Origin of the sequence: uncultured Halovibrio sp. (assembly GCF_913056445.1) — a bacterium.
GTDB lineage: Bacteria > Pseudomonadota > Gammaproteobacteria > Pseudomonadales > Oleiphilaceae > Halospina > Halospina utahensis_B.
In genome coordinates, this window is sequence record NZ_CAJXMA010000001.1 from 1 (window position 1) to 54889 (window position 54889).

A 54889-nucleotide genomic window follows, 5' to 3' on the forward strand; every position below is an offset into this window, starting at 1 on the left:
CCCGGCCATTGGCCGGGCCGGATTCAGACCGACAAAGGCTAGCCGCTATGATTGAGCTGACAACACCACGAGCCGCCGAACTGGACGACCTGACGCTGAAGGAACTGATGGAGGCCGGCGCGGAACTCGACACCTGCACCCGGGCGCTGACCAAGGGGGGCATCAACGTGGTTGGTGAACTCCTTCGCGGCCAGGGCACCTTCTACGAGATGGACCATTACCCAGAAGGCGATGTGTACGACGCGGACCATCACGCCCAGTATTATTACCACGCCCACCGGGACGATGCCGACGAGCATGGGCACTTCCACACCTTCCTGCGCGGTTCAGCACTTCCGGATAACATGATCCCGGCAACGGGGTTCCAGGAAACACAACCCTGGCCGCGGGGCGAGGATGTCGTGGCCCACCTGGTCGCGATCTCCATGGACGTCTGGGGGAAGCCAATCGGCCTTTTTGCCACCAATCGGTGGGTGACGGACGAGACCTGGTTTTCCGCTGAGGATGTCATCCGACAGATAGAACGCTTCCAGGTGGACCATGCCTGGCCCTCCTGGGCCGTCAATCTATGGCTTTCGGCCTTGATCCGGCTTTACAGGCCACATATCGAACAACTTCTGCGCCATCGCGATGCCGTAATAGCACGCCGCCACCTTGAGACGCCGGACACCGATGTCCTGGAGGACCGGTCGCTGGAAATCACCGGGCAGCTTGCCATCACCCCGGACCAATGGCAGGAGGCACTCGCCCGGGAATGGCGGAACCGCCATCTATCGACAGCGGATACTCCATCGCGTCAGCAATCCCACGTATCACACTGACACTCAAAAAAGGAGCGATTTATGACTGAATCCACAGCCGGCCGCCTGCCCATCGCACTGCTCGCCCTGCGTCTGGGTGTCTTCATCGTGATGGTCATGTGGACCCTCGATAAGCTTGTGCAACCCGAGCACACGGCCGGCGTGTTCGCGAATTTCTATGGTCTGTCCGGTCTCGGGCCCAGCATTTTCATGCTACTCGGTGTAGCCCAGCTGGTTCTGGTTCTGGCATTTGTGGCCGGTGCCTTCCGGCGGCTGACCTATGGGCTTATCTTCCTCCTGCACACGGTCTCCACGCTTTCCTCCTGGGCCCAGTACCTCGATGCGTTCAACAACCTGCTGTTCTTCGCCGCCTGGCCCATGCTGGCAGCCTGCTTTGCGCTGTACCTGCTGAGGGACCAGGATACTCTGTTCAGCATCGATGCAGCACGTAGCGCCAAACGGTAGGGACCAGGCCCAAATGAACATCGGCAAGTCGGGGTTACAGCGGCTGCCCCGTCAGTGTCGGCGAGCCCTGGTGCTCGCCGTCACCGACGGTACCCCGTGGCGCGCGCTTAAGCTCGCCGCGGTGGTCGGCACGCTGTTGGTCGCCATCAACCAGTGGGAAGCGTTGCTCGGCCAAGCCCAACTCTCCCTCCCCAAGGTATTTCTAACCTTCCTGGTTCCCTACCTGGTATCCACCTACACATCCGTTTCGAAGGATCTCCAGCGGACAGAGGAGACCCCCGTTCACAAAAGCCAGTCGCACGGCTGAAAGTAAGGCACTATCCTGCCCCCGAAACAGTCACCTAAAGGATGGATGTGCCTTTGTTGAGCGTAAACCGCATTCTGCCTGTCATCATTGCGTGGACGATGCTCGTGATCGCTCCTGCATGGGGTGAGGAAGGACGGCGTACGGTTCTGAAGGGCGCCTATATCGAATTCCCGCCTCTGACGTACACCGACGGGCAGGGAAAACCAGCAGGCCCCTACATGGAGGCAACCAACCGCCTCGCGCGCGAAGCCGGTTACAGGATCGAATGGCGAAGCCTTCCCATTGACCGGATCTACCTCTATCTGCGCGAAGGGAAGCTGGACCTATGGCTGGGGTCGCAGGGTGTGCCCGCGCTCTCGAGGTGGACACTGGAGCCGGACTTCTCGTTCCGCGATATACGCCTGCACGCCTATCACCTTGAGGAGACCGGGCCAGTATCCGATGTTACGGACCTGAAGGGCAGCCACCTGATCCAGATCCGGGGGTACACCTACATGAACCAGCTTGACCCCGCGACGGAAGCCGGAGCAACGCAGGTCGACCAGGCCTCAACACACCGGGCAGCCCTGCGTATGCTGAAGGCGGAACGCGGAGACTACCTGCTGGATTTTGAGGCGCCGGTCACCCAGACGCTGGAGAAACTCTCGTTTCCGGAGATTACACACAGCCCCATCACCTCCTGGGGCACGACACTGGTCTTCTCACGGAAGACAGAGGACGCCCGGCGCATCATCCGGGATTTCGAAGGCGCCTGGACCGAGGAGACCCATTCCCTCAGGCATTGAGGACGGACTCGAACACCTCTTCGTGCAGAATGCGATCCTCCTCACTGAACAGCACCCAGCGCAGACGGCGGACGGACTGCAGGCTCCCCGAGCGGGCCAGAATCGTGCGCGACGCCACCTCCGCGGCCTGTTCCATGGGAAAGCCGAAAGCCCCCGTGGAAATCGCCGGGAAAGCAACGGACTCCAGCCCGGCATCCTCAGCCAGCTCAAGTGCCCGCTGATAGCAGCTGGCAAGCAGGGTTGAAGCGGGGTCGTCCACCCCGTGAACCGGACCCAGGCAATGGATGATGTACCGGTTGGGCAGGTTCGGGGCAGACGTCATCACAGCCTCGCCCGTATTGATGGGCGCCAGGGGACGGGTCTCCTCATCCAGCTCCGAGCCTGCTGCCCGATGGATGGCTCCTGCAACACCGCCGCCCATACGCAGTTCCGCGTTGGCCGCGTTCACGATCGCATCCATATCCGACTGATCGGTGATGTCGCCCTGAACCACCTCCACCTCAATACCGTTCGCCTGGAATCCCATCGGGTCTAACCTCTTTCAATCCACTGTCGTTTCATTATTGGAGCGCTCCGCAGGGTGCGTAAAGAGCCACCGGCCGCTAGCGGGAGAAGAGGTTCAGAACGAGGGTCAGTATCACGCTGACAAGGATCATCGAGGTCAGGGGGACGAACACGCGTGTCTGGCCGCTCTCGTAGCGGATGTCACCGGGCAGCCGGCCAAACCAGCTGAGCAGCCAGGGCATGGTGTGAAGCACCACCCCGATCACCACCAGAATGAGGCCGGCCAGTATGAACCAGCGCGCCATGGCGAACCTCCGGAGGATTCACTGAAAGAAAGCGCCTTCTGGGTTATCCTGCGGCTTTTACCGACAGCGTCAATGCCCATGGAACCGCAACACGCCTTCAGTGACCAGGAGCGCAGGGCGCTCTATCGATGCATCGCCGAGCGCCGCGATATGCGCCATTTCCTGCCGGATCCGGTCCCGGAAGAGGTGCTGATGCGGGTTCTCCAGGCCGCCCATAGGGCGCCCAGCGTCGGGCTTATGCAGCCCTGGCACTTCATCCGCGTAACGGAACCGCAGTTGCGCGAGCGCATCTATGAAATGGTGAACACCGAGCGGGAGCGTACAGCGGAGGCCCTGGGTGAGCGGGGCAACGAGTTCATGAAACTGAAGGTGGAGGGCATCCGCGACTGCGGGGAACTGCTGGTGGTGACCCTGCGGGATGGCCGCGAAAGGCACATCTTCGGCCGCCGCACACTGCCGGAGATGGATCTGGCGTCCGCCTCCTGCGCCATCCAGAACCTGTGGCTGGCCGCCCGCGCGGAAGGCCTGGGCATGGGCTGGGTATCATTGTTCGATCCCCGGGCGCTGGCCGAACTCCTGTCCATTCCGGAGGAAGGTCACCCCATGGCCATCCTCTGCCTCGGGCATGTGGAGGCGTTCTACGAACGCCCGATGCTGGAGATCGAAGGTTGGACCGAAGGGCTCTCCCTGAAGCACTTTCTCTCCGAAAACCAATACCGCGCTGCCGAGGAGGACTCATGAGCAAGGACATACTGCGCACCCCGGAATCCCGATTCGAGCGCCTGCTCGATTACCCGTTCGAACCCCATTACCGGGATGTGGACGGACTGCGGATGCACTACCTCGACGAGGGCCCGGCGGATGCGGACCCGGTGCTCATGCTCCACGGCGAACCGAGCTGGTCCTACCTGTACCGGCACATGATCCCGGTCTGCGCCGCTGCCGGCCACCGGGTCATCGCCCCGGACCTGATCGGCTTCGGCAAATCCGACAAGCCTGCCCGCATCGAGGACTACAGCTACCAGTCCCACATGGATTGGCTGGGTAACCTGATCGAACAGCTGGATCTCAAGCGAATCACCCTGGTCTGCCAGGACTGGGGCTCGCTCCTTGGCCTGCGTTACGCGGCCGAGAACCCGGAACGCTTCCGCGCCATCGTGGTGGGTAACGGCATGCTGCCAACCGGTGACCAGGCGATGCCCAGGGCGTTCCAGCTCTGGAAGACCTTCGCGCTCTATTCGCCGGTGTTCCCGCCCGCGCGCATCGTGGATGTGGGCAGCTTTCGACGGCTCAGCCGCGACGAACGCCGGGCCTACGAGGCGCCGTTCCCCTCGCGCCACTACAAGGCGGGGGCCCGCGCGTTCCCGGCCCTGGTACCGGCATCGCCCAACGATCCGGCAACGGAAGCCAACCGCCGGGCCTGGGAGGTTCTCAGCCAGTGGGACAAACCCTTCCTTACCACCTTCAGCAATGGTGACCCTATTACCAAAGGTGGCGACCGCTACATGCAGGAGCGTGTTCCGGGCGCCCAGGGGCAGCCCCACGTCACCCTCAAGGGCGGGCACTTCCTGCAGGAGGACTCGCCCGTTCCGTTCGCGCGCGCCATCAACGAGCTGCTCGCGCGCATGAACGGCTAACCCTGGGTCAGGGCCACGAACTCACCCGTGAGGTGGCCCGCCGGCTCACCGGCGAACGTCAGGATTGATTCCACACGGATGCGGGCCCGGCCCCGGCGTTCCAGAGTCTTACGGAAACGCTCCCAGCGCTCCGGGTCCGCCAGCCGCGCCTCGGCAGTGAAGGCACCGTGGATGGGCCTTTCATAGTCCATGGCGTTGCGCTGGATCACCAGCTGCGCTTCCAGGCCCGCGTCGCGCACCCGCAGGTGCAGCAGTGACCAGGCGGACAGGATGGCCACGGCCGAGGCGCTGCCCCCGAAGACCGTGGCGCGGTGGTTGATATTCGGCTCCAGGGGCGCTTCAACCCTAACCGACTCCGGCGAGGCGGCGTTTACGGACACGCCCATGGCTTCAGAAATGGGGATATGCTTGTGCAGGTACTGCTGCAATTCGGATGGGGACATGGGTCACTCCAGCATGCCAGTCATAGCGTCAACCTGAACCGCAAGGATACCGCTCCACGCAGGTCACAGGAATGGGGGGAATCCGGGGGTCAGGGAAGCCCCCGAGGCGCATCATGCACCGAGCCGCTCGATGGCCTCCCTCAGCGGCCCCGGAATGGGCGTGGGTTCATCCGTGGCGCGGTTGACGAACACATGCACAAACCGACCCTGGGCCAGGGGGCGGCCATCGTGGCCGCCGAAAACACCAATGCCCCAGGTCACGGAACTGTTGCCCAGCCGCTCCACGCGCAGGCCCACCTCCACCGGCTCGGGGTAGGCCACCGAGCGGTAATACTCACACCCGGAACTCACCACATACGCGATCACGGGTCCGTTGTAGATGTCCAGGCCACCATCCTCGATGAGGAACCGGTTAACCGCTGTGTCAAACCACGCGTAGTAGGTCACGTTGTTCACATGCCCATAGAGGTCATTGTCGTGCCAGCGGGTGGTGATCGTCTGGAAGGCATCGAAGGCACCGCGTGGCAGCGGCTCGTCTCCGGCCATCAGAAGGCCTCCCGGTAGATCGCCAGGGCATCCGCCTCGGTGACATCACGCGGGTTGTTCACCAGCAGCCGCTGCTGCTTCATGGCATCGGCGGCCAGGGTCGGCAGAAAATCCTCGCTGATGCTCATCTCCCGCAGTGTGCGCGGCAGTTCGACCGCCTCAATCAACGCGGTCATGCGGCTGACCAGATCCCCATCGCCACCATTGCGCACCAGCGGTGCCAGCTCCTCATACAGAGCGCCCGCCACGGGCTGGTTGAAGCGCAGGACCTGGGGCAGGACCAGGGAGTTGCTGAGACCATGGGGAATGTGGAAGTGGCCCCCAAGCGGGTAGGCCAGTGCATGCACAGCGGCCACCGGCGCATTGGCGAATGCCTGGCCGGCCTGCATGGCGCCCAGCAGCATGCCTGCCCGGGCGTCACGGTTTTCGCCGTTGTGCACGGCTTCCACGATGTTGCTGGAAAGCTGCGCCAGCGCTTCCCGCGCCAGGGCATCCGAGACCGGGTTCCTTCGATGGGCGCTGGTGTAGGCCTCGATGGCGTGCACCATGGCGTCGATGCCCGTGGCGGCCGTGACCTGCGGCGGCAGCCCCAGCGTCAGGTCCGGGTCCAGCAGCGCCAGGTCCGGCAGCAGCAGGGGTGAGACGATGCCGGACTTGGTGGTCTCGCCGGTGGTGATGATCGCGATGGGCGTCACTTCGGAGCCGGTGCCCGCGGTGGTGGGCACCTGGATCAGGGGCAGTCGGCGACCGCTTGCCATGCCCACGCCATAGAGCTCCTCCAGCGACTGATCACAGCCATCCGAGGCCAGCAGGGCCACGACCTTGGCCACGTCCATCGAGCTGCCGCCACCGAAGCCCACCACCAGGTCCGCGCCGCAGTCCCGTGCGCGCTCAGCGGCCGCCCGCACGGTGGTGTCCGGCGGGTCCGCTTCCACCCCGCTGAACCAGTCCACCGCCAGCCCTTCGTCGACAAGCCCGGCCTGCGCCTCATTCAGAAGCCCCGCCTTGATGATGCCGGGGTCCGTCACGATGAACACCGAGCGGGCCCCACGCTCACGACAGTACGCGGCAAGGCTGGCGGCGCCCCCGCTCGCCATGGCGATCGAGGGCGTGGTGTTGAAGGTGAAGTCACGCATCAGCGCAGATCCGGGTTCAGGGTATAGGTGGCCGTTACCGACGCCTGATCCAGAATATGCCCCTCCATCGCCTTCTCCACATCGGGGCCGCGGAACTCATCCCCCAGGTCCAGGTGCTCCACATCAAGCGCGAACACGGTGAAGATGTAGTGGTGCACGATCTCGTCGTTCCAGGGCGGGCAGGGCCCGTCATAACCGGCATAGGTACCGGCAAGCTCCGGGTCGCCAGCGAGGAAGTCCGTGTAATCATTGATGCCACGCTTACCCAGGGCATCCTTCGAAGGGGATTTGCCCTTGGGCACCACCCCGTTGGACTCCTTGCCTTCCTCGATGCGGGCCACCGTCGGCGGTACATCCACGAGCAGCCAGTGGTAGAAGTCCACGCGCGGAATCTTCTTCGAAACGGTCTTGCCTTCCTGGTTCACATCGCCGGCCTCACTGGGCACATCCGGGTCCTTGATCATGACCACGAAACTGCGTGTGCCCTCGGGTACCCCCGACCAGGTGACTTCGGGGTTGAGATTGCGCCCCAGGGCCATGTGGTTGTCCGGGTCATACACGCCGAACGCAAAGTGCTCCGGAACGGGCTGGCCCTCGTTGATGTCCTTGACTTGGATGTCCATGCACACCTCCTCTGACGGGATGGATTACTGATGCCATTGAGCCTTGCCTGGGCCCGCCAGTGCAACCCCCACCATGGTCGTAACGCGCTCCCCGGCGCACACGACCCAGTGCAAACGCCGTCGTGTGCACTACACTTCCATGGCAGTCAGCAGCTCGCGCGAAAGATACCCATAATGGCCGAAGCCACGCCCCCAACAGCACCGGATCCCGCCTCGGAATCCACCGAGACCCGTTCCGACATCGTGCACCTGGTACGGATACTGTCTGTGGCCGCGGCCCTGGCCCTGTTCTTCTTCACCTGGCGCAATACCTACGTGACCGCTGACCCACGCTGGTTCGGGACCGTGATGGCCGCCTTCGGCGGCATCCTGATCGCCAACCTTCTTCTGCATCTGTTGACCGAGAACCTGGCCCAGCTGCGCTGGGGTTTCATCGCCACCATCACGGCCGTACTCATCTTTGTGGCCCTCTCAGGCGTGGAGCAGGGCAGCGGCGTCATGTGGCTCTATGTCTATCCGCCCGTGGTGTTCTACATCTCGAGCCCCCGATTCGGGGTGATCAGCTGCGTGGCGGGCTGGCTGACGCTGGTGGTGGCGCTGACACCGCTCGGGCGGCTTATTTTCAGTGTGGCCGAGTACCCGTTGCCGTTCCGGCTCGTGCTGGCCACGTCGCTCGCCTTTGTGATGGTGTTCAGCTACCTGCTGGACCGGGCCCGGCGCCAGCATGCCGAGCGCCTGCGCCAGATGGCCGAAATCTTCGAACACGCCGCCACCCATGATGCCCTGACCAATCTCGCTAACCGGCGGGAGGGCACGGACCGGCTGGCCCGGGAGTTCGCGCGCTTCCAGCGCAACGACACCCCGTTCAGCGTTATCCTGGCCGACATTGACCATTTCAAGACCATCAACGACACCCTGGGCCACGGTGTCGGGGATCAGGTGATCCAGACCATCGCCACGCGGCTCACTTCGGGCTGCCGGAAAATGGATTCGGTCATCCGTTGGGGCGGCGAGGAATTCCTGGTGGTCCTGCCCGGCACCGCCGAATCCGAGGCCATCACCACCGCCCAGCGCATCCGCCAGCAGATCGTCGAGCAACCGGTGACCGCCGACGGGCGCCCGCTCGAAGTGACCTGCAGCTTCGGGGTGGCGGAGATACGCCCCTCCGATGCCATCCAGGCGCTGCTCCAGCGCGCCGATGAACGCCTCTACCATGCCAAGACCACGGGCAGGAACCGGATCATCAGCCGGCGCTTTGGTTATGGGTCAGGTGGCCGTTAACGACATGCACACGGAATCCAACAGGGACCATTCATGAACCCCTCCACTCTCATTGGCATTCTCGGCGGGCTCGGTCTTTTCGCCACCATTTTCCTGAATGCCGTCTCCGACCCCTCCCTGTTCATCAACCTGCCGGGGCTGGGCATCGTGATTGGCGGCACGCTGGCCGCAACCTTCATCAGCTACCCCATCCGCGAAGTGCTGAGCATCTTCCGGCTCATCGGCACGGTTCTGCGCAACGAGCGCCTGTATACGGAGGACGACATCGAGGAACTGATGCGCATCACGCGGCTCTTCCAGACCGGTCAGATGCCGGCCGTGGAAAAGGAGCTCCAGAACGTGAACAACCCCTTCCTGCGGACCGGCATCCAGCTGGCGGTGGACCTGACCCCGGAAGAGGACGTCCTCGACCTGATGCAATGGCGGATCGCACGGCTCCAGGCCAAGGAGCATGCGGAAGCGCAGCTGTTCCGTGTCATGGCGGGGTTCGCCCCCGCCTTCGGGATGATCGGCACACTGGTGGGGCTGATCAACATGATGTTCCAGCTGGGAAGTGGCGATATGGAGCTGATCGGCCAGAGCCTGGCCGTGGCGCTGATGACCACCTTCTACGGCATCCTGCTGGCCAACCTGGTGCTCAAGCCGATTGCGGTGAAGCTTGAACGGCGCACCGAACAGCGCATGATCGTGATGCACATGGTCATGCAGGGGGTCTCCATGATGTTCCGCAAGCGCCGCCCGACCCTGATGCGCGAAACCCTGAACTCCTTTGTGGCCGACCACATTAACGAGATCCGCGACGGAAACGGGAGTTCGTCGCACCAGGGCCTGTTCTCGAAACTGAAAGACCGCCTCCGGAAACATGATGACGACGGGGATCCGGACGCATGAGCGAGGACACCACACCGCCCCGGACGCCGCCCCATAAGGCCATAGAGCTCAGGGACAGCACGGAGGAGGAGAGTTGGCTGCTGGTCTATCTGGACGTCATGACGCTGCTGGTGGTCATGTTCGTGGTCATGCTTACCTTTGCCGGTGACGGAGATCCCGAGACCGCGGCTGATACCACGGAACCAGCCCCCGAAGTGCAAGGGCCCTCCCCCCATCCGGCGGACTGGCCCGAGGGCAGCCTGGGCGACGACATCGAGACCAGCCGCAGCGACGAAGGGCTCCGCCTGCGCATCAGCAGCGGTCTGCTGTTTGAATCAGGCCAGGCCGAGCTCTCACACAAGGGACTCGATACACTCGCGGAGCTGGTACCGACACTGGAGCAGTCCTCCCATCCCATTGTGGTCACGGGCCACACGGACGATGTACCGATCACAACGGATCGTTACCCCTCCAACTGGGAGCTGTCGTCGGCACGGGCGGCGCAGGTTGTGCGTTTCTTTCAGAAAGAGGGGATCAGTCCGGAACGCATGACGGCCGTGGGCAAGGCCCACATCGAGCCCAGGGCCAGCAATGAGACCGCCGAGGGCCGTGCACGCAATCGCCGTGTGGAGCTGCTTCTGAGGCTATCACCCGCCGACTAGGGCCGCACTCAGGCGCTGATTCAGGTCCTCCGCGTCCGGAGACTCATCCATGATGATTTCCAGCCGGTTTTCCCAAGCCGGATCAACGCCCGCCTCGCTCAAAGCATCACCAGCTCTGTTGAGCGCCACCCAGCCCTGATCCGTGCGCATCACACCCTTGATGCGGCGCCAGTCGTCGCCGTGGCAGAAGGCCGCAAGCTTCCGGTGATCAAAACAGTAATCCGGGCTGATTCGCCAACCGCAGCTGTAGTGATCATCGCCACTGTTAAGGTACTGCTGCCATGGCTGCGCGGAAAGCGGCGGCGCTTCGGCGGGCACCGCGCCGTGATGGTGCTCGTGGGCGTGCGGATCCCCCGCCTTACGGTCGCTGTGAGCCCGGGAGAGCCAATCCAGTTCCAGGCGGCCATGGTCTGTCTCGGTCACCAGCGCCTTGGGCGGCTCAAACCCGGCAGCCCATTCATGGAAACGGGCCCGATCCGCGTCGCTGCAAAGGTCGGTCTTGTTGGCCACCAGCACATCGGCAACCGCCGCCTGGTCCTGGAAGTGGACATTGCTGAGCACCCGCTCCTCGGCCAGGCGTCGCGGATCCACAAGACAGAGCACGGAGGCCAGGTGGAGCACCCCCTGGTAACCGCTCCCGGTCAGGGTTTCGATCACCTGGCTCGGGTGCCCCAGGCCGGTGGGCTCGATCAGAAGCCGGTCCGGTTTCTCGCGCCGGATCAGCTCGTTCAGGGCCACCTGCATGGGCAGACCGGCCACGCAGCACATGCAGCCGCCAGGCACCTCGCGCACCGCGACCCCTCCGGATTCCATCAGGGCGCCGTCCACGCCCACTTCCCCGAACTCATTGACCAGAACGGCCCAGCGCTCGCCTTCAGGGCGCCGCTGCATCAGATCCATGATGGCGGTGCTCTTGCCCACCCCCAGGAACCCCAGAATCAGGTGTGCGGGAATACTGCTCATCGCGTCAGCCTTCGTATCAGCCGTTCATCCTCGGGAAACGCTGCCATCAGTGTCTCCGGCTCACCCCACTCGAAATCCTCGAAGTCAAAACCCGGGCTCACGGTACAGCTGACCAGCACATAGCTGGTCTCTGGCGCGGGCTCGGCGGCGAACCAGGTATTGGGCTCAATGGTCAGGGTCAGTTCCGACTGGCTGCCGAGTTTATGGGTGGCGATGCCGCTGTCATCGGCGCAGTGGACCAGCACCGGACCGCCCGCATGCCAGTGCCAGAGCTCATGGCTGCGCAGCCGGTGCCAGGCGCTGTACTGGCCTTTTTCCAGCAGGTAGTGGATGGCCGTCATGGTAGGGCGACTGCCATGCTCGGTGCGCACATTGATCGGGCTGGCAAAAAAGCGCCGATACCAGCCGCCTTCCGGATGGGGCGCCAGCCCCAGTTCCTGTTTCCAGTGTTCTGCGTCCATCATGACTCCGTGATTTGCGCGTTGGTGCTGCGACTGTGCAGATTCAGGCCGACCCGGGTCACCGCATCGCCGGAAACCGCCTTGACCACCAGTTTGATTGGCCCCATGCGCAGCTTGTCACCCACCACCGGATGCCCGTGCGCCCGGCGGAAGCACTCCGACAGTGTGTCGCCGGGATCATAGCCGGAGATGTCGATGCCATAGAAGAGTTCCACGTCCCCGACCGTGGCATCGCCGTTGAGAACGAACTCGCCGAAGAACTGGCGATCCTCCAGTGGACTGGTCCGTGGATGGGTATCAAAGAGTTTGCTCATTTCGTCCAGCTGCCCCGGTGAGGCCATAACCGCCACCAGATCCCCCTCCGCGAGTTCCGTTTCCACGCCCGGGTGAAACAGTTCTGAGTCACGGAAGACGCCAGCGCAGATCACATGCCGGGGCAGATTCAGTTCACTGAACGGCAGCGGTTCCCGCCACCGCTCGCCGGTCAGCTCAAAGACCATCAGCTCATGGTCGCCGGAGCCGGGCAGATCCAGTGGCAGCCGGCGCCGCGGCTCTTGGCCCGAGGGCACCTCGAGACGCAGGCGATGGGCCAGGGGCGCCAGGGTTGTGCCCTGGACCAGCAGTGACACCAGAACCACGCAGAACGCCACGTTGAACAGCAGGTGCGCATGCTCGATGCCGGCCATGACCGGGAACAGTGCCAGAACAATAGGCACCGCGCCACGCAGCCCGACCCAGCTGATGAACACTTTCTCCCGCGCATGGAAGCCGAAGGGCCAGAGTGTTGCCAGCACGGCTATGGGCCTGGCCAGCAGGATCAGCACCGCGGCAACGACCAGCCCTGGAATCAGCAGGTCCACCAGTTCGGACGGCGTGACCAGCAGCCCGAGAATCAGGAACAGTGCCATCTGGGCCAGCCACGCGAGCCCGTCGTGCATCTGCAGCACTGCCGGCAGCATACGGATCCGCCGATTGCCCAGCACCACGCCACTGAGATAGATCGCCAGGAACCCGCTCCCGCCCAGACTGTTGATGCCGGCAAACACCACCAGGCCACCGGAGGCCACCAGCAACGGATAGAAGGCCGGTACCAGCTGTACCCGGTTGATCAGAGCAGCCAGCAGCCGCCCTCCCAGCAGGCCACCCGCCACGCCCAGCCCGAACTGCTGGACGAGAAGCCAGAGGCTTTCGAGCAGCGGTGTCTGACCGCTGCTCTGGATGAACGACAGCAGCACCAGGGTCAGGAAGATGGCCATGGGGTCGTTGCTGCCGGATTCGATTTCCAGGGTGGCACTGACGCGGTCATTCAGATGCAGACCACGCCCCTGGAGCAGGGAGAATACGGCGGCCGCGTCCGTCGAGGATACAATCGCCCCCATCAGCAGCGCCACGGCCAGCGGCAGGTCGAACAGCCAGAATGCAGCCAACCCTGTCAGTCCGGCGGTGATCGCCACCCCCACGGTGGCCAGGCTGAGCGCCGGTTTCAGCCCTACCCGGAAGCTCTCGCGCCGCGTTCTCAGGCCACCGTCGAGCAGTATGATAGCCAGGGCCAGGTTGCCTACCAGAAAACCGGTTCCGAAATCATTGAACGGCAGCCCCCCCGGTCCGTCTTCTCCGGCAAGCATGCCGATGGCCAGAAACAGCAGCAGCACCGGCATGCCGATCCGGCTCGACAGCGGACTGAGCAGGATACTCAGGCTGAGCAGCAGGCCAATGAACAGAAGAAGGTCGGTGGTCAATCGGTCCTCCCCGGACTGTTTTTTTACCCGGCTTTAAGGATGATGGCTGCAAAACGCAGCTGTTTCAGTTTCAATGGAACCGGTAGTGCGCTTGAGCGTCCTGTACGGAGTCAATGCACCAATTTGCCTGTTTCAGCAACCCGGAGAAACCCTCTATGACCGATGAGGTACTGGTTCTGGACGTGCGTTTCGCCGTCCACCAGCTCAGAAGCACCGACCTGATCCCTGCCGGGGTCTTCCGGACCCCCTATTACTGGATCGGGCGTACCGCCGGGTTTCTGTCACTCATCTGTGATGAGTCACTGTCGCTGCCGGCCGCCGACACCAGCACCGGCTGGCTCTGCCTCAATATCCGCACCGGCGATCCGGTGCTCCCGGAAGTGGCGCAGAATCTGCGCAACAGCGGCATCGGCTTTGTCCCACTGCCTTCCGGCGCTGGCGCCTACGGCCTGGTTCCGGAACACCAGTTGGCGCAAACACGCACCCAGCTGGAAGCCGCCGGCTACCGCGTCAGGGATGAGGCTGAAACGGGTTCCGCCTGAAACCTGTTCCCTGCTAGCTTGGGGTGTATCCTGCAGGACCAGACTGGAAACCCATATATCATGCACGACCTGACACAGCATCGCTATTTCCGGCGCAACCAGCGTGGCCGTGATTTCGTGGTCAGTGATCTTCACGGCCGTCTGGATCGGCTTGACTACCGGCTGGAACAGCAGGGGTTCGACCCCGGGCGCGACCGTCTGTTCGCCGTTGGGGACCTTGTTGATCGCGGCGACAACAGTGCCGCCCTGGTCGAGCGCCTGGAGGAACGCTGGTTCTTCAGCGTACTCGGCAACCACGAACTGATGCTGCTGGATGCACTGGCTGACCCGGGCGCACGGGTGCTGCACGAGCACAACGGGGGGCGCTGGTTTCACCGCCAGCCCTCCGGGGCACAGCTCTACCAGGGCACTCTGCTGCACCAGCACCTGTCCCTGGCCTTTACAGTGGAAACCATGAACGGTTCCGTGGGCATCATCCACGCCACCGCCCCCTCGGACTGGCGTACCGTGCAGGAAGTCCCCATGGATGAAGGCCAGTGGGAGGAACTGGTCTGGGACCGGTCCGACTACAACCAGGCCCTGCGTGCCCCGGCACTGGTTCCCCCGGTACGCCACGTGACCCGCGTGGTGCACGGCCATGTCTCCTGCGACCAGCCGATACATGCGGCCAACCGTTTCTGGATTGACACGCTTTACCGGGGTGGTGATATTACCCTGATACCGATCCCGGCCCTGCTCGGCATTCCCGAGCACCAGCGTTCCAGCGCAGGCTGAGACCCACGGGGAGAACCATGCGTCGATCCATAACAGCCGCCACTGTTCTGCTGTTCCTGTTGCCTCTGATCCAGTCTTTCCCGGCAACCGCCATCAGTGACGGCACACCCCATGCAGACCGGGTGCTGGTGATCAAGAGCGAGCGCAGGCTGTACCTGATCCGTGACGGCAAACGCATTGAAAGTTTCCGGGTATCCCTGGGGCAGGAGCCGGAAGGGCACAAACTTTTCGCCGGCGACAACCGTACCCCGGAGGGCCAGTACACCCTGGATTGGCGCAATCCCGAGAGTGACTACTACCGCTCCATCCACATCTCCTACCCCAACTCCGAGGATCGCCGCAAGGCCCGGGCATGGGGGCAGGACCCCGGAGGTAACATCATGATCCACGGACTGCCCAATGACGCGGACAAGTGGAACTTCGCCTTCGAGGGGCTCGACTGGACGGATGGCTGCATTGCCGTTAACAACCGGGCAATGGATGAGATCTGGCGCCGGGTTACCGTTGGTACACCGATTGAAATCAGGCCGTGAAAACGGTTTTCACAAACCGTCACTTTGCTACACTTGAAGCGGCATGGACTCCTCACGCTGAGTCCCGCCGAATATTAACCCGAAGAAAAAGGGGACTATCATGAAAAAGCTGACGCTCGCAGGAATTACCCTGACCGCTGTTGCACTGGGCGGCTGCGCAAGCACCAACAACGACGCCATGAATACGGCGGACGATGCAATGGACACAGCAAACGATGCCATGAGCACGGCGGAGAGTGCTGACAGCAGTGCGGCTGATGCACAGGCGCGGGCTGACGAAGCCTACGAGCTGGCTCAGGAAGCGCTCGAGCGCGCCAAGAATGCCGAGCAGTCGGCTGAGGAAGCCAACGAGCGGGCCAAGCGCATGCTGGACCGCGCTACCGGCAAGGAGTAAGCCGGTACGGGGAAGCCGCCCCAGGGCGGCTTCCTTCCCTCATTCTATACCCACCATCTTGTGCATCTGAACACTCAGCCGCCAGCGCGGATGCGCCATGCAGTAACGGATGGCCTCACGCGTGCTTGCATCCCGGACCAGATCCCGCTCCGCCCCCGCATCCGGTGATGACATGGGTGAAAGCAACCGTGCCCGCGCCTCGATATCGTCATAGTCCGCTGGATCCTGGCCCTGCTGGGGATACACCAGTTTCAGTTCATCACAGCGCCTGATACGGATACCGGTACCCGCCTTGGGGCTGACGCAGAGCCAGTCGATGCCATCCGGGGCATCCAGCGTGCCGTTGGTCTCCACCGCCACGAAGAAATGGCGCTGGTGGAATGCCTCCAGGAGGGCCCCATCCAGCTGCAACAAGGGTTCGCCGCCGGTACACACCACCATGGGGGATTCCTCAATGCTTCCGGAGCCCGGCCAGAGAGACGCGATATGGTCCACGAGCTCTTCAGGCGTCTCGAATACGCCCCCATTGGGCCCATCGGTCCCCACAAAATCCGTATCGCAGAACTGGCACACGGCCGTGGCCCGGTCCTTTTCCCGGCCAGTCCAGAGGTTGCACTTGCTGAAGCGGCAGAAAACGGCAACCCGCCCTGCCTGAAGCCCCTCCCCCTGGAGGGTGGTGAAGGCTTCCTTGATCCGGTACATCAGTGCGCATCCTCATAGGGCAGGGGATCTGTGACGCCGTGGGCGGCGAAGGCCTCGAGCCGTTCCGTGCAGGCCCCGCAACGGCCGCAGGCCCGGGTCCGGCCGTTGTAACAGGTCCAGGTACGGCTGTAGTCCAGGTCCATGGCGAGCCCCTCACCCAGGATCTGACCCTTGGTGAAGTGCATGAAGGGTGCCGCCACGCGTACAGCTTCGTAGTTGGCCACGCGGGCAACCCGGTCCATCTGCTCGATGAACTCAGGCCGGCAGTCGGGATAGATGGCATGATCACCGCCATGGGCCCCGTACCAGACCGCCTCGGCGCCGCGACTCACCGCATGGCCGATGGCCAGCGACAGCAGGATCATGTTGCGGTTGGGCACCACAGTAGCCTTCATGGTGGCTTCCTCGTAATGCCCCTCCGGCACGGGTTCTGAATCGGTCAGCGCGGAACCGGCCAGCAGACTCTGGATACTGGTGATGTCGACCACTTCGTGATCAATCCCGAGCTCCCGGGTGACGGCCCGGGCACAGTCGAGTTCCCGGGCATGGCGCTGGCCGTAGTCAAAGGACAGGGCATGCACGTGCCAGCCCTCCGCCAGCGCCCGGTGCAGCAGCGTGTAGGAGTCCATGCCTCCTGAATAGATGACAACAATACGGCTCATTGGGATTCCCGTGCGGTTGGCCTGGTGCCCATTCTATCAACCATGAGCGGATTACGGAGGCTCTGTAGGGACTACCCGCAGCCGCTCTTGAAAAAGCCCGGTTCCGGGATACACTGAGGGTATGGAGTCAGAAGGCACTTATACCATGACAACAGGTGGTAACCCCGTGGGGGTGACATCCATTACGACACGAAAGCACCCGCTGACGACCGCGGGCTCCTGAACGGTATGCAAGGCCGGAGGGAGCCCTGCGGGGTCGCCTCCGGTCGGTCGGGCTGATGCCCTGTCCGATAGCCCGGAGGTGACCGCCTCCGGGCTTTTTCGTTGTATTGAATCCGAGCAACGCGGACAGGAGGGGTCCCATGAGCCAGAAAGCGAATCACAACAGCAACCGTATCCGCCGCCCCGGGCGTCTGCCGTTCCTGGACGCCATCTGCAAGCGCCTCAACCAGCGCGTGAACCTGGAGGATGAACGCTCGGTTCTGGCTCTGTATGAGCGCGGTTGGATCTTCCATGGTGTTCTGGGTACACCGAGCGAGGCGGAAAGCCGCTACATCCGCTCGCTTGCAGCCCGGTACAACTCCTGGATCCAGAAACAGGTGGCCTGAGAGGAAGGAGGGCGCACAACAGCGGCTCAGGCGCCGCTGTTGTGGATCATCATGTAGTTGTTGACCACATCCTGGATCTTTTCACGGGAATAGGGTTTGACCACATAACCATTGGCGCCGGCGGTGATCGCCCGCTGAATGCTGTCGATGGAATCATCGGCCGTAACCAGCACCACATGCTGCTGCCGATTCGCCGCCTTGATCTCCTTCATCACCTCATGGCCATCACGATCCGGCAGGCCAAGGTCCAGCATCACGATCTGGAAACTGTCTCCATTGAAGGCCTCCACCCCGGATGCCGCATCATCCGCTTCAACCACCCTGCTCACACCGACGGCATAGAGCATCTCGGTGAGCATCTGGCGCATGGTGGGTTCGTCCTCAACAACAAGCACGTTGAGATTCGTCATTGGATCCTCTCGATTGTTCTCCAGCCTCTCAACTATAGCAGGCGTGCACCCTTACGCCTCATCGCGTGACATTCTCTGACTTTCTCCGTCCCTGGCGGGAAGTTCCAGCTCGCGCTCGCCCTCGGTGTCACCCTGATCCGGGTCCTCACTACCGAAAAGGACCGGGTCCGGGCGTGTCAGGAGATTGCTGATACTGATCGCGGTGGTATAGAGCGAGATGGCGACGATCAGCAGTATCGGCTGGACAAACACAACCATCCGCGGCACCTCCTCACTGGTGGTGATCAGGAGCAGCATCAGAATGGCCGGCCCGAGCACCAGCAGCAGGGTCAGTGCCAGAAAGAACACGATGCGCTCACGGAAATGGCTCAGACTGTGATCGGTGATCAGCCCGAGCACGAACTTGCCCAGAGCCAGCCCCCCCAGAATGGCCGCGGCAATGGAAAGATCCGGCGCCGTGAGCGTGGCTTCCGGATGGCCATGCCAGGCCCGGGTCAGGGCGATCACGGCAAACGGGAAGAGAATGAAGATCACATCCGCGTAGGTCCCGTACATCATGTTGACGGTTTCGTGGTTCGTACGATGGTCCGGAAGATGGTTCATGGCATCATCCTGTTACTGTTGACTGTCCCGCCCCTCCAGAGCCTGCCGGATAAGGCCGGCCAGCTCCGGATAGAGGTTGACCGCATGGGTCACGTCCTGGTTCTTGAGGGCGCGTTCCACTTCGGCCGCCTTCTCCGTAATCAGCGGGTACCCCATGGCGCCCGCCGTTCCCTTGATCTGATGGACCTGGCGCTGCAGATCCATCCAGTGCTCATCCCGGATCGCCTGCTCCATGGTGTCGAGCCGCTCCGGCAGTCCATCCAGGAACTGATCCACCAGGTGCTGGATATCCGGATCCGTTCCCGACTCTGATTCAGCCTCCGCCGATTCCCCACCCCCCAAGTGTTTCTGCAGCAGCACCCGCAGCTGCCCGGAATCAATGGGTTTGTGCAGAACGCCGTCGCAGCCCGCTTTCTGGAGGTCATCCACTTCCGACTCATCGCCCGCGGTGAAGGCAATGATCGGCCGCCGGAAACCGGTCTGGCGCAACATCCGGGTCGCCTCCGGGCCGTCCATCTCCGGCATGTGGCTGTCCATCAGCACCAGGTGGACCGTTTCGCTCATGGCGGTGGACACCGCCGCGGACCCCGTATCCACCGACAGCACCGTCACCCCGAAGCGCGCCAGAAGGCGCTCGACCAGGCGGCGGTTGTCCTCGTTGTCTTCCGCTACCAGCACTGTGCCCTGATACTGTTGCACCACCTCTGTCCTGGCCTCACTGCGCACCCGCAGGTAACGGGCCAGTGTCTCGTAGAAACGCCGCTTGTCGATGGGCTTGGCCAGATAATCGTCACAGCCGGCTTCCTGATAGTCCTGCAGATCCTCCGCCATGACATTGGCCGTCAGGGCAACGACCGGTGTGTTGATACCGGCTTCCCGGATGGCCCGGGTGGCATCCCGGCCATTCATCACCGGCATCTGGATGTCCATCAGGATCAGATCCCATGCTTCGCTGCTCGCCCGCTCCAGCGCCTCGGCCCCATTGCCCACATGGGCCACCTCGGCCCCGGTGCGGGTGATGAGCAGATCCACCAGTTTGCGGTTCACCTCGTTGTCCTCCGCCACCAGGATGCGGCCACTCAGGTGGGGTGCATGCAGCATGGGCAGCTGGCGACGGCGCTGGGTCATCTCCGAGGCGTCACGGATCATGTGGACACCGTCCAGTGGCCCGCTGTCGATCGTGACCTCAAACTCACTGCCCTCGCCATAGACACTGTCCACCCTGATATCACCGCCCAGCAACTCGGCGAGATGCCGGGAGATGCTCAGGCCCAACCCCGTTCCCCCGTACTGGCGAGCGGTGGCGGCGGCACCCTGGGCGAAGGGGTCGAACAGGCGCTCCATCTGCTCCGGCTTCATACCGATGCCAGTATCCACCACCCTGGCATGCAGCTTTTCCTGCTCCCGGTCGCAGCGGATCGCGATGTGGATACTGCCCTTATCGGTGAACTTGAGCGCATTACCGCACAGGTTGATCAGGATCTGGCGGAAACGTGTCGGATCCGTGCGGATGATCTCCGGCAGCGGGTACTCGCACTGGATGAAAAACTCGAGCCCCTTCTCCCGGGCCCTGGGGGTGAAGAAGGCACGCACCTCGTCCAGCAGTTCCGGGAGGTTGACGTTCAGGCGCTCCACCTCAAGTTTGTTCGCATCGATCTTGGAATGGTCGAGAATGTCGTTGATCAGGTCGAGAAGGTGACGCCCTGAACGGACCACGGTCTCGGCACTGCCGCGTTTCTCGGACTCGCTGAGATCCGGTTCCATGAGGGTTTCACCATAGCCGATGATCGCCGCCAGAGGTGTGCGGATCTCGTGGCTCATGTTCGCCAGGAACTGGCTCTTGGCGGCGGCCGAGTTGCGGGCGATCTCCTTCTCCAGTCGTTCGTTCTCGCGCTCCTTCTCAACCTCGTGGCGCTGGCGCCGCTCGGTCACATCCACGAAGGTGCCCTCAAGGTGGCTGGGCTCGCCGTCCTCGGTATAGATGGTCCGGATGGAGATATTGGCCCAGCGTTCCTCGCCCTGACAGGTCTCGAAGGTGCCTTCAACCCCGTGTACTTCGCCCTCCTTCTCCAGCTGCCGGATCACCCAGTGGCGGACACTCGACTGGGAGAAGCAGGCCCGCAGCGCATCCGGAACGCCATTGATCAGGCTTTCGACGGTACTGTAGCCCAGGATTCGCGCCATGGAGGGATTGGCGTCCAGGAACCGGCAGCTGGTCGACATCTGGAAGATCCCTTCCATGGCATTCTCGAACAGAGCGCGGTAGCGGTGGAGATTGGCCACCGCCTGCTGGTTCCACTCCAGGGCCTCGCGCTGGACGATCTTGATGCGGTTGGCGAACGCCAGTGACAGCAGGATGTTCTGGGCCACGAACCCGATCTGGGGGGCGTGGCTGGTGAAACTGTTGAGCGGGTAATACCCCATCACGGCGGTGCCGTAGAAGCCCACGCCGACCAGGGTGCACAGCCAGGAAACAAAGTAGATCCCGGCGCTGGGCAGCTCATTGCGCCAGGCCCAGTAACTGAGCGCGATGATCACCACCGCCAGGCCCACGGAGCCGACCACGGTCCATTCCATCGCCACGTGGTAGTCGTGAAAGAGGCTGATCACCAGCGTGGTAATGGCCGCGTACAGGCAGAGCTTCAGCACCTGGTCCAGGTGGGCGGCGCGGTTGCGGGTATCCAGCAGTTCCCGCGCCATCATGGTGCCGAAGATCCAGCTCAGCTGGATGTAGATGTGCAGGTACTCCTTGTGGAGCCAGGACTGGAGCCCGCCGAACACCTGCATGCCATGCACCTGTTCGGTCATCACGAACAGCATGGCGAACAGGATGTAGGTGGTGTAGTAGATGTAGCCCGGTTCGCGCACCACCAGGGTGACGAAGAAGTTATAGGCCAGGAGGGCGAACAGCGCCCCCATGAACAGCCCCTGGATCCACTCATCCACCGCGACCTTGCCCAGGTAGCTGTCCAGCTCCCACAGGTTCAGGGGCAGGCGCATGGTGTTTCGGGTTTCCACGCGCAGAAGCAGCGTATAGCGTTCCCCGGGCGCGAGGTTCAGACGGAAGGACGGGTTGGGCACCGCGAATTCCCGCTCGGACCACTCATCCGAATAGCGGTGCTGCTGCCGCGTCACCACCTCGTCCTGTTCATTGACCAGGTACAGGTCCGCCTGATCCACCAGCGGCAGCACCAGTTCCACCACCCAGTCGGCCACCGGGTGACTGCCGTTACGGTAGACAAGGTCGCGCTTGATCCAGAATACCGACTCGGTATAGCCGTAGTTGAGCACCCCTACAGTGTGCTCATTGAACTCCGGCGTATTGCCGGCGATCACATCCTCCAGGCTGTATTCGTGGGCCTCGTCCTGGAGATAACGGAAGCAGCTGCCGATATTGTGGTGCTCCTCCCCGTCACGGATCTCCACGGGGCCCGCCAGGCAGCTCCCGGCTTCCTGCGCGCTGGCCCCGGACACCACAACAGGGCACAGCACCGCCAGCGCAAGGAGCAGCCAGGCATACCGGGGATGTGCGGGCAATCTGGCGTTCAAAACTGTGATCTCTCCGGACGCGGGGAAAGCAATCGCGCATTATGCTGTAAATGTGCATTCACCGGAACAGTATGGTCGCTGGAGTGGATTGATGAAAACGCGCCTGTGTTTCAGAGCGTATGCGGCGTCTCTGGCCGTTCTGCTGAGCGCCGGGCTCACCGGCTGTGAGCTTGACACCGGCTCCTCCGGGGGCGGCCCGGGGTCCTGCACGGATGGCTTCACCTTCGAGGATCCGTCGCAAGTGCAGTACGGGTCGCTGACCATCGATAAGGATCAGAACACCAATCCCGCTGGCGCGAACCTTGAAAAGACGCTGTTCCGCCAGTTCGCAAGGATTGCAGAACCGGCTGACGGGACGGAGAACCAGAATCAGGCAACGGAAGCCTATGATTTCTTCAAAAAAGAGACTGAAAAATTCATAGGGTTCAACAAAGACAACCTGCCGGACTACAACCAGGTGAGAAACGGCTTTGACCTTCTGGAAGCCATGATCGCCTCCGGCAATGTCGCCCCCCTCCAGACCGCCCGGGATGCCATGGCGAACTGCGTTCGCGAGGACGCCCCCGGCAGCATCAGGGTCAACACACTGAAAGTCACGGAAACAGAGGTCCCCGAAGACGAGCGGGAAACATGGGAGCTGGGAGTGAACTACGCTCACAACCCGGAACCACTGACGGATCCCACGCCCTTTGGTCCCAACGTCGCGCGCGTGGCTTTCACACCGGAAAGCTTTGTATTCACGCTCTACCCCAACCAGGCATTTCAGGGCATCGGGCCCTCATCCGGATTCAAACAGCCAAGCAAGTTGATCGCCGGTTTCAACGCGGACTTCGAGGAAACCGTGAACGAAGAGGAGAGTTCCGGGGATTCAGGTAATGACGGAGGAGATCCAGACTCGGTGATCTTCGAATCCTTCCTTGAGAACACACAGGACGACCGGGGTGATGACCGCAGTCAGACCGACCGCTGGTCCTGGAGTTCTGAGGAAGGAACCACGGATTTCTCTGGCTATGATTCTGGAATCGACAGGGCAAAGTGCGTGCGGGTTACGGCTGACTACTCGGACAGCACCTCGCAGGATCGTATAACCGTGGAACTGGCCTCGGAAGCGTGTCCCAGCATCAGTGATCCCACAGACTTCAACGCGGAGAAATCTTTCACCTATAAGTCAGCTGACCCAACCGTTGAGCAGGTCCGGAACTGAGCAGCCGTGCGGGCTCACCGCCGGCTGCACCCCGTATCCATACCCCACTGCTCCATGAAGGCCCGCTTCTTGCGGATCAGGCGCTCGTAGGTGCTGACAATGCTGGCGCTGTGCGCGGTGGGTGATTCCCGAAGGGCATCCACCCGTTCCTGCAGTGACCGAAGTTCACTGCAGAGCCGCTGATGAAGATGGTCGTGGACACTCTCGAACTGATCCAGGGCGATATCGGTATCAGCCCTCATCACATCCTGTTGTTCGCTGCGCATCGTAATAACCCGTCCCTGCCTGGTTATACTGACTACTTTTTGCGCATTCTGCCCCGACTGACATCGGATTGCAATAAGATGTGAACAGGCTTTCACCATTTTACACAAGCGTTCAGGTCGCGCCCGGAGCACCCTGAACGACTCCCAGCGGCCGCTCCGATTCCTCCAGTACGGGGAAACTGCTGCACACCTGATTCACGAAACCCGCCAGCACCGGCAGATGATGCCCCACGATGGGAATGCCGGTATTGATCAGCGACACGCTGATGTCGCGGCTCGGGTCGGCCCAGCACCATTTGTTGATCAGGCCCACATGGCCGAAGGCCTCGCCCGACTGCGGCCCCCAGAGCCCCACCGGATCCGCCCCCAGCATGAAGCCGGCGCTGAAGCGCATGGGAATCATCATGGTGCGGTCAATCTGCATGCGGCCGTAGGCCTGCACCGCGCGGATGACCGTCTGGCGGTCGCAGATGCGCTTACCGTTCCAGGTGCCCCCATTGAGCATCATCTGGAAGAAGCGCCCCATCTCCTCGGCGGTGCCGCACAGGTTGCCGGCGGGGATGACCGCCTCCTGGAAGCGCGGATCATTGCTGACCTCGGCCACGGTATTGATGTCGCCACCCAGGGCCCGGCGTACGATCCAGGACACCGGAAACACCAGTTTGGGGCCTGTGGCGTAGTTCCAGGCCAGATCCAGCAGGTTGTCATGGTCAATGCCGTAGGTGAAGAAGCGCATGCCCATGGGCTGGCGCAGGCGCTTGTCCAGCAGGCTATCAATGCTTTCCCCGGTGACCCGCCGAACCACTTCCCCCAGGACGTAACCACCCGTGATGGCATGGTAGGCAACCGTGCTGCCGTCCGCCTCTATGGGCCGGGCATCGCACAGCAGCTTCCAGATGTAGCGCTCGTCCCAGAGCGCATCGATGGGTGTGTCCTTGGGCAGACCCGGGATGCCTCCGCGATGGGACAGGATCTGGTGGATGGTGATGTGCTTCTTGCCGTTGCGGGCGAATTCCGGGCAGTAGAAGCTGACCGGGTCCAGCAGATTGATGAGCCCATCCTCCGCCAGCATGTGAACGAGCAGGGCGGTCACGGCCTTGGAAGCGGAGAAATAGCAGACGGGTGTCTCCGTTGTCATGGGCACCCGGGGCCCATCGGGGCGATCCTCGGGCCCATTGCCCTGGGCATGGCCAAGGGCCCGGTTTAGAAGAAGCTGGCCCCGGTGGCGCAGCGTGATCTGAAGGCCCGGATGGGTCCCGGTACGATACAGCGCGGCCACCCTCTCCCAGACGGCCTCAACGGACTCGCTGCTCACACCCGCTTCGGCGGCGTTCTGCTCCCCGTCCCTGTCCACGGTTGTGACCGTATCCAGATCCCCCGGGATGCGACTGCTGTGAAGCCGTTTCCTGAGCCATTCGTTCATCGGAGCTGCTCCCTCCTGCCGTTCCCTTGTTCAATGTAACATTCCAGTATGGCACGGAATCAGCCTCTGCGCGTGCCGTCCCTGCGCTCCAGGCTGGTCTCGATGCGATCGAGCTGCTGCTGGAGCTCCTGCATGTGCTCATGGATCCGGTGCACCTCCACGGCCTCGCCCTCACCGTTCTCCTCGTCCACACGCTGGCTTTCCTTTTCCATCACCTGCAGCACGATACCGATCATCATATTCAGGAAAATGAACGCCGTGAGGAACAGGAAGCTCAGATAATAGATCCAGCTCAGGGAGTACACTTCCTGGGTCTCATACATCACATCCGTCCAGTCCTCGAAAGTGGCGATGCGGAACAGCGTCAGCATGGAGCGGGCGATGTTGCCCCAGAGGAAATCATTGATGTGGCCGAACAGGAAGCTGCCAAAGGCACCGTAGATGTAGAAGATGATGAACATCAGCAACACCACGTAACCCATGCGCGGGATGGCCTTGAACAGCGACCCCATCAGGATCCGCAGCTCCGGGATCAGCGACACCAGGCGCAGGACCCGGAAGATGCGCAGCAGGCGTGCCAGCAGCACCATTTCCGAGTCGTCGATGGGGATCAGGCTTGCCACCACAATGATGAAATCGAAGACATTCCAGCGCTCACGGAAGAAGTCCCGCAGGCGCTCCTCCGCCGCCATCCGGATCAGGATCTCGATCAGGAAGAAGACCGTCACCGCCCAGTCCAGTACCCCCATCACCTGGTCGAATCGACTGACGCCCTCGTAGGTGCGGGCGCCAATGAGCAGGGCGGAGACGATGATGATGCTGATCACCGCGCCCTCAAAGAGGCGGTTACGGTGCAGCGCGTCGAGTCGGCGCTTCAGGTCGCTGGCACTCTGAGCCATTCACTGAACCTCCTGTGGACGGAAAACGGCATTATCACTGATCCACCCCGTTCACACGAGGATTTGACCTCCCTCCGGAGAACAGATAATGTTCAAAACATCGAGTAGACGACCGGTCTAATTGGCACAGAAAGTCAATCATCATGTCCAGAGCCCAGCGCAATCCCAACCTCCGCCAGGAACTCCTTGAAGCAGGTGTTCACCTGCTGTCCGAGCAGGGGTACCACGGCACCGGTATCAAGGAGATCCTGGACCGGGTCCAGGTCCCCAAGGGGTCCTTCTATCACTACTTCAGCAGCAAGGAAGGCTTCACCGCCGAGATCATCGAGGATTACACCGAGGATCTGCTGGCGCTGATGGACCGCCACCTGGACCAGCCCCGCGACTCCGCCCGCGAGACCATCCGCCAGATGTACGGGCTGATGATCACCGAGTTTGAACGCCGGGGCTGCATCCGGGGCTGCCTGCTGGGCAACCTGGCCGCCGAAATCGGCGCTGCCAGCCAGCAGTGCCAGCAGGCCCTTCAGAAAGGTTACCGCGACTGGCGGGAACGGTTTGTGCCACTGGTGGAACAGGGCCAGCGCCTTGGCGAGTTCCGCGACGACATTCCCGCCAGCGCCCTGACCGACATCTTCTGGAACCACTGGGAGGGCGGCATCCTGCGCATGAAGCTCGAGGGCCAGGCCGATCTGCTGCGCGCGGATCTGGACTGGCTCCTGGACCGCCTGATGGCCCCCGCCCCCTGATTTCCGATCCCAATCCCTTTTATGGAGTATCCGTTCCATGGCAACACCCACACTGAATGACGAAAAAACACTGCAGCGCGGCCGCCCCATCAAGAACCGCCTGATCAAATCCGCCATGAGCGAGCAGCTGGGCAACGCCCGGCACGACCCGGATGAACGGCTCGCCCGCCTGTACCGGGCCTGGGCGGACGGCGGCATCGGTCTGTCCATGACCGGCAACGTCATGATCGACCGCAACGCACTGGGCGAACCGAAGAACGTGGTGCTGGACGAACAGTCCGACCTGGACGCCTTCCGGAACTGGGCCGAACAGGGCCAGGCCAACGCCACCCAGGTATGGATGCAGCTCAACCATCCCGGCAAACAGATCCCGAAGTTCCTGAACAGCCAGCCGGTAGCGCCTTCCGCGGTGCCCCTGGGAGGCGGGCTGGAGAAGATGTTCGCCACACCCCGGGCCCTGGAAGGGGATGAGATCCAGGCCATCATCGGCCAGTTCGCCCGTTCCGCGCATCTTGCAAAGGAAACCGGCTTCTCGGGGGTCCAGATCCACGGCGCCCACGGCTACCTGGTGAGCCAGTTCCTCTCTCCGCGCCACAACCAGCGTGACGATGAATGGGGTGGCTCACCGGAGAACCGCCGCCGCTTCGTGCTGGCCGTTCATGAGGCCATCCGTGAGGTGGTGGGCCCGGACTTTCCGGTTGGCATCAAGCTCAACTCGGCGGATTTCATGAAGGACGGCTTCAGCGAAGAGGAATCCATGGATGTGGTGCGGGCACTGACCGAGGCCGGCATCGATCTCATCGAGATTTCCGGCGGCACCTATGAGGCACCCGCCATGACCGGGTTCAAGGCCAAGAAGGAAAACGCCCGTGAAGCCTACTTCCTGGATTACGCGGACGCGGTCCGCCGCCACACGGACGTCCCGCTGATGGTCACCGGCGGCTTCCGTTCCGCCACCGCCATGCAGCAGGCGCTGGACTCCGGTGCTACCGATTTCATCGGTCTGGCCCGCCCGATGGCCGTGGACCCGGAGCTGCCACGCACCCTGCTCAGCAACCCTCAGGCTAAGCTGGCCATCAAGCGGCCGTCCACCGGCTTCAAGGGGCTCGACAAGGCACTGATGCTGGACATCACCTATTACGAGTCCCAGCTCGCCCGACATGCGGACGGCAAAAAGCCGAAACCCGGGCTCAGCCCCTGGATCACCGTCGCCAACACCTTCGCTGCCATGGGCGCGAACGCCTTCAAGCCGCGCCGCGGCTGAACACCGGCGTCAGTGGGGCTCGTCAGCCCGGCGCGTGAGGGCGATGGTCTGGTCCACGATCCGGTTGACCAGTTCATCCGGAAGGTCATGGCCCATGCCCCGGATCCAGGCCAGACGCACCCCCGGTATCAGCCGGTGCAACCGGCGTGCGGCCTGGGGCCGGATCAGGGGATCCGCGGTGCCATGCAGGATCAGGGTGGGCGCGTGGATGCGGCGACTGTAGTCCGAGAGATCACCAGTGGCGAGGATGGCCCGCATCTGGCGCAGTATCCCCCTGGGCCGGTAGCTGCGATGGTAGTCGGCACGGATGTGGCGTTCCGTCTCCACCAGGTCGCGCGGGTACGCCGGGCTCTGGATCCGCTTCCAGAGTCCCAGCCCCCGGGCGACGGCCGCCTCCTCGTCATGGCCTTTGACGCCGCCACCCTGGAGCCACCAGATCACCTCCGGTTTGGGCAGGGGCATGCGCGGACTGTTGTTGGACGTCATGACCAGCGCCAGACTGCGCACCCGCCGGGGATGGGTCGCCGCCAGCAGCTGGCCGATCATGCCCCCCATGGAGACCCCCTTGACGTGGGCACTCTGGATGCCGAGGGCATCCATCAGCCCCACGGCGTCGCGGACATGATCATGAAGGGTATAGGGCGCGTCCAGCTTCAGGCCCATCCGGAACCGGGCCATGGCCATCACGGGATGGCCGTCCACCGACGCCTCTATCTCCGAGGAAAGACCGATGTCCCGGTTATCGTACCGGATCACCCGGAAACCCGCGCGAGCGTAGCGCTCCAGCATGGCTTCCGGCCACAGAGTCATCTGTGCCCCCAGACCCATGATCAATAACAGAGGTGGTCCCTCCGGGTCCCCCCGTTCCTCCACGCAGAACGTCAGACCATTGCTTTCGATGTACCGGGTTTCAGGTGTCACTCTTACCTCCTCTGCCGGGCAGCCAACGCTCACCCAGCAACAGCAGAATCGGGGTAACCAGCAGCGTAAGCACGGTGGCAAAGGCCAGACCGCCTGCAATGGCGCTGGAAAGCTGGGTCCACCACTGGGTGGACGGGGCGTTGATGCCCAGCGCGGGGGTGAGCAGGTCCACGTTCACACCCAGCACCATGGGCATCAGGCCCAGTATTGTGGTCACGGCCGTCAGAAGGACCGGCCGCAGACGCAGGCATCCAGTCTCAAGGGCGGCCTCATAGGGTGACAGGCCCTCCCCGCGCATCACATTGAAGGTGTCGATCAGCACGATGTTGTTGTTCACCACAATGCCGGCCAGCGCAATGATGCCCATACCCACCATCACCACGCCAAAGGGCTGGGCATTGAGCAGCAGCCCCAGCAGCACGCCGGCCGTGGACAGCACAATCGCGGAGAGAACCAGAACCGCCTGATAGAGGCTGTTGAACTGGGTCACCATGATGGTGAACATCAGGAACAGGGCGACCGCGAACGCGGTGCTCAGGAAACGGGCCGACTCCTGCTGATCCTCGTTCTCACCGGCCACTTCGATGCGGATACCGTCCGGAAGTGACGGCATGGCCGACTGCAGCGTCTCCAGCCGCTCCGTAACCTGCTCGCCGGAGGCCACATCCGCCTTGATGGTGATGGCCCGCTGGCCGTCCACGCGCTTGATCACGCCCGTCTTGGGCGCCGGCTCAAGGTCCATGAAGTTGGTGATCGGCACCTGGCCGCCTTCCGTGTGCAGGGTCAGACGCTCGAACTGGTCCAGGTTGCGCCACAGCTCCGGCAGCCGCACCAGGATATCCACCTCATCCCGCACGCCCTCCGGCCGGTAGGTGGACAGTACCAGGCCGTTGGTCACCAGCCGGACCACATTGCCCACGCTGACCACATCGGCCCCGAAGCGCGATGCAGCCTCACGGTCCACGTCGATCTGCCACTCGATGCCGGGCAGGCTGCGGTCATCCTCAACATCCACGAAACCGCCCACTTCCTCCATGGTCGCTCTTATCCGATCCGTGGCCGTATCCAGCTTCTGTTCACCCACACCGCGCACCTGAAGCTCCACGGGCTTGCCCTGGCCGGGCCCCTGTTGCTGCTGCCGGAATTCCAGCTTGATGCCTGGAATATCCCGGGTGCGCTCCTGCAGATCCGCCAGGATACGGCTGGCCGGGCGGCGCTTCTCCCAGTCGACCAGCTGGAACTGGATGGTGCCAATCACATCGGGTGCCATCTGGTCCCCGGCGCTGGCCCGGGAACGGGCGTACAGCGCCTCGACCTCCCGGAGCCCGTACATCCGTTTCTCCACTTCCCGGACAATGGCGTCGCGTTCGTACACGGACAGGTCGCCACGGGCCCGGATGTGCACCTGGGCGGAATCCGGCTCCACGTCCGGAAAGAACTCAACGCCATGATTGAAGGCCCCATAGGCGCCATAGATGCCAGCCATGGCCACCAGGAGCAGCAGAAGGGTACGGCCGGGCCAGGTCAGGGAGCGGTCCAGCAGCCGCCGATACGCCCGACCAAAACGGCTCGGCCGGTTATCGCCGCCTTTCGCGCGCCCGCCACTGACCCCACCCAGTATGGGCAGGAAGATCAGTGCCATGACCAGTGACATGAGCAGACAGAGGATCACCGTGATCGGCAGGAACTTCATGAATTCGCCCACCACCCCGGGCCAGAACAGCAGCGGGATGAACACCGCCAGGGTGGTGGCCGTCGAGGCGATGACCGGCCAGGCCATGCGGATGGCGGCCTCGGCCCAGGCCTCGCGCGGTGGCATGCCCGACAGGCGGTTCCGGTCCGCCAGTTCCGACACCACGATGGCGCCGTCCACCAGCATGCCGGCGACCAGGATCAGGCTGAACAAAACCACAATATTGAGGGTATAGCCCAGCAGCCAGATCAGGAGGATACCCGAAAGGAAGGCACCTGGAATGGTCAGGCCCACCAGCAGCGCCGAACGTGGGCCCATGACGGCCACCACGATGACCAGCACCAGCACGATGGCCGTCAGGACGTTGTTGAGCAGGTCGGAAAGGATGTCATTGACCTCGTCCGACTGGTCCATGATGGTGGTGATCCGCACCGCATCGGGCAGCCGCTCGCGCGCCTGATCCATCAGGTGCTGGACCTTCTGGACAGTCTCGATGATGTTGGCGCCTGTGCGCTTGGAGATTTCCAGGACCACTGCAGGTTCGCCGTTGATGCGCGCAAAACCCTCCGGATCCTTGAAGGTGCGCTGGAGGGTGGCCACGTCCCCGAAGGTGACCACGGAATCATCCGCCACCTTCAGGGGCATGGACATGACATCCTCCAGGGTCTCGACCACCCCGGGCACCTTGAGGGCCATGCGGCCGGCGCCGGTATCCAGACTGCCGGCCGCCACCAGCTGGTTGTTGCGGGCCACCCGGTTACCCAGGGTGGCGTAGTCGATCCCGTAGCTGTCCAGAACCTGCGGATCCACGACCACCTCGACCATGTCCTCCCGGTCACCGGCGATCTCCACTTCCAGAACTTCCGGAATCCCCTCAATCTCGTTCTGGAGATCCCGCGCCATACGGATCAGTTCCGGCTCGGACAGTGGACCGGAAAGACCAATGGTCAGCACCGGGAAGAGCCCCACGTTGACCTCGTTCACGCGCGGCTCCTCGGCTTCCGAAGGAAGATCCGCCCGGGCAATGTCCACCTTTTCGCGCACATCCTGAAGCGCCTGATCGGCGTCAAAGCCGGCGTCGAATTCCAGCATGACCGAAGCATGGCCCTCACTGGCCGTCGAGCTCATCTCCTCGACACCTTCCAGCGAGCGCAGTTCCTGTTCCATCGGGCGGACCAGCAGCCGTTCCCCATCCTCCGGGCTGACGCCCTCCAGCGCCATTGAGACGTAGATCATGGGGATGGGGATATCGGGATTGGCTTCCCTGGGTATGGTCTGGAAGGCCACTATTCCCGCCACCACAAGGAAGATCAGGGTCAGTATGGTGGTGCGTGCGCGGTCCAGGGCCGCGTTGATGAGGCCGCGCATGCTCAGTCCCCGTTCCCGCCGGCAGCGACCGGTGTGACCTGCTCACCTTCACGGACAAAACCAGCGCCGCGGGTGATCAGTCGTGTGCGCAGCGGCAGGCCGGTCACCCAGGCGCCATCATCATCGGTACTCAGAAGCCGTACCGGGGTGAACACCACTTCGTTGTCGGCGGAGACATGGCGGACACCCAGACGGCCCGCATCATTGAGCCTGAGATGTGCCGGGGAAAGGCGGGTGGCCAGTTCCGGCGCCAGGCCGATGCGCAGCGTGGCGCTGGAACCGGCCACACGCCAGTGGTCGGGATTGGGCACGGCAGCCTCAATGCGGAAGCTTCGGGTCTCCGGGTGCGCGGAGTTGGCAATGAAAGACAGATTGCCACTGAGCTCCCGCCCATCAAGCAGCTCCACCCGCACGGATTGGCCATTGGCGAGTTTTCCGGCCTTCTGTTGGGGAACCCGGCCACTGACCTTCAGGCGTCGGGTCTGCACCAACTCCGCAAGGGGGTCGCCGGGCTGGAGCTCGTCCCCGATCTCGGCTTCATGGCTGTTGATGCTGCCGTCGAACGGCGCTTCCGGCGTCAGGTCATCGAGCGCAATTCGGGCCTGTTCCAGTTCCGCCCCGGCCGCTGCCATTTCAGCACGCCGCGCCAGGTACTCGGACTGGGAGGCCAGATCCGCGCCACGCAGCCGGGAGGCAGCCTCGACGTCCGTACGGGCACGCTCCAGTTCCGCTCGTGCCTTTTCCAGCTGCTCCTCCCGATCCTCCTCGGAAAGCCGGGCGATGCGATCGCCTTTGGCGAGCTCGGCACCGAGAGGCTCAAGGCTCTCCAACTGTGCTGCGATGCGACTTCGGATCACCACGGTGCGCCAGGGCTCAACCTGGCCCTGGATCACAACTTCCGGCTGGAAAGGCGTGGCCAGACGCTCGCTCACCTCAACCCGGGAAATGGTTGGCTCTGACTCCTCGTAGGGATCCTCCATGTTGCTGGCACTGCGGCGGACATCCCCGCTGAGCAGCCAGAGCACCAGAAGGATGACCAGCGCAATCGCCATTGCCACCGGCCCCCGGGGGATTCTGTTGATCATTGAGCTACCTCCCTTCCCTGGACCGGATCCGGCCCTGTCAGGCCAGCGACGATGAATTCCACCACATGCTCAAAATAGGCCTCGAGACTGGGGGTCCCATGGCGCTCCGGGCCCAGGCCGCCGGCGGCAATACGTTCCATAACGCCCTGAAAGATGGCATCCACGCCCCAGAACAGGCCCTCAATGGGTTTGTCCGGTACTTCGCCGGCTTCGATGGCAGCCCGGACCAGCTCATGGAACAACACCTGGTAGTCCCGGTCCAGAGCCTCCATGGCCGCGCGTTCGTCTTCTCCCAGGCGGGCCTGGAGTTCGGGGCGGTCGCAATGCAGACACAGCTGGACATCCACGGGGTGGGCCTGCATCAGGGCAAAGGCTTCGTGCAGGACGCGCCGGATGCTCTTCAGAGGGGTTCCGGCCGGCTCCAGGGCACGGTAATGGGCCAGACAGTCACGGGAGAAACGCAGGGCAAGGCGGGCATAGATGCTCTCCTTGCTGCTGAAGTGCTTGTAGACCGTACCCTTGGCGACACCGGCATGCTGGGCGAGCTGGGCGATGGTAACGCGCTCCCAGCCGCTGTCGCGGAACAGTGACAGAGCCGTATCCAGCAGCAGGGTTTCCCGCTGCTGGAAGAGTTCATCCTGATAGCGCACCGGTGTCGGACTCCTTTAGTGACCAGCGGTCATTGTATGACCGGAAGTCACAGCCGGCAAGCAGCCCCGACCGGGGCATTGGAGTCACTGACTGCCGGGTTGCCAGCTCTGGATGGCTTCATAGGTGTCCGCCACGGTATCGGCGTCAAAGGGCTTCTGGATCAGCCCGGCAAGGCGGCCGTTCGGGGAGATGATCGACAGGTGGGCGCTGTGCTCGACCACAGGGTTGCCGTTGGCATCCGTACTGTGGGTGAAGGTGGCGTTGAGATCCGCGGCCAGGCTTCTCAGGGTTTCGAGGTCTCCTGTGAGGCCCCGGAAATCGTCCCCGAAGAAAGTGACGTAGCGGCTCAGGGCTTCCGGTGTATCCCTTTCCGGATCCGCAGTGATCATAAGGAACTGGGGCTCCGTAGCCCGGTCCGAAATGCGGCTGTCTGCCTTGGAGAGTGTTGCCATGGTGGTCGGGCAGATGTCCGGACAATGGGTGAAGCCCAGAAAGGCCAGCGTCCACTGGCCGCGGAGGATGGACTCATCCACCGTGTTGCCCTGTTCATCGACAAGGGAAAAATCAGCAATCGCGCGCGGCTTGTCATAAAGGTAGACGTTGTCCGCAGCCACCTCAGGGGGCTTGGCATTCCCGCCACTGCTGTACTGGGAGCCCAGCCAGACGTTGTAGATGGTCAGTGCCATCACACCGGCCGCGACCATGAAAAGGATGATGACGGTAATGGCGATGTTGCGGTTCTGGGACATCAGATCTCCGGGAAGCGGACAAAGTGGTCAACCAGCAGGACGACAAACAGCAGCATCAGGTAGGTGATGGAATACTTGAACGTATCCAGCGCAACACGCCGGTCATCCCCCCACCACAGCCGAAACGCGTACTGCAGGAAACGCAGCCCGAGCAGGGTGGCGCCGACCAGATAGATCATGCCGGACATACCGGTCGCTACGGGCAGCAGGCTCACGGCGAACAGCATGAAGGTGTAGAGCAGGATATGCAGTTCGGTAAAACGGTTGCCATGGGTAACCGGGAGCATGGGAATATCCACCTGGGCGTATTCCTCCTTGCGATGAATCGCCAGGGCCCAGAAGTGGGGCGGCGTCCAGGCAAAGATGATCAGCACCAGCAGCAGGGCATTGGGGTCCACGGTTCCGGTTACGGCGGTCCAGCCCAGAAGGGGCGGCATGGCACCAGCAAGCCCGCCGATAACGATGTTCTGGGGGGTGGCGCGCTTGAGGAAGACGGTATAGATGATGGCATAGCCCACCAGCGATGCCAGCGTCAGCCAGGCGGTGATCATGTTCACCTGCCAGACAAGCACCAGCATTCCGGCAAGACCCAGGGTGGCGCTGAAGCCAAGGGCATCGGCGTTGCTCAGGCGCCCGGTTGCAACCGGCCGGCGCCGTGTACGGGCCATGCGGGCGTCGATCTCATGGTCCACAACATGGTTGATGACGGCAGCGGCGCCGGAAAGCAGGGCAATTCCGAGGTTGCCCCAGAAAACGGTGGCCAGAGACGGCAGCCCGGGCTCAGCGACCAGCATGCCGATGATGACGGTCATCAGCATCAGTGCGACTACCTTCGGCTTGGTCAGCTCAAGATAGTCGCGCCATGTAATGGCTCGTTTCGCGGATGCGGTATTGTCACTCATAGGAAATTCCGGTACTCACGGATTCGAGGGCGCGACGCGCAGTCTTTCCACCCGCACGAGGAGATTGACGAGACCCAGCAGGAGAAAGGCCCCGAATGCGTTGTGGGCCATGGCGATCGCCAGCGGAACCTGGAGGAGAATGTTGAGAACACCCAGAGCAACCTGCACCAGGAGCAGCGCGAGCCCAGCACCGGCAGCGCCGGCGAGGGCGGATCCCCGTGCTCTTCGGATCACTGCCAAGAATAACGTACCAAGGGTCACCAGAACCACCAGTGCTCCGATGCGATGACTCTGGTGGATGGCCACGCGCGCGTCGTTGCCCAGTTGACCACCCAGGTAGTTGGGCCCAACGGACTGGAAGAAATTGAACCCCTCAGCGAAATCCATCTCAGGCCAGAGCGCGCCCTGGCAGGTTGGCAGGTCGGTGCAGGCAACCGCGGCATAGTTGGCGGCCGTCCACGCCCCGAGTGCAATCTGCAGGACCAGTAGAACCAGCCCGCCATAAAGCCAGGGCCGCATGGCCAGGACACGGGCCCGGGGTTCCGGAGGCAGATCGTCATGGCCCGTTCGACCTTCAAGACGCCTGAACAGCAGAAACATGAGGCAGAAGGTGGTAAAGCCGCCCAGCAGGTGAGCCGCTACGACCTGGGGCCAGAGGGAAAGGGTGACGGTCCAGGCACCGAAAGCCGCCTGCAACACCACGAATCCCGCCGCGAAGCTGGCCAGCCCGGCGGGTGCGCCCGCCCTGCGGTGGCGAATGCAGGCGGCGGCAATGCCAAAGATCACAAGACCCAGGGTACCGGCCGCATAGCGGTGGATCATTTCGGGCCAGCCCTTGCTGGCGTCAAAAGGGGCCTCGGGGAACCGGGCCTGCGCCTTCGCAATGGTCTCCTCACCGCTGGGCACCGTCAGATGACCGTAACAGCCGGGCCAGTCCGGGCAACCCAGGCCCGCATCCACCAGCCGGGTCCAGGCGCCGAGCAGGATCACGATCGTGGCCAGAACCAGTGCGCTGAGCGCGGCCCGGCGCAGACGTGGGAAAGCAGTGGCCGGTGAGCGGCCCGAAGCTGTACTCATCGTTTTATCCGGATTCAGCCAAGTGGGGAAACTTCCAGCAGATGTTCAAGGTCTTCCAGCACATCATCCCCGGAATGGCGCTGGTCGTAGCGCAGGACCAGGTTACCCATGGGGTCGACGATGAAGACGGTCGCCTCGGCATCATCCGCCGTGTATGCCGCCAGGGGATTGGCCTCCCCGGCGGAGAGCGGTACCAGCCTCCGGTCATCCGCACCCTCCGGTACACTGCCATCCCTGCTGATGAAACCACGGCGCACGCGATTCCAGTCGCGGTGCAGGAGCTGGTGGACGCTGCCTGTGCGGTCGAGCCACTCCACGCAGGCATCACCGCAGTCTGCCGCGGTGACCAGGATCCACCACTTGGCATCCTCGTTTTCCTGCAGGAAATGACTCCGGAAAGGCTCGCCATCCGGGTCGCGGATCCCCTGGTCGAGCACCTGTTCGTTGCCCTCAACGAATTCGCCCTTGTTGGTGGTACTGCCCGGCATACCCCAGCCGGTATAGTACATAACCGTAGCGGCCATCAGGGGCAGGATGGCAATCAGGAACAGCAGCGCGGCCTTGCGGCGGGCGCGCCGGGTTTCCTCGTCACTGAAACTGTTCTGGCTCACTCAGGATTCCTCATCTCGGCGAAAGCTGGTTGCGATGGTCAGAGTCAACAGCACGACTGCCAGCCCGAACCACTGCACGGCATAGCCGTAGTGGGTTGCGGCGTCCATCCGGTCCGGCGTCCAGCCAGTACGCAGCGCCCCGGGTTGCCCCTCATCCGCCAGCCGGACAGGAGCAGCGGCGACATTGGAGAGGGTTCCCCGGGCATCCGCCCGGTCCAGGCTGGCCACCCGTCTCGGCCAGCCATCCGGATTGACCGCTTCGACCCGGCCAAGCACCAGGGGCGTGGGCCAGGACCAGACATGGCCTTCAATCGTCCGCCTACCGTCGGGCGTCTCCGGGTGCGGAAGGCGGTCACGCTCCCCCGGTGCCGCAATCCAGCCCCTGTTGACCACAACCGGCCCGTCTTCGGTATGGAAGGGCTGGAGCACCTCGTAGCCGGGCCGGCCATCCCGGGTCCGGTTGTCCAGAAGCCACTGGACTTCTGGGTCATATTCACCCGAGAGCGCCACCGGCTGCCCTTCGAGGGGACGCTCGACCGGCCATTCAACAGGCCCATCGGTGTCCGACCAGCGAGCCTGGCGCTCCGCCTTGTCAAAGCCCCGGTCAAGCTGCCATACGCCGAGCCCGAGCAGCAGCGGCAGGAACGCGATGGCAATACCCCAGATGGCCCGATTCGGCCGCCAGCGCCATTGGCTCCGGGATTCAGTCATGCTCTGTTATAGTGATCGGGTTGTTTCAGCGTCAAGAGATTCGCCATGCTCAAGTTACTGATCGTCCTCGTACTCATCGGCATCGTTGCCAGCCTGACCAGCAGTTTCTTTTTCATGATGAAGGATGAGGGCAGTCGTCACAGAACTGTGAATGGACTGATCGTCCGGGTGTCGCTGTCCGCGCTGCTGCTGGTTCTTATTGGAGTGGCGGCGATGACGGGCAATCTGCAACTGAACGCGCCGCCCTTCTGAGCGGCGCGTCAGTTTTTCAGATTACGTAGACGAAGACGAAAAGCATGATCCAGACCACGTCCACGAAGTGCCAGTACCAGGCACCTGCCTCGTAGCCGAAGTGATCATGGGCGCTGAAATGCCCTTTGATCAGCCGCATCAGGACAACGAACAGGATGATCCCACCCAGTAGTACGTGCAGGCCGTGAAATCCGGTCATCAGGAAGAAGATGCTACCGTAGATACCGGAGTCCAGCGTCAGATTCAGATGGCTGTAGGCCTCAATGTACTCCTCGATCTGGAAGAACAGGAAAATCGCGCCCAGGGCCACGGTGGCCGCCAGCCAATAGATGGTCTGCTTGCGCTTATCGTACTTGAGCGCCTTGTGAGACAGCGTCAACGTGATGGACGACGTCACCAGGATCAGGGTATTCAGCAGCGGCAGCCCCCAGGGACCGATAACTGAATCCGGGCCAGCGAACTGGCTGTTATCCGGATTGCTCAGCAGGGGCCACTGGGCCTGGAAGCCTTCCCAGAGCATATTGGCGGTGCCTTTGGCGCCTTCACCACCCAACCAGGGAACGGCGAAGAACCGGATATAGAAGAGGCTGCCGAAAAGTGCCGCGAAGAAAGCCACCTCGGAGAAGATGAACCAGCTCATGCCCTGACGGAAGGAACGATCCATCTGGGCATCGTAGAGCCCGGCGCGGCTTTCGCGGATCACATCCCGGAGCCAGCCGGTGATCATGTAGATCAGGACCAGGGCCCCGATCGTGAATACGACCCAGGCTGTGGTGGTGGGATCCCCGTTGGACTGATTCACCAGGAGGGTGGAAAGCCCGAAGAAGGTCAGGAACATCCCGATGCTGCCCACAATGGGCCAGATGCTCGACTCCGGGACGTAATAGGACTGGTTGCTCGACATGCAGCCTCCGCTGTTCTTGTTCCGTTACGGTTTCCGTTTTTCCGGACCGCCGGGGTCAGTCGACCCGCGGCGGCTGCTCAAAGGTGTGATAGGGCGCCGGAGACGGAACCGTCCACTCCAGACCTTCCGCACCTTCCCAGGGTTTGGCGTCCGCCTTGGGACCGTTCTTCACAGCCCTGTAGACAATGAAGACAAGCAGCAGCTGGCTGGCGCCGAACAGGAAAGCACCGATGGTCGAAACCTGGTTGAAGTTGGCGAACTGGATCGGGTAGTCCGCATAACGCCGTGGCATACCGGCAAGACCCAGGAAATGCATCGGGAAGAAGGCGATATTCAGGCCGATGAAAGACAGCCAGAAGTGCGCCTTGCCCAGTGCCTCGCTGTACATGCGGCCGGACCACTTGGGCAGCCAGTAGTACACGGAAGCGAAGATGCCGTAGATGGCGCCCGGTATCAGGACATAGTGGAAGTGGGCAACCACAAAGTAGGTGTCATGGTACTGGAAGTCCGCGGGCGCGATGGCCAGCATCACGCCGGAGAGCCCACCCACTGTGAACAGCACCACGAAACCGATGGCGAACAGCATGGGGGTTTCAAAGCTGATGGAACCACGGAACATGGTGGTGATCCAGTTGAAGATCTTCACCCCTGTGGGCACCGCGATGATCATGGTGGCGTACATGAAGAACAGCTCACCGGGCAGCGGCAGCCCAACCGTGAACATGTGGTGCGACCAGACCAGGAACGACAGGATAGCGATCGCGGCCGTGGCGTAGACCATGGAGGTGTAGCCAAACAGCGGCTTGCGCGAGAAGGTCGGGATGATCTGGGAGATGATGCCGAACGCCGGCAGGATCAGGATGTAGACCTCCGGGTGACCGAAGAACCAGAAGATGTGCTGGTAGAGCACCGGATCACCGCCACCCGCGGCATCGAAGAATGCGGTGCCGAAGTGGATATCCATGAGCAGCATGGTCACCGCACCCGCCAGTACCGGCAGCACCGCGATCAGCAGGAAAGCGGTGATCAGCCAGGTCCAAACGAACATGGGCATCTTCATCAGGGTCATGCCGGGGGCGCGCATATTGATGATGGTGGCGATCACGTTGATCGCGCCCATGATGGAGGAGATGCCCAGGATATGGACGGAGAAGATGAAGAAGGTCGTGCTGTCAGGCCCGTAGGTCGTGGACAGGGGCGCATAGGCTGTCCAGCCGAAGTTCGGAGCGCCGCCATCCATGAACAGGGTGGACATCAGGATCAGGGAACCGGTCACCAGCAGCCAGAAGCTCCAGTTGTTCATGCGCGGCAGGGCCATGTCCGGTGCCCCCACCATCAGCGGGATCATCCAGTTGGCCAACCCCACGAAGGCCGGCATGACGGCGCCGAAGATCATGACCAGACCATGCATGGTGGTCATCTGGTTGAAGAAGGCCGGCTCCACCATCTGGAGGCCTGGCTGGAACAGCTCGGCACGGATGATCATGGCCATGGCGCCGCCCGCGAGGAACATCGCGAACGAGAACACCAGGTACATGGTGCCGATATCCTTGTGGTTGGTGGTGAACAACCACCGTCCAATCCCCTTGGCGGGGCCGTGATCGTGGTGATCAGCGGCGTGAGCGTCTGCGACCGAACTCATGATGAACCCCCGTTACTCAAACGCTGAATACTTAACCGTCGTCGCCGGTCTGCTCGGCGACCCATTCGCGGTACTCGTCCTTCGGCACTGCCTTGACCTCAATCGGCATATCGGAGTGCCCCTGACCGCACAGCTCAGCACACAGACCGTAGTAGGTGCCGGGCTCCTCGATCTTTGTCCAGTTCTTGTTGATGAATCCGGGAATCGCGTCCTGCTTCCAGCCGAACTCCGGTACCCACCAGCTGTGGATGACGTCGTTGGACGTGATCAGGAACCGGATCTTGGTATCAACAGGCAGAACCAGTGGGTTGTCGACCGAATACTTGTAGTCTTCCGTCTTCTCGATCAGGTTCCTCTCGGCATCACGTGGTGTATCCGCAGAACTGAAGAAGCTGATGTCCTCATCCATGTACTCATACTGCCAGCGCCACTGGTACCCGGTGACCTTGATTTCCATCTCGGCGTCGGAGGTGTCGTACATGTCGACCAGAGTGCCAGTGGCCGGAATGGCCATCATGATGAGGATCAGGAAGGGAATGACGGTCCAGATGATCTCCACCGTGGTGTTCTCGTGGAAATGCGCCGGCTTCGCCCCCTTCGAGTGACGGTAGGCCAGAACCGACCAGAGTATGGCCAGGAAAACACCCACACCGATCACAACACAGATCCAGAACACCCACATGTGAATGTCATAGATGGTGTTGCTTATGGAGGTGACACCTTCAGGAAGGTTAACCCCCCACTCGGCAAGGGCGCTGGACGGCGCCGTTACAGCAGTCGCCAGGGCACCGGCACGCAGGGCCTGCACGCTCATACCTCGTCTCCAACAAGAATTGTGTTTCGGCCCCGCGCACCATAAACCGGGCCGTGGCGTCGAACCCTGGGGAACGCGGGGATATGTATGGGTCTCTCGCGCAAAGTTACGCAGAGTTTATCGTTTTTTGCGCGTATGACAACCGTCAAGACCCAATTCTATCGTGTCCGGCCAGCCCCGACCACCCGGCGGGCACTGCCCGCAAACTCAGCTACACTGAGACTAAACCGCTTGCGGTCTCCATCCACCAGCGCTGTACGGTCCATGACGCCGGAGTCCATCACCCAGATCATCGCCCAGGCCGTGGCCCGGGAATCCGCCGGTGGCCAGTTCCAGCAGGCACTCCGCACCAGGGCGGAAGTCCTGCATGGGCTGTTCCGGGTGGAGGCCGAAGACCCGGCAGCGGCGCTGTACGGATTTGCCCGCGAATACGTGGAAATGACGCCCGGGCTGATCCACTGCGTCCGGATCTGCGCCGAACGTGCAGGGGTCGATGCACTGTTTCACCCCTTCCTCAAGACAGCCACCGGTTATTTCGCCCATCCGTCCGTGCTTCTGGCAGGCTATGAGGGTCTGGAGGGGCTGCTGGTGAAAGCTTACCAGTGCCACCGCCTTATGGAGGAGATGTACGAGAACAACCGGTCGTTCCGCAACAGCAATCTTCTGGAGCCGGAAGCCACCGAGGCGAACCTCCTGGTGCATCATCTCATCGGCGAGCCTTTTGCCAACGAGCTCGATCAGGCCATACTGATCACGGTACGCCAGATTGTCGGTTCGGGCGACTATTACGATCTGGATCTGGCACCCTTTGTCGCCCAGGCCAGCGACGAGGCCTGGCAGTGGATGCACGAATACTGGACCAACCTGCTGGCGCGCAACGGAATCCATTTCCGGTTCTCGTTCCGCTCAGCACTGTAGGAAATGACCGAAGGGGACTCAGGTGCTCAACCAACCGGATCTTGCCCGTCTCATACTGCGTCTGGCGCTGGGTTTTCTGATCCTGCTGCACGGGATCAGCAAGCTGCTCAACGGCATCGGGCCCATAGAAGACCTTCTGACCGCACACGGGCTGCCCGTATTACTGGCCTGGGGGGTGCTCATCGGGGAAATCCTGGCACCGACCATGCTGATCCTGGGTATTCACACCCGTGTCGCGGCGGTGCTGGTAGCCATCAACATGGTGTTCGCTCTGGTTCTCGCACACCAGCACGAGCTGCTCACGCTCAAGACCAATGGCGGCTGGGCCCTGGAGCTGCCGGTGCTTTTCCTGGTGAATGCGGTGGTGGTCCTGATGCTCGGGCCTGGCCGCTACCGGGCCCATTCCTGACTGGAGCGGACCATGCTGACAACACGGAAGTCAGTTGCCATTCTTCTGCTGCTCGCGCTGGCACCCCCCCTGCTGGCGGGCACTGACGGCGGCGATGGGCCCATCACGCTCTGGAAGCGCAACCATGAGAGCCCGGCCATCCGCGAACTCGTGACGATGGCACTGGCGAAGACGCCGGATTACGGGCCCACGGAAATCCGCGCCAGCATGCCCATGGCCCAGGCCCGGGCGACCCGGCATCTGCGCGCCGGGCACAGGAACCGGGTCCGCATTGCGAACGTTGCCTCTTCCCCGGAACGCAACCGCGAACTCAGACCCGTACCGATTCCCATTGCCCAGGGCATGCTGGGATTCCGCATCTGCATCATCCGCAAGGGTGACCAGGCGCGGTTTGACCGGATCTTCTCCGCCGACGACTTCCAGCAGCAGGGCCTGACCATTGGCCAGGGTACGCACTGGCCCGATACCCGCATCCTGCGCCAGTCCGGTTTTGAGGTCGTGACCTCGCCGCGTTTCAGTAACCTGTTGACGATGCTTGAGAGGGACCGCTTCGACTGCTTCCTGCGCGGGGTTGGTGAGATCCTGATCGATCTGCAACAGTATCAGGGCGACCGGCTGACGATAGAGGACGGGCTCGTATTCACCTATCGGATGCCCTCATATCTGTTCGTGGCCCCGGATGACGAGCACATGGCCGAGCGGCTTACCGTGGGGCTGCACCGTGCCATGCTCAGCGGCGACTACGAGGAATGGTTCAGCACCTATTTCCGCAGGCCGATCCAGAAGCTGGACGTCATGGACCGGGTCTTCATTCCCCTGCCGAACCCCTTCCTTAAAAATGGGGGATCACCGGTGCAGCTGCCGCTGCTGCCGATACGCCCGGACCTTCTGCTGCCGGTGCCTGAGGGCAGCCGCTGACCTCCCGCCTTAATGGGTCCCGCCGGACCCGGAAGGCAGGATCCGCACCGGCTGTGGCGTATCGTCCTTTTTCGGCGGATCCGGTTCGGTGGGTGTGACGCGGGTCTTCAGGGTTTCCGAGGCCGGGGTCATGTCCGCCGCCTCGGGCTGGCGATCCTCAAAGCCACAGTCCACGCACTCCCGGAAGGTGCCTTCCTCGGTGGTGTACATCACGATCCGGTCCATGGCACTGCAACGGGGGCAGACCGCCCCGGCGATGAAACGTTTCTTCAAGCTGGCTCTCCCGCGGCTGAGGCCGCCCGCTCCGATTCAGTGATTCCCGACTGGCGCAGCAGTGGCTCCTCGCTGGGCTCGCGCCCCCGGAAGGCCCGGTAGAGCGCTGCGGGTTCGCGTGAACCACCCTTTTCCAGAATATTCTCGCGGAAAGCACGCCCCGCCTGCGGATCAAAAATGCCCTGTTCCTCAAACAGCGAGAAGGCATCCGCGGCCAGCACTTCCGCCCACTTGTAGCTGTAGTAGCCCGCGGCGTAAGGGCCAGCGAAGATGTGTCCGAACGCCTGCGGGAAACGGTTGAACGCCGGTGGATGCACCACGGCCACCTGGTTGCGGACCTCGGTCAGAAGCGCCAGCGGGTCCACGGGGTCAGCCGGGTCGTATTCACTGTGCAAACGGAAATCGAACAGCGAAAACTCCAGCTGGCGCACCATCTGCATGCCGCTCTGGAAGTTGCGCGCCGCGAGCATACGTTCGAGCATGTCGTCCGGCAGCGGCTCGCCGGTCTCGTGATGGCCGGCAATCAGCGCCAGTGATTCACGATCCCAGCACCAGTTCTCCAGAAACTGGCTGGGCAGTTCCACCGCGTCCCACGCCACCCCATTGATGCCGGAGACATCCGCAACGTCCACCTGGGTGAGCATGTGATGCAGCCCATGACCGAACTCATGGAAGAGCGTCACCACCTCATCGTGGGTGAGCAGGGAGGGCTGCTCGCCCACCGGCGGGGTGAAGTTGCAGGTAAGGAAGGCTACAGGGAGCTGCACGCTGCCGTCGTCATGGCGCCAGCGGACACGGCAGTCGGCCATCCAGGCGCCGCCACGCTTGCCCTGGCGGGCATAGAGGTCCAGATAGAAAAAGGCCAGGGGCTGACCACCGCGCTCCATGCGGTACGCGGTCACGTCGTCGTGCCAGGCCGGAATGCTCTCATCCGCCACGATGCGCACATCGAACAGCTTCTCGACGACCTGGAAAAGGCCCTTGATCACACGGCCCACAGGGAACCAGGGCCGGACCTCCTCCTCGGAGATGCTGAACCGGGCCTGGCGCAGTTTCTCGCCATAATAGCCCAGATCCCAGGCCTCCAGGGGGTCGGGACCACCCTGTTCCCGGGCGAATTCACGCAGCTCTTCAAGCTCGCGCTCGGCCACCGGCTTCGCTCGCCCGGCCAGCCGGTTCAGGAAGCCCAGCACCTCGTCCTCGCTGGCCGCCATCTTGGTTGCCAGGCTCAGCTGGGCGTAGTTGTCGTAACCCAGAAGCTGCGCCTGCTCGTGCCGGCGCTTCAGGATCTCGTCAATCAGCGGGCTGTTGTCCCAGGTCCCCGCATCCGGGCCCTGATCCGAGGCGCGGGTGGTGAACGCCTCGTACACCTCACGGCGCAGCTCACGGTTATCGCAGTAGGTCAGTACCGGGTAGAAGGAGGGGAAATCCAGGGTGATCACCCAGCCGTCCATGCCACGCTGCTCCGCCGCCTGGCGGGCACTGTCCAGAGCGGTCTGCGGCAGGCCGGCGAGCTCGGATTCATCGGTCACCTGGCGGTACCAGTTCTGGGTGGCATCCAGCACATTGTCGCCGAAGCGGCTTTCCAGATCCGCCAACTCCTGGGAAAGGGTGGCGAAACGCGCCTTCTGCGCCTCTGGCAGATCCACGCCACCGAGCCGGAAGTCACGCAGGGTCTGGCGGATGGCCTCCTGCTGGTCCTCCTGCAACCGGCCAAACTCATCACTGGCCGCGAGCCGCTTATAGGCCTCGCACAGCGCCTCGTTCTGGCTGATCTCGGAACCGTACTCGGTAATCTTCTGCAGGCAGCGCTTGTGAACCTCGCGGATCGCCTCGTCGTTCATCACGCCATTGAGATGGGAAATGATCGCCCAGGCATTGTTGAGGCGGTCGTCCAGCGCCTGCATGGGCTGGGCCAGGCTTGCCCAGGTCGGCGCCTGCTGCTCCGCCAGTTCCGCCACGCGCGCCCGATTCTCCTTCAGGATCCGGTCGATGGCCGGCTCCATGTGCTCGACATCAATGGCATCGAACTTCGGCAGCTGGTCCTGAGCCAGCAGAGGATTGTTCATGGAGCGTCTCCTGCGTGTGACCTTGATGCAATCATGATGACATACTTCCCGTAACCACCCTAAGTTCAGATGGAGGACCCACCATGACCCGGATCCGCAGCCACAAGGGCGATCACCCCCAGCTCGGGGACCGCGTATGGATTGATCCCACCGCCACCGTCATCGGCGACGTGGTACTGGGCGACGACTGCTCGGTCTGGCCCATGACCGTTATCCGCGGCGACATGCACCGCATCCGCATCGGCAGCCGCTGCAGCATCCAGGACGGCTCCGTGTGCCACATCACCCACGCCGGCCCCTACAACCCGGACGGCTTCCCCCTCACTGTGGGCGATGATGTCACGGTCGGGCACAAGGCCCTGCTGCACGGCTGCACCATCGGCAGCAGGGTGCTGGTCGGCATGGGCGCCATCATCATGGACGGTGCCGTTGTGGAAGACGAAGTCATCATCGCCGCCGGCACCCTGGTACCGCCGGGCAAGACCCTGGAATCCGGCTACCTGTACCGCGGCAGCCCGGCACGCCAGGCCCGCCCCCTCACCAACGAGGAGCTTGGGTTCTTCACCTACACTGCCGGAAATTACGTCAAGCTCAAGGACGAATTCCTTGCCGACGCCCCTTGAAAATACGCGGGCAGTCCCTATCTATCCAATAGGGCGTTAGGGAAGCGGACTGATGATCCGGCGCCGGTCAGCCACGCTCCCCCTGACGAAGCTGTTGTCCCGACATGATTTCAGGTTCGTTGAGAGGAGGTGATAACCATGACAGCCATGACCCGCTGGAATCCCTTTGCCGAGTTCGAAGACATTCTCGACCGGTACAACCGTCAGATGGCCGGCCGGGATACAACACCGGCGACCAACGGCAATCGGGAAATCCTGCAGAAAACCGACTGGGCTCCCTCGGTGGACATCACCGAAAACAAGGATGCCTTCGTCATAACCGCGGAACTGCCCGGTATCCGGAAGGAAGATGTCAAAGTCTCGGTGCACGATGGCGTGCTGACCATTCAGGGCGAGCGTAACTTCGAGACCACCGAAGACGACGCGAAACGGCACCGGGTGGAGCGGTTCTACGGCCACTTCGCCCGCAGCTTCACACTGCCCGAGCATGTGGACGACGAGAACATCAAGGCCAACTACCACGATGGCGTGCTGGAGCTGACCCTCGCCAAGCAGGAGAAGGCCAAGCCCAGGGCCATCGAGGTGGAAGTCAACTGACCCCTCGGGGCAGGACGCCCCATGGTGCTCCGGCGCCGGCACTGCCGGCGCCTTTTTTTATGCCCGGAACTCAGTCCCCACCACCAGTGTCACAGTCCGGCTCATAGATCTCGATCTCCACGCGCCGGTTCTTCTCGCGGCCTTCCGCGGTGTCGTTATCAGCGATCGGCCGGGTTTCGGCACGCCCTGCCGCCACCACATTCTCCGCCGGTATGGCCCGATTGAGCACCAGCTCATGCACCAGGGACACGGCGCGCGCCGCGGACAGATCCCAGTTGGAGCGGTAACGGTCACTGACGATGGGCCGGTTGTCCGTATGGCCGGTGACGACCACCTCGCCGTCACAGCGGGCTACAATCTCCACGATGTCGGCCACCACAGGGCGGATGTCCGGAATCAGCTCAGCACTACCCACCGGGAAGGTCGCCTCGTCATTGAAGCGGATCACCACCCTCTGGCGATCAAACCCGACGTCGATCTGCTCCTCACTGACCGCCTTCTCCATTTCCGAGATCAGCATACTGGCGAGCTGTTCCACCCCGGGATGCACATCCGGGCGTGCCGGTTCCGCCGAGGCCTGCCCCCGGAGCATGGCGTCGCCCTCGGAAGGGGCCGCGGGTGCCCCGTCCATGGGGATGGGGACGTCCTCGCTGATGGCCGGCGATTCCGTATCCTCATCCGCCAGCCCCTGGGGCTCGGGCATCTGATCCGGGGCCATATTGAATGCCTCAACCAGGGACGTGACCATGGCCCGGTACTTCTCCGCATCCATGCTGGAAAAGGACAGCATCAGGATGAAAAAGGTCATCAGCAGCATGAACATGTCCGCCAGGGTGGTCATCCACCCGGGAGAACTGCTGCTGGTGTTGCCGCGTCTGGACCGGCGCTTCGGCAGTGCCGCCATCAACGCCCTCCGTCAGGCCTGCCGGCCCTGGTCGAGCCGCTCGCGCGCCTCGGGTGACAGATAGGCGGCCAGCACATCCTGCATAACGCGGGGGTTCTGGCCCTGCAGGATGTTCTGCATGGAGGTCAGCACCAGGGTCATGTTGCGCTGTTCGTCCTGCATCTTGAGCTGGAGTTTGTCCGCCAGCGGCAGGAAGATCACCTGGCCGATGGCCACGCCGTAAAAGGTGGTCAGAAGGGCCACCGCCATGGCGGGGCCAATGCCCGAGGGGTCCTCCATCTGGTTGAGCATCTGCACCAGCCCCACCAGTGTGCCGATCATGCCCAGTGCCGGCGCGGAGTCACCGATGCCCCGAAAGACCCTTTCCGCGTTCTCATAGCGCTCCAGCGTCTGCTGGAACTCATGGGTCATGGCCTCCTCGATGAATTCCGGCGGATGACCGTCCACGGCCAGTTCAATGCTCCTGGCCAGGAACCGGTAACGGGTGTCGTAATCCTCCAGGCCCAGGATGCCTTTCTTGCGGACGATGTCCGCCAGGTCCCGGATCTGAAGGATCAGGTCCAGGGGCTCCTCGGTGCGGTCCCGAAAGGCCTCGCCGAACGCCATGCGGAAGGCGCTGACCACTGAGGTCATGCGGTGCTTGATGAGGGTTACCGCCAGGGTGCCCACCACCACGATGAGGAACCCCGGAATATTGAGGAAGGACGCGAGACCGGAACTGGTGGCGATCGCGGCAACAATGGTGGTGATGCCGACCAGCAGGCCGAGCAGTGTCAGAAGATCCATGGCGCCTCACTGTCTCCGAAAGGGGCCGGGAGATCCTCCCGGCTGGCCTCCATGGCCCCAGCATAGTCCAGATTCAGCGGAACAGCCTTCAGTCGGGCCGCAGCAGGGCCATGACCGGACCTGTATCCGGGCGCACCCCGCGCCACTGCAGGAAGGATTCCGCCGCCTGCTCAACCAGCATGCCCAGCCCGTCAAGGCGCAGCCTGGAACCCTGCTGCCGAGCCCAGGCGTTGAAGGCGGTCTCCGCCTGGCTGTACATCATGTCGTAGCAGACGGTTGCCGGATTGACGAGAGCGCCCGGCAGAGGTGGCAGTTCGCCCTGCAGGCTGGCACTGGTGCCGTTGATGATCACATCGAAGGGCCCCACCAGAGCCTCAAAGGTGCTGACCGCCACGGTACCGGTATCCCCAAAGAGACCCCTCAGCGCCTCGGCGCGCGCCAGTGTGCGGTTGGCGATCACCACTTCCGCCGGTGCTTCTTTCAGCAGTGGCTCCAGAATACCGCGCACGGCGCCGCCGGCGCCCAGCACCAGCACCCGGGCACCGGCCAGGGTCACGCCGTTGTTCACACGCAGATCCCGCACCAGCCCGGCACCATCGGTGTTGTCCCCGACCAGGGTTCCGTCCGCTTCCCGCCAGAGGGTGTTCACCGCGCCGGCCCGGGCCGCCCTGGGCTCATGGCGGCCGGCGATCTCCCAGGCCTGCTGTTTGAACGGCACCGTCACGTTGAGCCCGGCACCGCCCTCCGCAAAGAAGCGTTCCACGCTATCCCGGACCCCTTCCAGCGGCGCCAGCAGCCGCTCATAGACCAGGGACTCGCCGGTCTGTTCAGCAAATGCCGTATGGATGCGCGGCGACAGGCTGTGCTCGATGGGGTTGCCGACCACTGCATAGCGGGCCTGTTCAGTCATCCTTCTCCTCCAGCCAGTTGCGGGGTTGCAGAAAGTAGTCACTCAGCCACGCCTCGGGCGTTCCGGACTCCGGTTGCCAGTTGTAGTCCCAGCGCACCAGCGGCGGCAGGGACATCAGGATGGACTCCGTGCGCCCTCCGGACTGCAGCCCGAACAGCGTGCCCCGGTCGTAGACCAGGTTGAACTCCACGTAGCGCCCCCGGCGGTAGAGCTGGAACTGGCGCTCCCGGTCGCCGTAGGGCGTATGGCGGCGTGCCTCCACAATGGGCACATAGGCCGGCAGGTAGCTGTCCCCGATGGAGCGCATCAGTTCAAAGCTGTGTTCAAAGGAGCCTTCGTTGTAATCGTCGAAGAAGAGCCCGCCGATACCACGCTGTTCGCCACGGTGCTTGAGGTGGAAATAGTCGTCACACCACTGGCGGAAACGGTGCCAGGTGTCATCACCGGCCGGCGCACAGGCTTGCCGGGCCATTTCGTGCCAGTACCGGCAGTCCGCCACGAAACCGTAATAGGGCGTCAGGTCGAAACCGCCACCGAACCACCAGACCGGTTCACGGCCTTCCGGCCTGGCAATGAAGAAGCGCACGTTGGCGTGGGAGGTGGGCACATAGGGATTACGCGGATGGATCACCAGCGATACACCCATGGCCTCCCAGCTCGCACCCGCCAGCTCCGGGCGGCTGGCGGAGGCCGAGGGCGGCAGTTCCGCGCCCATGACGTGGGAGAAATTCACGCCGCCCTTCTCGATCAGATCCCCGTCCTCGATCACGCGGCTGCGGCCACCTCCTCCGGCTTCCCGCTCCCAGGTCTCCTCCCGGAAACCGGCACCACCATCCAGCTCTGCCAGGGTATCGGTAATCCGGTCCTGGAGATCTATCAGGTACTGGTAGACGGCGTCCGGGTCGGGGGTGTTGTTCATGGATGCTCCTCGGCTGCCCGTGGACGGGCGTTGTCAGTCACGCAGAAGGGTACCATCCATGGGGTCGATGATGCGGCTCGGGCGTCGGGCGCCACCCAGGGCTCCGGTGAGGATGCCATCCAGCTCACTGCCGAATGCCCGGTGGATCTGCCAGGACCAGCGCAGCGGCGAACCGCCGGCGCGATTGCAGGAGGTGGACACCAGGGGCCCACCGAAAGCCCGGCACAGACGCCGGACCTGTGGGTGCTCCGGCACCCGCACGGCCACCCGGTCGTGATCGCCGCGCACCAGCGAAGACACTCGCTCACCGGGATCCGGCAACAGCAGGGTATTGGCGCCGGGCCAGTAGTCGTCCACCGCCTTGCGGACCTCTTCCGGTGCGTCCGCCAACAGGAAATCCAGCTGCTGCGTATCCGCCGCCACCAGGATCAGGCCCTTGTGCCAGGGCCGGCCCTTGAGCGCCAGGATCCGCTCCACGGCCTCCGGGTCCCAGGGATCACAGCCCAGTCCCCAGACCGCTTCCGTAGGGTAGGCCCAGACGCCGCCGGCCATGAGTGAGTCCGCTGCCTGTTCAATATGCCACCAGTCCGGGCTCTGCGCTGTCACCGGTACCTCCATCTCCAGAATCGTCAGGCGGAAGTCTATCCCCAGCGGCGGCCCACGTCAGCCCGATCGGCGTCGATAACCGCCCGGCGTTGATTCCACCAGCCCCTCCATCTCCAGCAGCAGCGTGGCCTGGAGCAGATCGGCAGCCGCCATGCCCGTGGCGCGGCAGAGGCTGTCCGAATCCACCGGTTCATAGGTCACCGCCTCCAGAACGCGACGACTGCTTTCATCCAGATGGGTGGGTGTGGTTTCAGCTTGCGGTTCCGTTCTGGTGGGCACGGATTCCCAGACCCCCAGCTCCGAAACAATGTCATCCACTGTCTCCACCAGCACGGCGCCTTCCCGGATCAGCCGGTGACAGCCCCGGACGCTTGGCTGATGGATGGACCCGGGAACGGCGAAGACCTCCCGCCCCTGCTCCATCGCCAGCCGTGCCGTGATGAGCGAGCCGCTGCGCAGCCCGGCTTCCACCACCAGCACACCCAGGCAGAGCCCGCTGATCAGGCGGTTGCGCTGGGGAAACAGGTGGGCACGGGCCGGGGTGCCCGGAGGCAGCTCCGAGACCAGGAGCCCTCCGGCCTGGAGCATGTCCCTGGCCAGCGCCTCGTGGCGGCGCGGGTAGGGGCGGTCCACGCCGTTGGCGAGGATGCCCACGGTGGCGCCACCGCCTTCCAGCGCCCCCTTATGGGCCGCCCCGTCAATGCCAAGGGCGAGGCCGCTGACCACACTGAAACCACCCTCGGACAGGGCATGGGCAAAGCGCCGTGCGTGATTGAGGCCATCGCGGCTGGCGTGCCGGCTGCCGACCATGGCGAGGCAGGGGCGATTGAGCGCGTTGATGTCACCCCGGCAGTAGAGCACTGGCGGCGGGCCATGGATGTGCCTCAGCGCCTCCGGATAGTCCGGATCCCGCCAATGGATAACACGGATCCCGAGTTCCCCGCACTGCTGCCGGGCATGCTCCAGGCGCTGTCGCGTGGTGGGCTCAAGCCCCTGGGCCTGCCAGGCATTCAGGGCCTGGCGGGTGGATCTGGGCAGCCCAAGTGCCCGCAGGCTGTCCGGCGTCATGGTCAGCAGCCGTGCGGGATCCTCAAGCTGATCCAGCACCACCTGCCAGTGTTCCGGATTCATGCCCGGCAGCAGCGCCAGCAGATGATGGGCGTCGCCCGTCTCCGGGCCGGGAAGGGTGGGTCGTTCCATGACCGTCATCAGTGACTTCCTCTGTCAGAATGGTTGTTTCAGGGGTTACGGACCTCGTCCATGATCTCCAGTGGTCGCGTCGCCTGCAGAACCAGCCCGTAGCTGAGCTTCTCATAGGTGCGGAAAACCATCACCAGCCCCGCCCGTTCCGAAGGCAGCTGCAGCAGTTCATCCGTCACCGGGTCCCGCGCCTGGTTGCCCTTCTTGTAGGCCGCCAGCACATGACCCGCTTCCAGGCCCTCGCGTTCACCGCGGTTGATGGTAACCACATTATACTGGCCGATGTTGCTGACGCCATCCTCGACATCGATCATCCGCCCCTGGATATCCGTCTCGGGCGCACGGGGCTGGAAACGCGTGGTGATCTCGCGCGACTCCGTGGGCAGCAGCCGGTCCTTCGCTTCAATCTCTTCGCGGCTGGCGGTCAGATCCACGCTCAGAAGCTCGCCGTTGACCTCAGCCACACGGCCCCGGCCCATGGAGCGTGCCTCGAGGCCCAGGAACTCACCGGTTTCCGGATCCACGTGCCGGGTACCGCGACGGAACACCGCCAGGGTCTCCCGGGGCTGCGCCTCGCCTCTTGCGTAGACCCGATCCCCGGCACCCATAATCGAACGCCGATCTCGGCCCTGCACGATATAGGGGGCTTCCTCCAGCGTGGCCTCATCAACGATCCGCGTGTTGGACAGGAAGCTCCGGATCTCCTCCAGGGGAATGGTGGGGATAGGGGTGTCCAGCGGAGTTTCCTTCACCTCCGGGGAGAGCTTGATTTCCCGGTCCGTGTCTGTGGCCCGTGACAGCCGCGGCTGGCCATCCACCCAGGTCAGTTCCAGGACATCCCCCGGGTAGATCAGGTGCGGATTGTCCACCTGGGGATTGGCCTGCCAGATCTCCGGCCAGTTCCACGGTTCCTTCAGGAAGCGTGCGCTGATGTCCCAGAGTGTATCCCCGGGCTGGACGGTGTACTGCTCGGGATGGTCATCCCGCAGCTGTGTCTCGGCCATGACCCCGGTGGCGCCCAGCCCGAGGGCCACCGTGAGCAGAATCGACAGAATCCTCATGCTCGGTTTCCTTGCTGGCTTGTCTCGATCGATCGACGTCATTATTTCACCACTATAGAAGAAATAACGCCATTTGCGATCCCAGCGGGTGGACCGCGTCCACAACACTGCAATGATTTGTAAGCGTGGCGGTTTGTACGGTCATTGCCTGATGCGTGATAATGGCGCCAGTAACCCTTCGGAGCAGCATCATGACTCTCAGTATTCTGGAATTTCCGGACCCGCGGCTGCGGACCGTCGCCGAGCCGGTCGCATCCGTGGATGACAGCATCCGGCGCCTGGTCGATGACATGATCGAAACCATGTATGCAGCGCCGGGCATCGGGCTGGCCGCCACCCAGGTGAACGTCCACCGGCGGGTACTGGTGATCGATCTTTCCGAGGACCAGAGCACCCCCCGGGTATTCATCAACCCTGAACTCGAGATCCCTGAGAGCGAGAAGGAGCCCATGCAGGAAGGCTGCCTCTCCATTCCCGGCGTCTACGAGGATGTCTCCCGTCCCCAGTCCGTCCGGGTCCGGGCGCTGGACTACCACGGCGAGCCCTTCGACGAGGAACACAGCGGTCTCATGGCGGTCTGTCTGCAGCATGAGGTGGACCACCTGAACGGTAAGCTCTTCATCGACTACCTGAGCCAGCTCAAGCGCAGCCGCATCCGGCGCAGGGTCGAGAAACAGCAGCGCCAGAAAGCCTCCTGAGGAGTCACTGAACCGTGCGGATCGTTTTCGCGGGCACCCCGGATTTTGCCGCGGCCAGCCTCAGCGCCCTGATTGAAGCGGGGCATGAGATCCTGGCCGTCTATACCCAGCCGGATCGCCCCGCCGGACGGGGCCGAAAGGCACGTCGCGGCCCGGTATCCCAGCTGGCCCATGATCACGGGCTCCGGATTGAACAGCCCGAAAGCCTGCGCAACAGAGAGGCGCAGGCCACGCTGAGGGAACTGGCCCCGGATGTGATGGTGGTCGCCGCCTATGGCCTTATCCTGCCCCAGTCCGTTCTGGACATTCCGGATCACGGCTGCCTGAACGTCCACGCCTCGCTGCTACCACGCTGGCGCGGGGCCGCGCCCATCCAGTGGGCCATCGCCGCCGGCGACAGCGAGACCGGCATCAGCATCATGCAGATGGACGCCGGGCTGGATACCGGGGATGTGCTCAGCCGCCACCGCCTTACCATCGCGGACGACGAGACGGGTGGCAGCCTTCACGAC

The 54889-nt window shown here is 63.1% G+C and carries 63 protein-coding genes (1 of these 63 cut by a window edge); 25 read left to right on the plus strand and 38 right to left on the minus strand.

What is annotated here, in order from left to right:
- Nucleotides 1-47: 47 nt before the first annotated feature.
- From QZ501_RS00005 to QZ501_RS00020, 4 genes are read left to right on the plus strand one after another with little or no spacing between them, the layout of a single operon-like run.
- The gene (locus QZ501_RS00005) at nt 48-821 is read left to right on the plus strand and encodes a hypothetical protein (RefSeq protein ID WP_160898148.1); all 774 of its coding nucleotides are present in this window, start codon (nt 48-50) and stop codon (nt 819-821) included.
- A gap of 21 nt (nt 822-842) precedes the next feature.
- The gene (locus QZ501_RS00010) at nt 843-1265 is read left to right on the plus strand and encodes a hypothetical protein (protein WP_160898149.1); all 423 of its coding nucleotides are present in this window, start codon (nt 843-845) and stop codon (nt 1263-1265) included.
- A gap of 13 nt (nt 1266-1278) precedes the next feature.
- Nucleotides 1279-1572: a nitrate/nitrite transporter NrtS gene (gene nrtS / locus QZ501_RS00015; RefSeq protein ID WP_160898150.1), complete on the plus strand. Its 294-nt coding sequence runs from the start codon at nt 1279-1281 to the stop codon at nt 1570-1572.
- 56 nt (nt 1573-1628) lie between these two features.
- Nucleotides 1629-2357, plus strand: a complete 729-nt coding sequence (locus QZ501_RS00020) for a transporter substrate-binding domain-containing protein (RefSeq protein ID WP_295716304.1) — start codon at nt 1629-1631, stop codon at nt 2355-2357.
- Here the strand turns inward: QZ501_RS00020 and QZ501_RS00025 are convergent.
- Nucleotides 2347-2883, minus strand: a complete 537-nt coding sequence (locus QZ501_RS00025) for a macro domain-containing protein (protein WP_151440225.1) — start codon at nt 2881-2883, stop codon at nt 2347-2349. The two genes, QZ501_RS00020 and QZ501_RS00025, sit on opposite strands and share 11 nt — an antisense overlap.
- A 76-nt stretch (nt 2884-2959) precedes the next feature.
- Nucleotides 2960-3166, minus strand: a complete 207-nt coding sequence (locus tag QZ501_RS00030) for a DUF2905 domain-containing protein (RefSeq protein WP_295716311.1) — start codon at nt 3164-3166, stop codon at nt 2960-2962.
- A gap of 78 nt (nt 3167-3244) precedes the next feature.
- Between QZ501_RS00030 and bluB the strand changes: the two genes are divergently transcribed.
- Together bluB and QZ501_RS00040 are read left to right on the plus strand one after the other, a co-directional pair.
- Nucleotides 3245-3907, plus strand: coding sequence for a 5,6-dimethylbenzimidazole synthase (gene bluB / locus QZ501_RS00035; protein WP_295716314.1), 663 nt, complete (start codon nt 3245-3247; stop codon nt 3905-3907).
- The gene (locus QZ501_RS00040; protein WP_151440222.1) at nt 3904-4803 is read left to right on the plus strand and encodes a haloalkane dehalogenase; all 900 of its coding nucleotides are present in this window, start codon (nt 3904-3906) and stop codon (nt 4801-4803) included. Before bluB ends, QZ501_RS00040 begins: the two co-directional genes overlap by 4 nt.
- On the opposite strand, the gene QZ501_RS00045 is transcribed toward QZ501_RS00040, so the two are convergent.
- The 4 genes from QZ501_RS00045 to QZ501_RS00060 all read right to left on the minus strand — a co-directional run bounded on the left by QZ501_RS00045 (nt 4800) and on the right by QZ501_RS00060 (nt 7551).
- Nucleotides 4800-5246: a thioesterase domain-containing protein gene (locus QZ501_RS00045; RefSeq protein ID WP_095616062.1), complete on the minus strand. Its 447-nt coding sequence runs from the start codon at nt 5244-5246 to the stop codon at nt 4800-4802. The two genes, QZ501_RS00040 and QZ501_RS00045, sit on opposite strands and share 4 nt — an antisense overlap.
- 111 nt (nt 5247-5357) lie before the next feature.
- A complete protein-coding gene (locus tag QZ501_RS00050; protein ID WP_095616063.1) occupies nt 5358-5792 on the minus strand; it encodes a thioesterase family protein in 435 nt (144 codons plus the stop codon).
- A complete protein-coding gene (locus QZ501_RS00055; protein ID WP_160898153.1) occupies nt 5792-6928 on the minus strand; it encodes an iron-containing alcohol dehydrogenase in 1137 nt (378 codons plus the stop codon). The genes QZ501_RS00050 and QZ501_RS00055 overlap by 1 nt, the downstream gene beginning before the upstream one ends.
- Nucleotides 6928-7551, minus strand: a complete 624-nt coding sequence (locus tag QZ501_RS00060; protein ID WP_151440219.1) for a YbhB/YbcL family Raf kinase inhibitor-like protein — start codon at nt 7549-7551, stop codon at nt 6928-6930. The genes QZ501_RS00055 and QZ501_RS00060 overlap by 1 nt, the downstream gene beginning before the upstream one ends.
- 174 nt (nt 7552-7725) lie before the next feature.
- Here QZ501_RS00060 and QZ501_RS00065 point away from each other — a divergent pair, with 174 nt between their 5' ends.
- The 3 genes from QZ501_RS00065 to QZ501_RS00075 are packed head-to-tail and all read left to right on the plus strand — an operon-like array spanning nt 7726 to nt 10364.
- Complete coding sequence (locus QZ501_RS00065; RefSeq protein WP_295716321.1) at nt 7726-8832, plus strand: GGDEF domain-containing protein; 1107 nt, start codon at nt 7726-7728, stop codon at nt 8830-8832.
- A gap of 33 nt (nt 8833-8865) precedes the next feature.
- On the plus strand, nt 8866-9723 hold the full coding sequence (locus QZ501_RS00070) for a MotA/TolQ/ExbB proton channel family protein (RefSeq protein ID WP_295716323.1): 858 nt from the start codon (nt 8866-8868) through the stop codon (nt 9721-9723).
- On the plus strand, nt 9720-10364 hold the full coding sequence (locus QZ501_RS00075; RefSeq protein ID WP_295716324.1) for an OmpA family protein: 645 nt from the start codon (nt 9720-9722) through the stop codon (nt 10362-10364). Before QZ501_RS00070 ends, QZ501_RS00075 begins: the two co-directional genes overlap by 4 nt.
- On the opposite strand, the gene QZ501_RS00080 is transcribed toward QZ501_RS00075, so the two are convergent.
- Genes QZ501_RS00080 through QZ501_RS00090 form a run of 3 tightly spaced genes read right to left on the minus strand, consistent with a single transcriptional unit; the run spans nt 10350 to nt 13527 of the window.
- Complete coding sequence (locus QZ501_RS00080) at nt 10350-11327, minus strand: GTP-binding protein (protein WP_295716326.1); 978 nt, start codon at nt 11325-11327, stop codon at nt 10350-10352. The genes QZ501_RS00075 and QZ501_RS00080 overlap by 15 nt on opposite strands.
- The gene (locus tag QZ501_RS00085) at nt 11324-11788 is read right to left on the minus strand and encodes a cupin domain-containing protein (protein ID WP_160898158.1); all 465 of its coding nucleotides are present in this window, start codon (nt 11786-11788) and stop codon (nt 11324-11326) included. Before QZ501_RS00085 ends, QZ501_RS00080 begins: the two co-directional genes overlap by 4 nt.
- Nucleotides 11788-13527: a potassium/proton antiporter gene (locus QZ501_RS00090; RefSeq protein WP_151440213.1), complete on the minus strand. Its 1740-nt coding sequence runs from the start codon at nt 13525-13527 to the stop codon at nt 11788-11790. Before QZ501_RS00090 ends, QZ501_RS00085 begins: the two co-directional genes overlap by 1 nt.
- 155 nt (nt 13528-13682) lie before the next feature.
- On the opposite strand from QZ501_RS00090, the gene QZ501_RS00095 reads away from it, so the two are divergent.
- From QZ501_RS00095 to QZ501_RS00110, 4 genes are all read left to right on the plus strand, one after another.
- On the plus strand, nt 13683-14069 hold the full coding sequence (locus QZ501_RS00095) for a hypothetical protein (protein ID WP_151440212.1): 387 nt from the start codon (nt 13683-13685) through the stop codon (nt 14067-14069).
- Nucleotides 14070-14129: 60 nt separating this feature from the next.
- A complete protein-coding gene (locus QZ501_RS00100) occupies nt 14130-14843 on the plus strand; it encodes a metallophosphoesterase (RefSeq protein ID WP_151440211.1) in 714 nt (237 codons plus the stop codon).
- Nucleotides 14844-14860: 17 nt separating this feature from the next.
- Nucleotides 14861-15376 carry a L,D-transpeptidase family protein gene (locus QZ501_RS00105; RefSeq protein ID WP_160898160.1) on the plus strand — a complete coding sequence of 172 codons (516 nt, stop codon included), beginning with the start codon at nt 14861-14863 and terminating at the stop codon, nt 15374-15376.
- Between the two features lie 100 nt (nt 15377-15476).
- A complete protein-coding gene (locus QZ501_RS00110) occupies nt 15477-15770 on the plus strand; it encodes an Lpp/OprI family alanine-zipper lipoprotein (protein WP_151440209.1) in 294 nt (97 codons plus the stop codon).
- A 39-nt stretch (nt 15771-15809) separates the two neighbouring features.
- Here the strand turns inward: QZ501_RS00110 and queE are convergent, their stop codons facing one another.
- Together queE and queC are read right to left on the minus strand one after the other, a co-directional pair.
- A complete protein-coding gene (gene queE / locus QZ501_RS00115; protein ID WP_160898161.1) occupies nt 15810-16472 on the minus strand; it encodes a 7-carboxy-7-deazaguanine synthase in 663 nt (220 codons plus the stop codon).
- Nucleotides 16472-17134 carry a 7-cyano-7-deazaguanine synthase QueC gene (gene queC / locus QZ501_RS00120; protein ID WP_295716333.1) on the minus strand — a complete coding sequence of 221 codons (663 nt, stop codon included), beginning with the start codon at nt 17132-17134 and terminating at the stop codon, nt 16472-16474. Before queC ends, queE begins: the two co-directional genes overlap by 1 nt.
- A gap of 362 nt (nt 17135-17496) precedes the next feature.
- Between queC and QZ501_RS00125 the strand changes: the two genes are divergently transcribed.
- Nucleotides 17497-17742: a hypothetical protein gene (locus QZ501_RS00125; RefSeq protein WP_077529884.1), complete on the plus strand. Its 246-nt coding sequence runs from the start codon at nt 17497-17499 to the stop codon at nt 17740-17742.
- A 26-nt stretch (nt 17743-17768) separates the two neighbouring features.
- On the opposite strand, the gene QZ501_RS00130 is transcribed toward QZ501_RS00125, so the two are convergent.
- The 3 genes from QZ501_RS00130 to QZ501_RS00140 are packed head-to-tail and all read right to left on the minus strand — an operon-like array spanning nt 17769 to nt 22304.
- Nucleotides 17769-18152 carry a response regulator gene (locus QZ501_RS00130; RefSeq protein ID WP_151440206.1) on the minus strand — a complete coding sequence of 128 codons (384 nt, stop codon included), beginning with the start codon at nt 18150-18152 and terminating at the stop codon, nt 17769-17771.
- A gap of 51 nt (nt 18153-18203) precedes the next feature.
- A complete protein-coding gene (locus tag QZ501_RS00135; RefSeq protein ID WP_160898163.1) occupies nt 18204-18755 on the minus strand; it encodes a hypothetical protein in 552 nt (183 codons plus the stop codon).
- Nucleotides 18756-18767: 12 nt separating this feature from the next.
- A complete protein-coding gene (locus tag QZ501_RS00140) occupies nt 18768-22304 on the minus strand; it encodes a response regulator (protein WP_160898164.1) in 3537 nt (1178 codons plus the stop codon).
- Nucleotides 22305-22395: 91 nt separating this feature from the next.
- Between QZ501_RS00140 and QZ501_RS00145 the strand changes: the two genes are divergently transcribed.
- On the plus strand, nt 22396-23508 hold the full coding sequence (locus QZ501_RS00145; RefSeq protein ID WP_295716337.1) for a hypothetical protein: 1113 nt from the start codon (nt 22396-22398) through the stop codon (nt 23506-23508).
- Between the two features lie 14 nt (nt 23509-23522).
- Here the strand turns inward: QZ501_RS00145 and QZ501_RS00150 are convergent, their stop codons facing one another.
- From QZ501_RS00150 to QZ501_RS00160, 3 genes are all read right to left on the minus strand, one after another.
- Nucleotides 23523-23774: a hypothetical protein gene (locus QZ501_RS00150; protein WP_151440202.1), complete on the minus strand. Its 252-nt coding sequence runs from the start codon at nt 23772-23774 to the stop codon at nt 23523-23525.
- A gap of 112 nt (nt 23775-23886) precedes the next feature.
- Nucleotides 23887-25197: a serine hydrolase domain-containing protein gene (locus QZ501_RS00155; protein WP_295716339.1), complete on the minus strand. Its 1311-nt coding sequence runs from the start codon at nt 25195-25197 to the stop codon at nt 23887-23889.
- A gap of 59 nt (nt 25198-25256) precedes the next feature.
- The gene (locus tag QZ501_RS00160) at nt 25257-26096 is read right to left on the minus strand and encodes an ion transporter (protein WP_295716341.1); all 840 of its coding nucleotides are present in this window, start codon (nt 26094-26096) and stop codon (nt 25257-25259) included.
- A 143-nt stretch (nt 26097-26239) separates the two neighbouring features.
- Between QZ501_RS00160 and QZ501_RS00165 the strand changes: the two genes are divergently transcribed.
- Nucleotides 26240-26842 (plus strand): TetR/AcrR family transcriptional regulator, encoded by a 603-nt coding sequence (locus QZ501_RS00165; RefSeq protein ID WP_151440199.1) that lies wholly within the window; start codon nt 26240-26242, stop codon nt 26840-26842.
- Between the two features lie 37 nt (nt 26843-26879).
- A complete protein-coding gene (locus QZ501_RS00170; RefSeq protein WP_295716343.1) occupies nt 26880-28106 on the plus strand; it encodes an NADH:flavin oxidoreductase/NADH oxidase family protein in 1227 nt (408 codons plus the stop codon).
- A 9-nt stretch (nt 28107-28115) separates the two neighbouring features.
- Here the strand turns inward: QZ501_RS00170 and QZ501_RS00175 are convergent, their stop codons facing one another.
- The 9 genes from QZ501_RS00175 to QZ501_RS00215 form a co-directional block, all read right to left on the minus strand.
- The gene (locus QZ501_RS00175; protein ID WP_225741707.1) at nt 28116-29027 is read right to left on the minus strand and encodes an alpha/beta fold hydrolase; all 912 of its coding nucleotides are present in this window, start codon (nt 29025-29027) and stop codon (nt 28116-28118) included.
- Nucleotides 29017-32088 carry an efflux RND transporter permease subunit gene (locus QZ501_RS00180; protein ID WP_295716348.1) on the minus strand — a complete coding sequence of 1024 codons (3072 nt, stop codon included), beginning with the start codon at nt 32086-32088 and terminating at the stop codon, nt 29017-29019. The genes QZ501_RS00175 and QZ501_RS00180 overlap by 11 nt, the downstream gene beginning before the upstream one ends.
- Nucleotides 32089-32090: 2 nt before the next feature.
- On the minus strand, nt 32091-33173 hold the full coding sequence (locus QZ501_RS00185) for an efflux RND transporter periplasmic adaptor subunit (RefSeq protein ID WP_295716350.1): 1083 nt from the start codon (nt 33171-33173) through the stop codon (nt 32091-32093).
- On the minus strand, nt 33170-33823 hold the full coding sequence (locus QZ501_RS00190; protein ID WP_151440195.1) for a TetR/AcrR family transcriptional regulator: 654 nt from the start codon (nt 33821-33823) through the stop codon (nt 33170-33172). The genes QZ501_RS00185 and QZ501_RS00190 overlap by 4 nt, the downstream gene beginning before the upstream one ends.
- 84 nt (nt 33824-33907) lie before the next feature.
- Nucleotides 33908-34573 (minus strand): SCO family protein, encoded by a 666-nt coding sequence (locus tag QZ501_RS00195; protein WP_151440194.1) that lies wholly within the window; start codon nt 34571-34573, stop codon nt 33908-33910.
- Nucleotides 34573-35475, minus strand: a complete 903-nt coding sequence (gene cyoE / locus QZ501_RS00200; protein ID WP_151440193.1) for a heme o synthase — start codon at nt 35473-35475, stop codon at nt 34573-34575. The genes QZ501_RS00195 and cyoE overlap by 1 nt, the downstream gene beginning before the upstream one ends.
- 15 nt (nt 35476-35490) lie before the next feature.
- Nucleotides 35491-36552, minus strand: coding sequence for a COX15/CtaA family protein (locus QZ501_RS00205; protein ID WP_160898171.1), 1062 nt, complete (start codon nt 36550-36552; stop codon nt 35491-35493).
- A gap of 14 nt (nt 36553-36566) precedes the next feature.
- Nucleotides 36567-37163, minus strand: coding sequence for a hypothetical protein (locus QZ501_RS00210; protein WP_160898172.1), 597 nt, complete (start codon nt 37161-37163; stop codon nt 36567-36569).
- The gene (locus QZ501_RS00215) at nt 37164-37874 is read right to left on the minus strand and encodes an SURF1 family protein (RefSeq protein WP_151440190.1); all 711 of its coding nucleotides are present in this window, start codon (nt 37872-37874) and stop codon (nt 37164-37166) included.
- 45 nt (nt 37875-37919) lie between these two features.
- Between QZ501_RS00215 and QZ501_RS00220 the strand changes: the two genes are divergently transcribed.
- On the plus strand, nt 37920-38126 hold the full coding sequence (locus QZ501_RS00220) for a DUF2909 family protein (RefSeq protein WP_151440189.1): 207 nt from the start codon (nt 37920-37922) through the stop codon (nt 38124-38126).
- Nucleotides 38127-38142: 16 nt separating this feature from the next.
- Here QZ501_RS00220 and QZ501_RS00225 read toward each other — a convergent pair whose 3' ends face one another.
- Genes QZ501_RS00225 through coxB form a run of 3 tightly spaced genes read right to left on the minus strand, consistent with a single transcriptional unit; the run spans nt 38143 to nt 41486 of the window.
- Nucleotides 38143-39030 carry a cytochrome c oxidase subunit 3 gene (locus tag QZ501_RS00225; protein WP_151440188.1) on the minus strand — a complete coding sequence of 296 codons (888 nt, stop codon included), beginning with the start codon at nt 39028-39030 and terminating at the stop codon, nt 38143-38145.
- A gap of 55 nt (nt 39031-39085) precedes the next feature.
- Nucleotides 39086-40672, minus strand: a complete 1587-nt coding sequence (ctaD, locus tag QZ501_RS00230) for a cytochrome c oxidase subunit I (RefSeq protein ID WP_160898173.1) — start codon at nt 40670-40672, stop codon at nt 39086-39088.
- A gap of 31 nt (nt 40673-40703) precedes the next feature.
- Nucleotides 40704-41486: a cytochrome c oxidase subunit II gene (gene coxB / locus QZ501_RS00235; RefSeq protein WP_160898174.1), complete on the minus strand. Its 783-nt coding sequence runs from the start codon at nt 41484-41486 to the stop codon at nt 40704-40706.
- Nucleotides 41487-41750: 264 nt separating this feature from the next.
- Here coxB and QZ501_RS00240 point away from each other — a divergent pair, with 264 nt between their 5' ends.
- The 3 genes from QZ501_RS00240 to QZ501_RS00250 are packed head-to-tail and all read left to right on the plus strand — an operon-like array spanning nt 41751 to nt 43731.
- Nucleotides 41751-42404: a hypothetical protein gene (locus QZ501_RS00240; RefSeq protein ID WP_151440185.1), complete on the plus strand. Its 654-nt coding sequence runs from the start codon at nt 41751-41753 to the stop codon at nt 42402-42404.
- 22 nt (nt 42405-42426) lie between these two features.
- Complete coding sequence (locus tag QZ501_RS00245) at nt 42427-42813, plus strand: DoxX family protein (protein ID WP_295716356.1); 387 nt, start codon at nt 42427-42429, stop codon at nt 42811-42813.
- A 12-nt stretch (nt 42814-42825) separates the two neighbouring features.
- A complete protein-coding gene (locus QZ501_RS00250; protein ID WP_151440183.1) occupies nt 42826-43731 on the plus strand; it encodes an ABC transporter substrate-binding protein in 906 nt (301 codons plus the stop codon).
- Nucleotides 43732-43740: 9 nt separating this feature from the next.
- On the opposite strand, the gene QZ501_RS00255 is transcribed toward QZ501_RS00250, so the two are convergent.
- Together QZ501_RS00255 and QZ501_RS00260 are read right to left on the minus strand one after the other, a co-directional pair.
- On the minus strand, nt 43741-44004 hold the full coding sequence (locus tag QZ501_RS00255) for a YheV family putative zinc ribbon protein (RefSeq protein ID WP_198949356.1): 264 nt from the start codon (nt 44002-44004) through the stop codon (nt 43741-43743).
- Nucleotides 44001-46073: a M3 family metallopeptidase gene (locus tag QZ501_RS00260; RefSeq protein ID WP_151440181.1), complete on the minus strand. Its 2073-nt coding sequence runs from the start codon at nt 46071-46073 to the stop codon at nt 44001-44003. The genes QZ501_RS00255 and QZ501_RS00260 overlap by 4 nt, the downstream gene beginning before the upstream one ends.
- Nucleotides 46074-46156: 83 nt before the next feature.
- Between QZ501_RS00260 and QZ501_RS00265 the strand changes: the two genes are divergently transcribed.
- Together QZ501_RS00265 and QZ501_RS00270 are read left to right on the plus strand one after the other, a co-directional pair.
- Nucleotides 46157-46696, plus strand: a complete 540-nt coding sequence (locus QZ501_RS00265) for a gamma carbonic anhydrase family protein (protein WP_295716361.1) — start codon at nt 46157-46159, stop codon at nt 46694-46696.
- A gap of 138 nt (nt 46697-46834) precedes the next feature.
- The gene (locus QZ501_RS00270; protein WP_151440179.1) at nt 46835-47293 is read left to right on the plus strand and encodes an Hsp20/alpha crystallin family protein; all 459 of its coding nucleotides are present in this window, start codon (nt 46835-46837) and stop codon (nt 47291-47293) included.
- Nucleotides 47294-47363: 70 nt separating this feature from the next.
- On the opposite strand, the gene QZ501_RS00275 is transcribed toward QZ501_RS00270, so the two are convergent.
- From QZ501_RS00275 to QZ501_RS00305, 7 genes are all read right to left on the minus strand, one after another.
- Complete coding sequence (locus QZ501_RS00275) at nt 47364-48197, minus strand: flagellar motor protein MotB (RefSeq protein ID WP_151440178.1); 834 nt, start codon at nt 48195-48197, stop codon at nt 47364-47366.
- A 12-nt stretch (nt 48198-48209) separates the two neighbouring features.
- A complete protein-coding gene (locus QZ501_RS00280) occupies nt 48210-48983 on the minus strand; it encodes a MotA/TolQ/ExbB proton channel family protein (RefSeq protein WP_151440177.1) in 774 nt (257 codons plus the stop codon).
- An 88-nt stretch (nt 48984-49071) separates the two neighbouring features.
- Entirely contained in the window at nt 49072-49893 is an 822-nt protein-coding gene (gene aroE, locus QZ501_RS00285; protein ID WP_295716364.1) for a shikimate dehydrogenase, read from the minus strand.
- Nucleotides 49886-50812: an oxygen-dependent coproporphyrinogen oxidase gene (gene hemF / locus QZ501_RS00290; protein ID WP_295716366.1), complete on the minus strand. Its 927-nt coding sequence runs from the start codon at nt 50810-50812 to the stop codon at nt 49886-49888. Before hemF ends, aroE begins: the two co-directional genes overlap by 8 nt.
- 33 nt (nt 50813-50845) lie before the next feature.
- The gene (locus tag QZ501_RS00295) at nt 50846-51418 is read right to left on the minus strand and encodes an L-threonylcarbamoyladenylate synthase (protein WP_295716368.1); all 573 of its coding nucleotides are present in this window, start codon (nt 51416-51418) and stop codon (nt 50846-50848) included.
- A gap of 57 nt (nt 51419-51475) precedes the next feature.
- The gene (gene dprA, locus QZ501_RS00300; protein ID WP_295716370.1) at nt 51476-52627 is read right to left on the minus strand and encodes a DNA-processing protein DprA; all 1152 of its coding nucleotides are present in this window, start codon (nt 52625-52627) and stop codon (nt 51476-51478) included.
- Nucleotides 52628-52656: 29 nt separating this feature from the next.
- A complete protein-coding gene (locus QZ501_RS00305; protein WP_151440172.1) occupies nt 52657-53679 on the minus strand; it encodes a LysM peptidoglycan-binding domain-containing protein in 1023 nt (340 codons plus the stop codon).
- 188 nt (nt 53680-53867) lie between these two features.
- On the opposite strand from QZ501_RS00305, the gene def reads away from it, so the two are divergent.
- A complete protein-coding gene (gene def, locus QZ501_RS00310) occupies nt 53868-54377 on the plus strand; it encodes a peptide deformylase (RefSeq protein WP_151440308.1) in 510 nt (169 codons plus the stop codon).
- A gap of 14 nt (nt 54378-54391) precedes the next feature.
- Nucleotides 54392-54889, plus strand: partial view of a methionyl-tRNA formyltransferase gene (gene fmt / locus QZ501_RS00315; protein ID WP_151440171.1) — the 5' portion only. The gene runs 444 nt beyond the window's last position; 498 of the gene's 942 nt are visible here — the first part of the coding sequence; its start codon is at nt 54392-54394; its stop codon lies beyond the right edge, outside the window.

Bases quoted from the DNA above. Each gene is read 5' to 3' on its own strand.
- QZ501_RS00105 (WP_160898160.1), top strand. From the start codon at position 14,861: ATGCGTCGATCCATAACAGCCGCCACTGTTCTGCTGTTCCTGTTGCCT.
- bluB (WP_295716314.1), top strand. From the start codon at position 3,245: ATGGAACCGCAACACGCCTTCAGTGACCAGGAGCGCAGGGCGCTCTAT.
- QZ501_RS00205 (WP_160898171.1), bottom strand. From the start codon at position 36,552: ATGAGTACAGCTTCGGGCCGCTCACCGGCCACTGCTTTCCCACGTCTG.
- queC (WP_295716333.1), bottom strand. From the start codon at position 17,134: ATGAGCCGTATTGTTGTCATCTATTCAGGAGGCATGGACTCCTACACG.
- dprA (WP_295716370.1), bottom strand. From the start codon at position 52,627: ATGACGGTCATGGAACGACCCACCCTTCCCGGCCCGGAGACGGGCGAC.
- QZ501_RS00075 (WP_295716324.1), top strand. From the start codon at position 9,720: ATGAGCGAGGACACCACACCGCCCCGGACGCCGCCCCATAAGGCCATA.
- QZ501_RS00045 (WP_095616062.1), bottom strand. From the start codon at position 5,246: ATGTCCCCATCCGAATTGCAGCAGTACCTGCACAAGCATATCCCCATT.
- QZ501_RS00145 (WP_295716337.1), top strand. From the start codon at position 22,396: ATGAAAACGCGCCTGTGTTTCAGAGCGTATGCGGCGTCTCTGGCCGTT.
- QZ501_RS00280 (WP_151440177.1), bottom strand. From the start codon at position 48,983: ATGGATCTTCTGACACTGCTCGGCCTGCTGGTCGGCATCACCACCATT.
- QZ501_RS00010 (WP_160898149.1), top strand. From the start codon at position 843: ATGACTGAATCCACAGCCGGCCGCCTGCCCATCGCACTGCTCGCCCTG.
- QZ501_RS00070 (WP_295716323.1), top strand. From the start codon at position 8,866: ATGAACCCCTCCACTCTCATTGGCATTCTCGGCGGGCTCGGTCTTTTC.
- QZ501_RS00085 (WP_160898158.1), bottom strand. From the start codon at position 11,788: ATGGACGCAGAACACTGGAAACAGGAACTGGGGCTGGCGCCCCATCCG.
- QZ501_RS00195 (WP_151440194.1), bottom strand. From the start codon at position 34,573: ATGTCCCAGAACCGCAACATCGCCATTACCGTCATCATCCTTTTCATG.
- QZ501_RS00065 (WP_295716321.1), top strand. From the start codon at position 7,726: ATGGCCGAAGCCACGCCCCCAACAGCACCGGATCCCGCCTCGGAATCC.
- QZ501_RS00150 (WP_151440202.1), bottom strand. From the start codon at position 23,774: ATGCGCAGCGAACAACAGGATGTGATGAGGGCTGATACCGATATCGCC.
- QZ501_RS00165 (WP_151440199.1), top strand. From the start codon at position 26,240: ATGTCCAGAGCCCAGCGCAATCCCAACCTCCGCCAGGAACTCCTTGAA.
- QZ501_RS00050 (WP_095616063.1), bottom strand. From the start codon at position 5,792: ATGGCCGGAGACGAGCCGCTGCCACGCGGTGCCTTCGATGCCTTCCAG.
- QZ501_RS00155 (WP_295716339.1), bottom strand. From the start codon at position 25,197: ATGAACGAATGGCTCAGGAAACGGCTTCACAGCAGTCGCATCCCGGGG.
- QZ501_RS00215 (WP_151440190.1), bottom strand. From the start codon at position 37,874: ATGACTGAATCCCGGAGCCAATGGCGCTGGCGGCCGAATCGGGCCATC.
- QZ501_RS00225 (WP_151440188.1), bottom strand. From the start codon at position 39,030: ATGTCGAGCAACCAGTCCTATTACGTCCCGGAGTCGAGCATCTGGCCC.
- cyoE (WP_151440193.1), bottom strand. From the start codon at position 35,475: ATGAGTGACAATACCGCATCCGCGAAACGAGCCATTACATGGCGCGAC.
- QZ501_RS00240 (WP_151440185.1), top strand. From the start codon at position 41,751: ATGACGCCGGAGTCCATCACCCAGATCATCGCCCAGGCCGTGGCCCGG.
- QZ501_RS00040 (WP_151440222.1), top strand. From the start codon at position 3,904: ATGAGCAAGGACATACTGCGCACCCCGGAATCCCGATTCGAGCGCCTG.
- QZ501_RS00270 (WP_151440179.1), top strand. From the start codon at position 46,835: ATGACAGCCATGACCCGCTGGAATCCCTTTGCCGAGTTCGAAGACATT.
- QZ501_RS00130 (WP_151440206.1), bottom strand. From the start codon at position 18,152: ATGACGAATCTCAACGTGCTTGTTGTTGAGGACGAACCCACCATGCGC.
- QZ501_RS00030 (WP_295716311.1), bottom strand. From the start codon at position 3,166: ATGGCGCGCTGGTTCATACTGGCCGGCCTCATTCTGGTGGTGATCGGG.
- QZ501_RS00170 (WP_295716343.1), top strand. From the start codon at position 26,880: ATGGCAACACCCACACTGAATGACGAAAAAACACTGCAGCGCGGCCGC.
- QZ501_RS00305 (WP_151440172.1), bottom strand. From the start codon at position 53,679: ATGAGGATTCTGTCGATTCTGCTCACGGTGGCCCTCGGGCTGGGCGCC.
- aroE (WP_295716364.1), bottom strand. From the start codon at position 49,893: ATGACTGAACAGGCCCGCTATGCAGTGGTCGGCAACCCCATCGAGCAC.
- QZ501_RS00265 (WP_295716361.1), top strand. From the start codon at position 46,157: ATGACCCGGATCCGCAGCCACAAGGGCGATCACCCCCAGCTCGGGGAC.
- nrtS (WP_160898150.1), top strand. From the start codon at position 1,279: ATGAACATCGGCAAGTCGGGGTTACAGCGGCTGCCCCGTCAGTGTCGG.
- QZ501_RS00080 (WP_295716326.1), bottom strand. From the start codon at position 11,327: ATGAGCAGTATTCCCGCACACCTGATTCTGGGGTTCCTGGGGGTGGGC.
- QZ501_RS00135 (WP_160898163.1), bottom strand. From the start codon at position 18,755: ATGAACCATCTTCCGGACCATCGTACGAACCACGAAACCGTCAACATG.
- hemF (WP_295716366.1), bottom strand. From the start codon at position 50,812: ATGAACAACACCCCCGACCCGGACGCCGTCTACCAGTACCTGATAGAT.
- QZ501_RS00095 (WP_151440212.1), top strand. From the start codon at position 13,683: ATGACCGATGAGGTACTGGTTCTGGACGTGCGTTTCGCCGTCCACCAG.
- QZ501_RS00060 (WP_151440219.1), bottom strand. From the start codon at position 7,551: ATGGACATCCAAGTCAAGGACATCAACGAGGGCCAGCCCGTTCCGGAG.
- QZ501_RS00260 (WP_151440181.1), bottom strand. From the start codon at position 46,073: ATGAACAATCCTCTGCTGGCTCAGGACCAGCTGCCGAAGTTCGATGCC.
- QZ501_RS00250 (WP_151440183.1), top strand. From the start codon at position 42,826: ATGCTGACAACACGGAAGTCAGTTGCCATTCTTCTGCTGCTCGCGCTG.
- QZ501_RS00160 (WP_295716341.1), bottom strand. From the start codon at position 26,096: ATGGCTCAGAGTGCCAGCGACCTGAAGCGCCGACTCGACGCGCTGCAC.
- QZ501_RS00275 (WP_151440178.1), bottom strand. From the start codon at position 48,197: ATGGCGGCACTGCCGAAGCGCCGGTCCAGACGCGGCAACACCAGCAGC.
- QZ501_RS00110 (WP_151440209.1), top strand. From the start codon at position 15,477: ATGAAAAAGCTGACGCTCGCAGGAATTACCCTGACCGCTGTTGCACTG.
- ctaD (WP_160898173.1), bottom strand. From the start codon at position 40,672: ATGAGTTCGGTCGCAGACGCTCACGCCGCTGATCACCACGATCACGGC.
- QZ501_RS00185 (WP_295716350.1), bottom strand. From the start codon at position 33,173: ATGATCAACAGAATCCCCCGGGGGCCGGTGGCAATGGCGATTGCGCTG.
- QZ501_RS00055 (WP_160898153.1), bottom strand. From the start codon at position 6,928: ATGCGTGACTTCACCTTCAACACCACGCCCTCGATCGCCATGGCGAGC.
- QZ501_RS00100 (WP_151440211.1), top strand. From the start codon at position 14,130: ATGCACGACCTGACACAGCATCGCTATTTCCGGCGCAACCAGCGTGGC.
- queE (WP_160898161.1), bottom strand. From the start codon at position 16,472: ATGTACCGGATCAAGGAAGCCTTCACCACCCTCCAGGGGGAGGGGCTT.
- coxB (WP_160898174.1), bottom strand. From the start codon at position 41,486: ATGAGCGTGCAGGCCCTGCGTGCCGGTGCCCTGGCGACTGCTGTAACG.
- QZ501_RS00005 (WP_160898148.1), top strand. From the start codon at position 48: ATGATTGAGCTGACAACACCACGAGCCGCCGAACTGGACGACCTGACG.
- QZ501_RS00180 (WP_295716348.1), bottom strand. From the start codon at position 32,088: ATGCGCGGCCTCATCAACGCGGCCCTGGACCGCGCACGCACCACCATA.
- QZ501_RS00125 (WP_077529884.1), top strand. From the start codon at position 17,497: ATGAGCCAGAAAGCGAATCACAACAGCAACCGTATCCGCCGCCCCGGG.
- QZ501_RS00220 (WP_151440189.1), top strand. From the start codon at position 37,920: ATGCTCAAGTTACTGATCGTCCTCGTACTCATCGGCATCGTTGCCAGC.
- QZ501_RS00025 (WP_151440225.1), bottom strand. From the start codon at position 2,883: ATGGGATTCCAGGCGAACGGTATTGAGGTGGAGGTGGTTCAGGGCGAC.